This window comes from Ruegeria sp. AG7 (assembly GCF_056541545.1).
This window is the reverse complement of the sequence record NZ_JBQFYP010000014.1, coordinates 1-57,671: the sequence shown is the minus strand read 5'-3', so window position 1 is coordinate 57,671 and position 57,671 is coordinate 1. Positions and strand designations below refer to the sequence as shown.

The window sequence follows — 57,671 nt, the reverse complement described above, 5'->3', positions numbered from 1 at the left end:
ACTGATTCAGCGGCCTCGCTGGGCATACCGGTGCGGCGGGTGCAGGCAACCCTGATCTTCGCCACCGCGCTGACAACAGCGGTCATGGTTTCGATCGTCGGGTCCATCGGCTTTGTCGGGCTGGTCATCCCTCATGCTGCCCGGTTCCTTGTAGGACCGGGGCATCGCAGGCTTATCCCAACGGCCGCCTTGATCGGAGCGGTCTTCCTGATCGGCGCCGATATCGTGTCGCGCATCATCATCCCGGGTCAGGTTCTGCCGATTGGGGTGGTTACCGCCCTGATCGGTGCGCCTGCCTTTGCCGTAATTCTGGTGCGCGGCCAGAGGAACGCCCAATGAAGATCGAGGCGCAAAACCTGACATTTTCGGTTCGCGGCAAGACTTTGCTGTCAGACGTATCGTTTGTTGTGGAGCCCGGAGAAACACTGGCTTTGGTCGGACCCAACGGTTCGGGCAAATCAACTCTGATGCGCCTGTTGGCGGGTTTGGCACGTCCGGTTTCGGGAAAAGTCGTCATAGCGGGCCATCCCGTTTCGCATTTGTCGCGCAGACAGATTGCCCAACGGATTGCCATTGTTGAACAACAGGCTGATACAGCCGAACGCGTAACTGCACGGTCCGTGGTCGAGCTGGGCCGCACGCCCTGGCTGTCGGCGTTACGGCCCTGGCGCGCCGAAGATACCAGGCAAGTCGACAAAGCCCTGCAAACTGTGGAAATGGCCGATATGGCACACAGAGAATGGGCAACATTGTCTGGAGGAGAGCGCCAGCGGCTGCACATCGCGCGGGCTTTGGCGCAGCAACCGGGCCTTTTGCTTTTGGACGAACCGACCAACCATCTGGACATACATCACCAACTGTCGATCCTGGACTGTGTTCGAATTCTAAAAGTGACAACGGTGATGGCACTGCACGATCTGAATCAGGCAATGGCCTGTGATCGCGTGGCTGTTTTATCAAAAGGACAGCTGGTTTCTCTTGGCCCGCCCAAACAAGCCTTGTCTTTGCAAACCGTTTCAGAAGTTTTCGGTGTCAAAGCACAGTGGGGGTATAGTGCCGGCAGGACAGAACGGTTTCTGTCCTATCATCTGGACTGACGGATCCCGATCGCTTCTGGTCGCACAGGATATCAGCGTCGTCAGCGCGCCATGCCAGATACGTACAATCTGCGGCCTCGAAGGCGTATTCCAACGGCGAGCAAGCTTGATCTGGGTTTCCTCACAAACTGCAAAATTGCTCGTCGAATGCTGTCTAGATTCTAACAGAAATAGGATTTGTTCGTTTTCTTGCCTTCCAAGATGATCGGCAGGCGCGTCGTCCGAGCGTTGGTCGACCAAACCCTTGTGGTATGTTCACTACTTGATTTGAACCGTGAAACAGATTCCTTTCGGAAACCACTGGGACCTGACCCAAATCTCGAAACGCCATCAGCTTGAACAGATTGCGGCGACCGCACGTCGATATTGCAGATTACCCACAATCAAAGCCTCAACTTGAGCCTTAAATTAACGGTAGATTAACGAAACAGGGCACAACAAATCTCTGGATGACAAGTTCTTGATATACTTATGCCTATATCGAGATTTATTGGTGGGTAATCCTGCCGGTCTGTTGACTAGTCCAGTTTTTAACGAGGGGGTATCCCGGCAGGATCAGGGGGTGCCAGATCGGGCCAGTTCGAGGCCAACAGATCGCGGCACCCCCGCCGGTAAGCGCGAACCAGCAACTCATCTTTCATCAGTTGATCTTGTTGCGCTGCGCGTGGGGTGTGATGCCAAAACTGGATCGGTATACCCGAGAGAAATGCCCCGGATTTTCGAAGCCACAGGCCACGGCGACTTCGGTAACCGACGCCTCGGTTTGCAAAAGCAGTTTCCGGGCCCGTTCCAGCCGCATCTCCATAAAGTACCTTTTGGGGGAAGTATTAAGGTATTTGCCGAACAACCGTTCCAGTTGACGGGTGGAAATACCCAAAACATCGGCAATGAAGGATGGTGAGACAGGGGTTTCGAGACTGTCCTGCATAATGTCTATCGCCTTCGCCAGATGGGCATTGCGCATTCCATTGCGCGATTGCAGCGAAACGCGCTGCTTGGCGGTCGCATTACGCACAGTGTTATAGACCATCTGATCCGCAACATCAGTGGCCAGTTCTTCGCCATGGTCGCGTTCGATCAGATGCAGCATCAGGTCTGCGGTCGCGGTTCCACCTGATGCGGTAATGTGTTTTTCGTCGGCGACAAAGACGCTGCGCACCAGATTGACATCCGGAAACGCCTCCATGAATGCGTCGTGGTACTCCCAATGGATCGCCGCCTGCATACCATTGAGGAACCCGGCCTCGGCCAGCAACCACGCCCCGGAACACAATGCCCCGATCCGCGTTCCGCGCGCGCGTTCGCGCCGCAGTGCAGCCAGAAGGGAACGAGTCACGTGGTCACGCATGTGAATGCCCGACAAAACAAAGAGTTGATCGCACTTGGGCAGTTCCTCAAGTCCGGAATGCACAAGAGTGACGGATCCATTGGAAGACACGGCCTGCTCGCCCTGTTCGGATACAAAAGACCAGCGATACAGCTCATCGCCACTCACTAGGTTGGCGATCCTCAGCGGTTCGACCGCACAGGAAAAGGCGAGGTGCGAAAACTCCTCGACAAGGATGAAGGCGAAGTGCTGCGTCTGAAGCATGAGCAGGACCATTTCCAAACTGGGCCGACGCCCAAGCGTGAGTCTATTTTGCAGACACCCATGCTGCACGAGATTTTTTTGTATACAAGTTGTATTTTTTAGAAATACAAAAATACGACCACCGCGATTCGGACACGGCAGCCAGAGGACATAGTGAGGCCAAAGGATGAAAGACGAAGCCAAGTCGCGCAAAAATGCGCTCAGAGAACACCTGAAGATGTCCATCCTGACGCTGCGCCTTCGTCCAGGTGACGATCTGGATGAGGCGCATTTGTCCGATGAATTCGGCCTGTCGCGCACGCCTCTGCGTGAGGTGTTTCGTCAACTGGCAGGCGAAGGCTATCTGGATCTGCGAAAAAACCGCAGCGCCCGTGTTTCGGAAATGTCCTACACCACACTGCGCGATTTCTTCCTTGCCGCGCCGATGGTCTACGGGGCCATCCTGCGTCTGGCGGCAGTGAACGCGACTAACGCGCAAATCGAAGAATTGAAAGCGGCTCAGCACGCGTTCAAAGCTGCCCTTCGTTCAGGGTCGGTCGAGGATCGCGCACTTGCCAACAACCGTTTTCATGACGTGACCGGAGAGATGTCCGGCAATGTCTACCTGCTTCCGTCATTCAACCGGCTGCTGATCGATCATGCACGGATTGGCATGACGTTTTATCGGCCGCAGACAGTTGAAATGTCGGAAAACCTGTCGATGGCCAGCCAACAGCATGACGCGATCATCGCAGCCATCGAGGCACGCGATGAAGCCGCGGCGGCGAAACTGGCCGAGGATCACTGGAACCTGTCCCGGGATCAGATCGGGATGTTCGTGATGCCTGACGCACTGGATGTCGCAATGGGTATCCCGCCACTTTCGAAGCCCGCATGAGGACGAAATGAACCCGATTTTCAAGTTCGAAGGAATTTATACTCCTGTGGTCACCCCCTATCACGACGATGGCAGCGTGAACTGGGACACCCTGTCCGACGTGATCGAATACCTGATCGAAAATGGTGTGCACGGCCTGATTTCCGGCGGATCCACGGGTGAGAATTATGCCCAGACCGGGCCGGAGCGGCTGGAACTGGCCAAATTCACGCATAAGCACCTGAAAGGGCGGTTGCCCTTGGTCGTTGGCACGGGCGCGATGCTGACTTCGGACTCGATTGCGCTGGCCGCTGGCGCACGCGATATCGGCGCGGACGCCATCCTATTGGCCAGCCCGCCCTACTCGGTGCCGACGGATCGCGAAAACGCGCTGAATGCACTGGCCATCGACAAGGCCGCCGACCTGCCGGTGATGCTGTACAACTATCCGCACCGTACCGGCACAATGATGGGAGAAGAGTTCCTTGACCGCGTAGGTCGTAGCCGAAATTTCTGCGGCATCAAGGAAAGCTCGGGCGATATCAACCGGGTGCATCTGTTGGCCCGGGATTATCCGCATATCCAGCTGGGCTGTGGCATGGACGATCAGGCACTGGAGTTTTTCGCCTGGGGCGCACCATTCTGGGTCTGCGGCGGTTCGAACTTCCTGCCAGCGGAACATGTGGCGCTGTATCAGGCCTGCGTGATCGAAGGCAACTTTGCCAAGGGGCGTCGGATCATGTCAGCGATGATGCCGCTGATGCGGGTGCTGGAACAGGGCGGCAAGTTTATCCAGACCATCAAGCATGGCGTCACCATGAACGGGATCGACGCGGGTATCATGCGGCCTCCGCTGAAGGGCCTGAACAAAGATGACAAGCGCGCGCTAGAACAGGTGACGCGCGTGCTGAGAAAGACAATCGCCGACATCGTGGCTGAGGGGTGACAAACATGGATCTGCTGACACAGGACGAGTACAAATCCATCGCCGCAGGTCTGAGCCTGCCGACAGGCGCCTTTATCGACGGCGCGTTTCGTCCGGCGGTTTCGGGCCAGACCTTTGCGACAGAGAACCCTGCAACCGGTGAAAAGCTGGCCGATATCGCATCCTGTGGCGCGGAGGATGTGGACTTTGCCGTCAAGAAAGCTCGTGAGGCGTTCGACGATGGCCGCTGGTCCAAACTGCACCCCGCCGAGCGCAAGGATGTGCTGATCCGGCTGGCCAAACTGATGGCTCGCAGCGCCCGTGAACTGGCGGTAATGGAGAGTATCGACAGCGGCAAGACCATCTACGACTGCGAAACTGTTGATGTGCCCGAGACAATCCACTGCCTGAAGTGGCACGCCGAGGCGATTGACAAGATTTACGATCAGGTTTCGCCCGCCAGCGACGATCACATCGCCATGGTGGTGCGCGAGCCAATCGGCGTTGTGGGTCTGGTGCTGCCGTGGAATTTTCCGCTGCTGATGTTGGCATGGAAGATCGGGCCAGCGCTGGCGGCAGGCTGTTCTGTTGTTGTAAAACCGGCGATGGAAACCACTTTGACGGCCCTGCGCCTTGCCGAATTGGCGATGGAGGCCGGCTTGCCGCGCGGTGTCTTGAACATCGTTCCCGGTGGCGGGGCCGAGGTGGGCGAACCCATTGGGCGGCATATGGATATCGACATGGTATCCTTCACAGGCTCGACCGTGACCGGCAAACGTTTTCTGACCTATTCGGCGGAAAGCAACGCCAAAGAGGTGGTGTTGGAGATGGGGGGCAAGAACCCCGCCATCGTGATGGAGGATGTCGAAAACCTCGACCGGGTGGCGGCGCATATCGTCAATGGCGCATTCTGGAACATGGGTGAGAACTGCTCGGCCTCGTCACGCCTGATCGTGCATAAGAAAGTGAAGGCTGAGCTGCTGGAGCGCATCGCGCATCACGCCAAACAATGGAACATCGGCGACCCGCTCGACCCCGAAACCCGCATGGGCGCACTGGTGAGCGAAGACCACTACACCAAGGTTTGTGGCTATCTGGATCAGGCCGAGAACGTGGTGATCGGTGGCAAAGCGGACAACGGGTTTGTCGAGGCCACCGTGGTCGAAGTGCCCGGCAATGACGCTGCTTTGGCGCGCGAGGAAATCTTTGGCCCTGTCTTGTCGGTAATTGAAGTCTCGGGCTTTGATGAAGCGATCCAGATCGCGAACGACACCGACTATGGCTTGTGCGCCTCAATCTTTACGGCCAATGTCAAACGTGCCATTCGTGGTGCGCGGATGATCCGCGCAGGCACCGTGACAGTGAACAGCTTCGGCGAAGGTGACATCACGACACCTTTCGGTGGCTACAAGCAATCGGGATTTGGTGGCCGTGATAACTCGATCCATGCTCATGACCAGTACACACAGTTGAAAACCATCTGGATCGATCTGGCCGATGACGCGGATGAGGCCGTCGGTTGAGCCGACACGACGCCAAAAGGCTACCCCGGCAGACAGGCCCGTCGGGATGGAATACGATTCTGCCGCCCCAAACACCTCTGGCGGTGCTGGAACGGGACCTGACCGCGGATATCACAATAGTTGGTGGCGGGTTTGCCGGGCTCAGCGCGGCGCGGCGGCTGCATCAATTGGATCCTTCTCTGAAAATCGTTCTGCTGGAAGCCGGTCGTTTCGCGGAGAGCTCGGCAGGCCGGAATTCTGGGTTCATGATCGACCTGCCCCATGACTTGGCCTCGGACAACTACGCAGGCAAGGGGTCGGACGCGGATCGCGCCATCATTGCGCTGAACCGCAAGGCCATTGCCTTTGCGACCGAAGTGGCCTCCGATTGCGGGCTGCCACAGGAAATGTTCGACCCCTGCGGCAAATACAATGCAGCCGCCACCAAAGCGGGCGACGCGCATAACCGCGCCTTTGCCGCGCATCTGACCAAACTGGACGAGCCGCATAAGCTTTTAGATCAGCAGCAGATGCAAGAGGTCACGGGCAGCCCGCACTATACCTCGGGGCTTTATGCGCCGGGGACAGTGATGATCCAGCCTGCGGCTTATGTGCGTGCGCTGTCCGCCCGTCTGGCCGGGCAGATCGAAGTGTTCGAGCATTCACCCGTTACCGGTTTGGAACAACAAGGCGCAGGCTGGGTGGTCAGCACCAACAAGGCCAAGGTGAGCACCGGGCGGATAATTCTGGCCAATAACGGCCACCTGGAGAGCTTTGGGTTCTACCAGCGGCAATTGATGCACATTTGCCTTTACGCCTCGCTCACAGCCCCGCTGAACGAGGCGCAGATCAAGACACTGGGCGGGAAGTCGCGCTGGTCGGTGACGCCAGCGAACCCGATGGGGACGTCAGTACGGCGCATTTCCGGCAGCTATGGGGATCGCATCCTGATCCGCACCTGCTCCAGCTTTCATCCAACAATCGAGACCAGTCCAATGCGACTGCGCAATGCAGGCTGGGTGCATGACCGAAAGTTCAGGGAACGCTTCCCGAATCTGCCGGATGTGCAGATGGAACATCGCTGGGCCGGGATGCTTTGCCTCAGCCGCAATGGATCGGCCGCGTTCGGTGAGCTTGAGGACGGTGTCTACTCTGCCTGTTGCCAGAACGGTCTGGGCATCGCACGGGGAACACTGCAAGGCATGGGCATCGCTGAACTGGTGCTGGACCGGCGGTCTGACATCGCCGATCATTTTCTGGCGCAGCCGGACTTGCCGCGTTTGCCGCCCGAGCCATTCGCCTCGCTTGCCGCCAACAGCTATCTGATCTGGAAAGAGTGGCGATCCGGCAAAGAATGAACTTGACCGTCAGTAATTCTGGTTCAACTCATCCGCGGCCGGGATTTCTCTCTCGCGGCGGGCGATATAGTCCAGAAGGGCGTCGTTCTTGGCCTCATCCAGCTTAGGTTCCTGATACTCGGCCAAAAGCTTCCTCGCGTAGTTCAGGGCGCGCTCGGTGATTTCAACTTCGCCTTCCGCCACCCATTGTTCGATCGAGTTGTTGTCAAACAGTTCGGGCATGAAAAAAGCCGTCTGAAAATTCTCCTGGGTGTGCGGATGCCCCAAATAGTGCCCGCCGGGACCTACATCCGGAATTGCGGCCAAGCCTTCGTCAAAATCATGCCATTTAGGCCCCTCCGCCATCCGATAGGCCATCGCGCACTGTTCCGCGTCCACAACAAACTTGGCGACCGAACAATGCATCCCCGCCTCGTTCCAGCCTGCCGAATGCCAGATGTAGTGGGCCCCTGCATGCAGAACAGCGCCCAGAGTTGTCGCGGATTCGTACCCGGCCTGCGCGTCAAACGTCTTGGCCCCGCCCAGCGTGTTCGAGGTGCGCCATGGCACATCGTAAAAGCGCGCCATCTGGCCAATCATGAAATTCATCAGACTGATTTCAGGCGTCCCTGCCATCGGCGCACCGGATTTCATCGAAACGGTTGACAGATAGTGCCCCCAAATCGCCGGACAGCCCTTGCGGATCACCTGCGTATAAGCCAGCGCCGAAAGCGCCTCAGCGGTCAGCTGTGCCACGGTTGCGGGTACCGATGCGGGCGTATTGGCACCGCCCAGAACGAAGGGCGAGCACAAAACCGGCTGATTCCGGCGGCAGAAGGCGCGCATTGCACCCAGCATGGTTTCATCCCAGACCAGCGGGCTGTTACCATTGCAGTTGCCCGTTGTAACCGGGTGGTCATCAATGAACCCTTCGCCGAAAAGGATGTCGCACATGTCCATCACGTCTTCGGCATTCTTGGGCGAGGTGGTCATACCCATGAAGGTTTTGTCCGAGTATTTCATCGACGAATAAGTGATGCGCAGGTGCCGCTGGCTGATCGGGTGATCGTAAGGTTCGACGATATGATGGGCCGAACTGTGCAGTGCGGGCATCATGTGCGACAGTTTATGAAACATCGCCAGATCGTCCAGCGTCGGGTTCCGGCGCACGTCGTCAAGATCACGCAGAAACGGCGCGCCGGTCATCGGCACGAAGATCGAGTGCTTGCCGCCGAGAGCGAGGTTCTTTTGCGGATCGCGTGCGTGATAGGTGAATTGCGCCGGAATGGTCGCGATCAGCTCGCGCACCATGTTGCGGTCCAGAAAGACCAGCTCTCCGTCAACCTTCGCGCCCGCTTTCTTCCAGTCTTCCACTGCGGTCGGGTCGCGAAACTGGACACCAACGTTCTCCAGAATATTCATGGCGGCCTTGTCGATAAGCTCAACCTGGCTTCCGTTCATAACTTCGCAATGCGGGATGCCGCGGGTCAAACCCGGCAGCATGTCAAAATTCGGCGCGGTGCGAAGAGCGCGGCGCGCGGAACGCCCACCGGCACGTGCAAGAGTACGGGTCGACAAGGGGGCAATCCTCCTGTTTTGAATCAGACTGACGGAAATACGCCGCGTTCACCTCTCCGATTGCGATATGTGTTTGCAGGAAGCGACACCGCCCTGATGACGGTTTTTCGCCGCGCCTGTTCACGTAAGGGCGTTCGGTCATTTTATCTTGTGTGACCTACTTCACTGCCAATCACGTGCAGACATCTGCAACAGATATCCATAAAGTTGTTTCAGGAGGGGCGCTTCAATGCACCACACGACAGAGATGCTGATCATCGGTGCCGGGTTCTCAGGGCTGACGATGGCGCTTGAGGCACGCAAACACGGCATCAAAGATATCGCCATTCTGGAAAAGGCTGAAGATATCGGTGGCACGTGGCGCGAGAACACCTATCCTGGCGTCGCCTGCGATGTGCCTTCACATCTGTATTCCATGGCGACCCACCCTAATCCGTACTGGAGTCGCGCCTATGCCGGTGGCGCAGAGATACAGGAATATCTGCAAAATGTCGCGCATCAGGAAGGATTGTATGATCTTTGCCATTTTGGGCAGGAGTTGAAATCGGCGAGATGGGATGGCACGCATTGGCAGGTTGAAACCACGGATGGCCAGATCTGGTCAGCCAAGTTTCTGGTCTCGGCCATCGGCGCGCTGCATCATCCCAGCATTCCGGACATTCCCGGCACCGACAGCTTTCCCGGCCCCTGTTTTCATTCGGCCAAATGGGATCACACCGTCGATCTGACAGGAAAGCATGTGGCCGTTGTCGGCACCGGGGCGTCAGCCGTTCAGTTCGTGCCAGAGATTGCCAAGATTGCGCGCCACGTCACCGTTTTTCAGCGCAGCGCGCCTTACGTTATGCCGCGCCCTGACGGCCCGATCGCGCCATGGGTGCGCAAACTTCATGCCTACCTTCCCCTGCTTCCCCGCATCCGGCGCAAACTGATTTTCATGTTCTTCGAGTTCCGTCACCGCGTGTTCAGGGGCGAGGAACGCGCGATGAACTTTGCCCTAAAAATGTGGCGCAAGTCACTGGAAGGCGCGATTGCGGACCCCAAAGATTGGCGCATTCTGACCCCGGACTATCGAATTGGGTGCAAACGCATTCTCAGTTCAAATGACTGGTATCCGGCCCTGGCCCGCGACAATGTCAGCGTCATTCCGCACGGCGTGGCCAGTATCGATGGAAACAGCATCCTGGCGACAGATGGCACCAGGGCAGAGGCAGACGCGCTGATCTGGGGTACCGGGTTTCAGGTCACAAATGTCGTAGAAAGGTTGGATATCACCGGCACAGATGGGCTAACGCTGCGGTCGGCCTGGGCGAATGGGATGTGTGCACATCTGGGTACAGCGATAGCCGGTTTTCCCAACTTTTTCATCCTTCTGGGGCCTCATACCGGGCTGGGGCATAATTCGGTCGTGTTGATGATTGAAGCTCAGGTCGGGCATATCGGCCGGGTTCTAAGCGAGATGCAACGCAAGGAACTGTCGGTGATCACTCCCGATGCGGTGAAACAGGCGGCCTTTACGCAGGAAATGCTTGACCGCCACGCGGACAGTGTCTGGCAGATCGGAGGCTGTACATCCTGGTACATTGATGCGGAAGGGCAAAACACGACGCTTTGGCCCGGAACAGTTGCAGAGTTTCAGAAACGCATGGCACAATCAGGATTGGAGCAATACAACTCCGTTAGGACCGGAGACAGCTAGATGACATTTATTCTTAGCGTGGTTACGGCCTTTGCCGTCTTTCTTCTGGCCATGGCCCTGTGGACCCGGCGTATAACCCGTCAGGGGCTAAAAACCGTGCCGCAGATGGGCCAGATCGTGCCCGTGCAGGGCGGCAGCATCCACTATGTGGAAATGGGCAATCCGGACGCGCAGACGGTTGTTCTGATTCATGGCCTGGCTGGGCAGTTACAGCATTTTACCTACGCGTTGGCGGATCAACTGGCCGAGGATTACCACGTCATCGCGTTGGATCGCCCCGGTTGTGGATATTCAACCCGGGATACGGCAGAACTCGCACAATTGCCGCAGCAGGCCGCGATGATTGCTGAATTTCTTGAAACCAAGGGCGTGGATCAGGTCGTGGTGGTGGGGCATTCACTGGGCGGTGCGGTGTCGCTGGCGCTGGCTTTGGACCACCCCGAGCGGGTATCCGGCCTCGCTCTGCTGGCGCCACTGACGCACAGGCTGCCTGAAACACCGGTGATCTTCAAACCGCTCGAGATCCGGACCAAATGGCTGCGCAGCCTGATTGCCAACACGATTGCGGTTCCCATGGCCTCAAAAACAGCACCGCACAGTCTGGGTGTGGCATTTGACCCTGAAACCCCTCCAAATGACTTTCTGGACCGTGCGGGTGGTGCGCTAGGGCTGCGCCCGTCGGCCTTTGTCACGGCCTCGCAGGACGTTATCGGGTTGGATGCCAGCTGCGATGTGCTGGTGGCCAGATACCCCGAGCTGTCGGTCCCCGGCGGGATATTGTATGGAAGTCAGGACGCGCTTCTGTCCCCTGCCCGTCACGGACCGCCGATGGCCAAATATGGTCTGAGCTATGAAGAGCTTGACGGTCTGGGCCATATGATCCTGATCACAGAACCGGAGATATGCGCCGCGTTTATCCGCAGGATGGTGGACGCCACGATATTCCGTCAGACGCCCTTGCAGGACCCGGTGACAGAGCCCGTGAAAGAATTCCCCGGTTAGGGCGATTTCCCTCTTGACCCTCCCCGGCCCCTCGCTTACATCGCCTCTCACTCACGGCGGAGTAGCTCAGTTGGTTAGAGCAGCGGAATCATAATCCGCGTGTCGGGGGTTCAAGTCCCTCCTCCGCTACCAAAATCCCCCGACCTTCGAACTAAAACATCACTTCTGGTTTCTCCTTGAATTTCAGCGTTCATCGATCCAGCCGAAGATCGAGATATGGTGCCGCGCGTGTAATTTCGACAGCGTCCTGAACCCCGCTCGTATTCAAGTGGATGTTCAGCTGGTCAGTCCCACTGAACCGCGCGAAATAGGCGAACTCGATCATGTTCAGCCCACCCATATCTTGACACTGAATGACATAGTCTGCCTGAAACTCCGAGTGACTCTCTGCCGTTGTGGAGCCTGTGACTGCGTTCGCCTCACCTTTCTGCTGTGTGATGCCGTATGTCAGAACCACATGGGCGGCCACCGTAGAGCACCCAGCTTCGGGCGGGGTTACGAACAGGTCTAGCGGGTCGGAAAGTTCTGACATTGCTATGGCCACACGCGTTCGGTTGTCATCGTTTTCAACCGGGGATTCAAACCCGACGATGTCCATGCTTGGCACCCTCAGCGCCAAGGCGAACCCTGTGTCCGAAAACACGATATCGATCTGGCCCGAACCATGGTGATGAGGCGTGGAAATCTGCGTTGCTTGCGCTGCAAGTGCCGCAGGAAACAGGAACAAGGCCAGAACCACGCGCTTCATGAACCACAAACCACCTACAAAGAATCACTTGGCTGATTTTAGCCCGAAACATGTACCGCACAATGTCATCCGCCGGATCAAGATCTCGTCAGATATGGGGATGGTGACCACCAGGCCAGCAACTCCATTTCCCGATAAAAAAACTCAGATTGACAATGTTGACTTTTTAACTCAGTTATTTCAGCGAAAGCCGCCGCGGGAACAAACCCGCCTGATCTGACAGTTCTGACAAGAAAGTAACGACCTCAATGACCAAGTTGTTTGCAACAGCCAGCGCTTTGACATTTACGACAGCCTCTTTTGCTTTTGCCGGGGATGTGCCTGCAAAAGCGGATATTCTGGAAACCTATGCCGATATTGCCGAAGCTAAGTATGACGACAGCCTGATTGCGGCAAATGCTTTGCGGGATGCAGTCGGTGCGCTGATTGCCGAACCCTCGGACGCGACCCTGACTGCGGCACGAGCAGCATGGGTTGCAGCGCGTGTGCCCTATCAACAGACCGAAGTTTATCGCTTTGGCAATGCAATCGTTGATGACTGGGAAGGCAAAGTAAACGGTTGGCCGCTGGATGAAGGTCTGATTGATTATGTCGACGCGGCCTATGGTGGCGCGACGGATGAGAACGAATTTGCGGTTCTGAATGTCATCGCCAACCCCAGCTTCGTACTATCGGGCGAAACCATTGACGCCAACACGATTACTCCGGAACTGCTGAGCGAAACCCTGCACGAAGCTGATGGTATCGAAGCCAATGTCGCAACTGGCTACCACGCTATCGAGTTCCTGCTGTGGGGTCAGGACATGAATGGCCACGGGGCAGGTGCAGGCAACCGTCCAGCCACTGATTATGCAAACGGCGATGCCTGCACCGGTGGCAATTGCGACCGTCGTGCCCAGTATCTGAGCGCCGCAACCGACCTGTTGGTCAGCGATCTGACCTGGATGACCGATCAGTGGAAACAAGGCGGCGCGGCGCGCACGGCGCTGATGGAAAATGAAACGGCGGGTGTCAGTGCGATCCTGACCGGTATGGGTTCACTGTCCTACGGTGAACAGGCGGGTGAGCGGATGCGTCTGGGCCTGATGCTGAACGACCCGGAAGAAGAGCATGATTGCTTTTCGGACAACACCCACAACAGCCATTACTACGATGGGCTGGGCGTTCAGAACGTCTATCTGGGCAGCTATACCCGCATCGATGGAACACCTGTATCGGGCGCATCACTGGCCGAATTGGTAAACGCAACAGACCCGGAACTGGACGCCGAGATGAAAGCGAAACTGGCCGTCACGATGCAAGCCCTTGGCAGGATCAAATCGACCGCGGAAGCAGGGTTTGCCTATGACCAAATGCTGGAACGCGGCAACGAAGGCGGTGAAACCCTGATCATGACCGGCGTCAACGGCCTGATCGACCAGACCAAGACAATCGAGCGCATCGTGACCGCACTGGAACTGGACCAGATTGAATTTGAAGGATCAGACAGTCTGGATAACCCCGACGCGGTATTCCACTAAACAAGAACGCGCGCCGGGGGCTTGCCTGCCCCCGATACACTCAACACGCTGACCCGCCAGCCCACTGAGCCACACAAACTCAAGCCAACATCCATGATTGTCTGCCACTGCACCAACATCTCGGACCACGACATCCGCGCCGCCATCGACTGGATGCGGACAGCCGACCCCCGAACCATCATCACCCCGGGCAAGGTTTACCGTGCTCTTGGAAAATCGGCGGATTGCGGCGGATGCATGCCTCTGTTTCTGGACACGATGCGGTCAAGCGATAATCTCGAAGTACCCATGCAACTCCGCGCCCTGCGCGCGGCAGTATCACAGGAGAGTGCAGATGAAGGGCGATCCAAAAGTCATCGAATATCTCAACAAATCTCTGCGGCATGAACTGACTGCTGTCAGCCAATACTGGCTGCACTACCGGTTGCAGGAAGACTGGGGACTTGGCCACATGGCTAAGAAAAGCCGCGAGGAAAGCATCGAAGAGATGGGCCACGCGGACATGCTAATCGAACGGATCATCTTTCTGGAAGGCCACCCCAACCTTCAGAAGCTAGACCCGCTTCGGATAGGTCAAACACCAAAGGAAACGCTGGAATGTGACCTTGCGGCCGAGATCGATGCACGGGCCTTGTACAAGGAAGCGCGCGAATACTGTCGGGATGCCGGCGACTATGTCTCGATGTCGCTGTTCGAGAAGTTGATGTCCGATGAAGAGGGTCATATCGACTTTCTCGAAACGCAGCTCGACCTCTATGAAAGGATCGGCGAAGCCAATTATGCGCAACTCAACGCATCGAAAATGGACGAAGGCGAATAGATTTGTCGCCCTGTCGGTGGTCGCCTTTGCGGCCACCCCTTCCCTGTCAGCCGAACTGGTGGATCTGCATCTGAACGTCACCCCCCGCACTGACGATGAACGCGCCCGGATTGCCGTTGTCACGGCGCCGCCCCAGGATTTCAGCGCACCGCAGCAATTTGAAGAACTGCCCGCCGGGGCCGCGACAGTTCGAGTTCGTACGGACGCGGATGCGTTCTCGCAACCCTCAGACAACTTGAGCTTTGAACAGGAGCTGAATTTCAAGGTCGGAAACGGGCTGTTCAAGAAGGTTTGGGTTTCGTCGCCCTCATCGACGCTCGCCTCTGACGGGTTGGGGCCGCTCTATAACGCGCGGTCATGCCAGCGCTGCCATATCAAGGATGGGCGCGGGCACACGCCAAACGGGCCCGATGACAACGCGGTTTCGATGTTCCTGCGGGTCTCGATCCCCGGCACGTCGGAAGATGGCTATGCAGCGATCGAAGAATACATCGCCACTGTGCCCGAGCCTACCTATGGTGGGCAGATGCAGGATTTCGCACTGGCAGGTCATCCAGCGGAATACCGGCTGGACATCTCGTACGAAGAAATCCCGGTAGCGCTTTCTGACGGTGAAACCGCCTCACTGCGCCGCCCGACTTATCAGGCAGCCGGTCTGGGTTATGGTCCGCTGCACCCGGACGCGATGCTAAGCCCACGGATCGCGCCGCAGATGATCGGGCTTGGCCTGTTGGAAGCGATCCCGGTCGAAGACCTGCTCGCCAGGGCCGACCCCGACGATTTGGATGGGGACGGCATATCGGGTCGCCCGAATATCGTCTGGTCGGTCGAGTTTGACACCCCAATGATGGGCCGGTTCGGTCACAAGGCGGGGATGCCGACAGTTATGGAACAATCGGCTGCTGCTTTTGCCGGGGATATCGGCATATCGAACCCGCTCTACCCTGCTCCGCACGGGGACTGCACCAATGTGCAGGTGAACTGCATCAAAGCCCCGCACGGCGACGATGATGAGCGCGGCTTTGAGATCGATCATCAGGGTATGGACCTGGTCGCTTTCTACAGCCGCAATCTGGGCGTGCCGGGTCGCCGCGACGTGGACAACCCCAAGGTTTTGCGCGGCAAAGAGGTATTCCATGCGACCGGCTGCGCGTCATGCCACACACCGTCACATGTCACCCATCGGATGGAAGACCGGCCCGAGCACAGTTTTCAGTTGATCTGGCCCTACACCGACCTGTTGCTGCATGACCTGGGCGAAGGTCTGGCCGACAATCGCCCCGAGGCCCGAGCGACAGGCCGGGAATGGCGCACGCCGCCTTTGTGGGGCGTTGGCCTGACCGAACGCGTCTCGGGCCACACGGAGTTTCTGCATGACGGGCGGGCGCGCACCTTGCTAGAGGCGATCCTGTGGCATGGCGGTGAAGCGCAGGCTGCCCGTGATGCCGTAGTCTCGATGCCCAAGGCAGACCGTGACGCCCTGATCAAATTTCTGGAAAGCCTGTGACCCATGCGTTTTCTTACCCTTGTTGCAGTGTTGTTGATGCCACTTGCCGCGCAGGCACAGGATCGCGCACCGATCCTGATGGACGTTGCCGAGACACATATCCTGCCCCGGTTCGAGACCCTTCCGGAAACGACCGGCGCGCTTGTCAGCGCATCATTGGTTGAGTGCGATCCGACCTCACCGGCGCTGCGCGCGGCCTACGATGCGGCTTTCGACAGCTGGATTTCAGCCAGCCACCTGCGGTTTGGTCCGACCGAGGTCGATGACCGCGTTTTCGCCTTGGCTTTCTGGCCCGACACGAAAGGGTTCACATCCAAAACTCTGTCCCAGCATATCGAGGCTCAGGATGATGCCGTGCAAAGCCCGGACGCCTATGCCGAAACGTCAATCGCAGGGCGCGGGTTCTTTGCCCTCGAACGGATGTTGTTCGATCCCACCTTCGCGGAACAGGGCAATGCCGAATATCGCTGCGCGCTGATCAGGGCGATCACGGCGGATATCGATGCCAATGCCCGCGCGATGGCGCAGGACTGGCACATCTATGCCCCTAGCCTTACCCAACCCGGAGAAAATAGCCGCTACCGGACGCAGGACGAAGCGATGCAAGAGTTGTTCAAGGCCCTGTCCACAGGTCTTGAGTTCACGGCTGACACTCGGCTGGGTCGCCCCATGGGGACATTTGACCGCCCCCGTCCGAACCGGGCAGAAGCGTGGCGGTCCGGGCGGTCTTTACGCCATGTAGAACTGTCGCTGATATCCTTGCGAGATTTAGCCGCACGGCTGTCTTTTGATCACCCCGAAATCGCGTTGGAACTGGACGCTGCGTTTGCACGTGCCATCCAGAACGCTCAATCCATTGACGATCCCTCGCTGGCCGGGGTTTCAGATCCCCAGGCCCGGTTCCGGATCGAGGCGCTTCAACAGTCGATCCACGATATCAGCACCATCGCCGTGACCGAGCTGGGTCCGACATTGGGGATCAGCGCAGGATTCAACTCGCTGGACGGAGACTAACCCATGACGTCACGCCGCCATTTTCTTGCCGGTCTTGCCGCGACCACGATTTCCCCGATCCGCGGGTGGGCCTCGGCCGGTTCGCCTGATTTTCTGGCCGCAGGGCTGTTTCCCGACGGGTCCTTTCGACTTGCCGGGTTGAGCACATTGGGCGCGATCGTGTTCTCCGTGCCTCTACCCGGACGCGGACATGCGGCCGCTGCCCACCCGCACAAAGCTCTGGCGGTCGCGTTTGCCAGGCGTCCGGGCACCTTTGCCATCGTCATCGATTGCGCAACCGGCGCGCAGATTGCGCAGCTAAAGGCCCCTGAAAGCCGACACTTCTATGGCCACGGCACATTCTCGGCAGATGGCGCGTATTTTTATGCCACCGAGAACGACTACGAAGCCGGGACAGGTATTATCAGTGTCTGGGACGCAGAAAGTTTTTCGCGTCTGGGTGAGTTTTCATCGGGCGGAATAGGCCCGCATGACATGCGCCTGATGCCCGACGGGGAAACGCTGGTGATTGCCAATGGCGGGATCGAAACGCACCCCGAAACCGGGCGCACAAAGCTGAACCTGCCGACGATGGCACCCAACCTGAGCTATCTCACCCTGTCGGGCAGGATCCAAGAGCAGGTGTCGTTACCTGACGAGCTTCACAAGAACTCGATCCGCCATCTGGCGGTGCGGAGCGACGGTCTGGTTGGCTTTGCCATGCAATGGCAGGGCAGCAAGTCCGAACACCCGCCCCTGTTGGGCCTGCATCGTCAGGGTGAAGCCCCGCGCCTGCTTGCCGCGCCGGATCACGAACAAAGCATGTTGCAGGGATACGCTGGCAGCATCGCATTTTCAGCCGACGCCGAGACGATCGCAATCACCTGTCCGCGCGGCAATGCGCTGCACCAGTTTGACACAACCAGTGGCACATTCATCGGCGCCTTCGCGCTTGAGGATGTCTGTGGGCTTGGGGCCGGTGCGAACGGGTTGGTCTTTACCACGGGAACAGGCGCCTTCGGGACATTGACGGGCGCGCGCCCAGCTGTTCGAACCCGCGCCGAATGCCAATGGGACAATCATCTGATCCCAATCCACCCGTCCGCGTAAAATTCGGAATCCCCAATCAGATAGTTTACACTTGGAAGAATCAAACTGCTGCCGTATTGGCGGGCGCGAAACTGGCACCCTACGTTAAGGACCGACTTGATTGAAACAGACGCCCGACGCACCGCATTCCATCTACGGAGTTGAGAAATGGGGCAAAGGCCTCATCGAGGTGACCGAACAGGGCGAGATCGGTCTGCGCAATCCCATGGCCCCCGAGACAGCGGCGATCAGCCTGCCCGGTATCCTCAGCGATCTGGACGACCGCGGCATCAAGGCACCGATGGTCCTACGAGTCGCGTCTTATCTGGAACACGAAATCGCCCATCTGAACGAAAGTTTCCAAGATGCGATTACGCGCGTGGGCTATAATGGCAGCTATCGCGGCGTATTCCCGATCAAGGTAAACCAACAGGCCCAGGTTGTTGACCGGATCGTCGAGTTTGGGAAGAAATATAACTATGGGCTCGAGGCAGGCTCCAAACCCGAACTGGTGATTGCGCTGGCCCATCGTCTGGCCCCTGACGCGCTGATCGTGTGCAACGGCGTCAAAGATGCCGAGTTCATCCAACTGGCGATTCTAAGCCGCAAGATTGGGTTCAACACGGTCATCGTTCTGGAAAGCCCGAAAGAGGCCGACACGGTAATAGAAGTTTACAACGAACTGGGCATCGAGCCCCTGATCGGTGTTCGGGTGAAGCTGACCAACCAGATCAGCGGCAAATGGGAAGAAAGTTCGGGCGACCGCTCGGCCTTTGGGATGAACACCGATCAGCTTATCGCCACGGTAGACAAGCTGAAAGACGCAGGCTTGCTGCATTGCCTCAAGCTGCAGCATTCACATCTGGGCAGCCAGGTTCAGGATGTCAACGATGTGCGCCGCGCTGTGGGCGAAGCCTGTCGCTATTACACCGAGCTCACTCGCGAAGGCGTTCCATTGACTCACCTGGATCTGGGTGGCGGCATGGGGGTCGATTACACCGGCGAAAAGAAAGCTGCCGAAAACTCGATCAACTACACGGTCGAAGAATACTGCGCCAATGTCGTCGAAACCGTGGCCTACGCCATGGACGAGGCAGAGGTGGGCCATCCGACACTGGTCACGGAAAGTGGGCGCGCGGTGGTGGCGACGTCCTCGATGCTGGTCTTCAACGTGCTCGAAAGCACGCTTTACGATGCGCCCAATGGCCCCGAGGTTGATCCGGATGACCACCACTTGGTCTCGGACCTCGCCGCGGTGCACGGATACCTCTCCCGCGACCGTCTGCAGGAATGCTGGAACGACGCCACCTTCTATCGTAACGAGCTGCGCGCCCTGTTTCGTCGCGGCTATGTCGACCTGCGTCAGATGGCGCGGGCCGAACGGATATACCTGTCGCTGATGGCCCGGCTCAAGGCATTGGCCGCGTCAGAGGATCTGGAAACGGACCTGAATGACCAGCTTGAAAAGGTTGCTGATATCTATCACTGCAACTTCTCGCTGTTCCAGTCGTTGCCAGATGTCTGGGCCATCGACCAGCTGCACCCGATCGTGCCGTTGCAATATCTGAACCAGATCCCCGACCGTCGCGCCGTGCTGTCCGATATCACCTGCGACAGCGACGGCAAGATCGACCGGTTCATTCTGGCCGACGGTGTTTCCCCCAGCCTGCCGGTGCATTCCCTGCCCGAAGAGGACGAATACTTCATGGGTGTCTTCTTCGTCGGCGCCTATCAAGAGACCTTGGGCGATCTGCACAATCTCTTTGGTGACACCAACGTCGTCACCATCGACCTGCGTCGGGACGGTGGCTTTGACCTGCTGCACGAACAAGAGGGCGACACGATCAGCCAGGTTCTGTCATATGTCGAATTCGACCCGCAGGATTGCGTCGCCGCCTTCCGCAAAATGGTGGATGAGGCGATTTCGACCGGCACCCTGAAAGCCAAGGACCGCAAAACCCTGATGAGCGCTTACCGCGACTCGATCAATGGTTACACCTATTACGAATAACCCCTGAGAGGAGATCACCCCCATGGGAACTTTGAGTGGCAAAACACTGGTTGTCGGCGCAGGTGGCGTATCCCACGCTGCCGTGCACAAGATGGCAATGAATTCAGATATCTTCACCGAAATCACGCTGGCCAGCCGCACGAAATCGAAATGCGACACTATCGCCAAGTCGGTGAAAGACCGTGTGGGCGTTGATATCGCGACCGCCGAGTTGGACGCCTACAAGGTCGAAGACACTGTAAAGCTGATCAAGGAAACTGGTGCTGAAATCCTCGTAAACCTCGCCCTGCCCTATCAGGATCTGGTGCTGATGGACGCATGCCTTGAGGCGGGCATTCATTACGTTGACACCGCGAACTATGAGCCCGAGGACGAGGCCAAGTTCGAATACCACTGGCAATGGGCCTATCAGGAACGGTTTAAGGCGGCCGGTTTGACAGCCATCCTTGGTTCGGGCTTCGATCCCGGGGTCACATCGGTCTTTGCCAAATGGTTGAAAAAGCACAAGCTGGACACCATCCGCCAGATCGACGTGCTTGATGCCAATGGCGGTTCGAACGATCAGGAATTTGCCACCAACTTCAACCCCGAAATCAACCTGCGCGAAGTACTGGCCGAAGTGCGCCACTGGGAAAACGGCGAATGGAAACATTCTCCCGCCATGACTCACAAGGTCGAGTTCGATTTCCCCGCCATCGGCCCCAAGAACATGTACCTGATGTATCACGAGGAACTGGAATCGCTCTCGACCCACTTCCCCGAGATCGAGCGTGCCCGTTTCTGGATGACATTCGGCGACGCCTATATCATGCATGCCAAGGTCTTGGAAAACGTAGGCATGACCCGCATCGACCCTGTGATGCATAACGGTAAGGAAATCATTCCGATCCAATTCCTGAAAACCCTTTTGCCTGATCCCGGTGATCTGGGCGCGGAAACCAAGGGCAAGGCCTGCATCGGCGATATCGCCACAGGTCAGGCCAAGGATGGCTCAGGCGAGAAGACCTATTACATCTACAATATCTGCGATCATCAGGAATGCTATGCGGAAGTCGGCAGCCAGGCCGTCAGCTACACCACCGGTGTCCCCGCCATGATCGGCGCGGCGCAGGTGCTGAAAGGCAACTGGACCGAGCCCGGCGTATGGAACATGGAACAGCTCGACCCGGACGACTTCATGGCCATGCTGAACGAACATGGCCTGCCATGGCAGGTCCATGAACTCGACGGCCCGGTCACCTTCTGATCCGCTTCAGCTTCATCTGGCCCTAAATATCCCGGGGGTCCGGGGGCAGCGCCCCCGGCCTCTCCACCAAACGGAGACGCCGGTTATGTCCGACATGATGACCACACAGGCCGGAGACGCCGGTGCCTTCCGCAATTTCAACCTCTCCCGTGTACCCAGCCCTTGCTTTGTGGTCGACGAAAAAGCGGTTGAACGGAACCTGAAAATCCTCGCTGATGTCGGAACCCGTTCCGGCGCGCATGTTCTCAGCGCGCTCAAGGCGTTTTCAATGTTCTCACTGGCCCCGTTGGTGCGCCGACACCTTGTGGGCACCTGCGCCTCGGGTATCTATGAGGCCCGGCTGGGCCGCGAGGAATATGGCGGAAAGGTCGCCACCTTCTGCGCCGGGTACAAAGACGCGGATTTCGACGAAATCCTGTCGTTGTCCGATCACGTCATATTCAACTCCCCTGCCCAAAAGGATCGGTTTCTCGCCAAAACCCAAGCCGCCAAAGTGCACGTTGGCCTGCGCATTAATCCGGAACATTCTGAAGGCGAGGTTCCGAAATACGATCCCTGCGCCCCGTGCTCGCGCCTTGGCACACCGGTCATCCAACTGACCGCCGACACCCTGCGCGGTGTTGACGGGCTGCACATGCATACGCTTTGTGAACAAGGGTTTGCGCCTTTGCAGCGCACCTGGGACGCTGTCGAACCGAAGCTCAAACCGTGCCTTGATCAGCTCAAGTGGCTGAACTTCGGCGGTGGCCACCACATCACCCGCGACGATTATGACCGCGACGGGCTGGTGGCCTTCCTCAAGGACATTCGCGAAACCTATGGCATTGATGTTTATCTCGAACCCGGCGAGGCTGTGGCGCTGGACGCAGGTGTTCTGATCGGTGAAATCCTCGACCTGCCGACCAACGGCATGAACCTCGCGATCACCGATATTTCGGCCACATGCCACATGCCCGACGTGATCGAGGCCCCCTATCGCCCTGCCCTGATGGATGAGGCCGAAACAGGCCATACCTATCGCCTTGGCGGCCCGTCCTGTCTGGCGGGTGACGTTATTGGCGACTACACCTGGGACAAGCCGCTGGAGATCGGACAGCGTTTTGCCTTCCTCGATCAGGCACATTACTCGATGGTCAAGACAAACACCTTCAATGGCGTCCCCTTGCCCACAATCGCCCTGTGGAACAGCGAAACGGACGAGCTGAAGATCATCCGGCAGTTCGGATATGACGACTTCAAGGACAGACTCTCATGAGCATTTTTCTCGACAGCGAATTGACCACATCCGAACGCACCGAAGATGCCCGCTTTCGCGTGATCCCGGTGCCTTTGGAGCGCACGGTCTCTTACGGTTCCGGCACGGCCAACGGCCCCGAAGCGATTATCGAGGCCAGCAATGAACTGGAACGCATCACCGGTCACGCGGAGCCCTGTGTCGAAGGGATTTTCACCGAAGAACCGCTGAATTGTGACGGCCCGTTGCCCGAGGTGATGGAACGCCTTGCGCACCGCACCGAGGCTGCAATTCGGGCCGGAAAGGTGCCGGTCACTTTGGGCGGCGAGCATTCCCTCAGCTATGGCGCAGTAATAGGTGTAGCCCGTGCGCTAAACCAACCCATCGGCATCGTCCAGATCGACGCCCATGCCGACCTGCGCAACGCTTATCAGGGCGAAAAACACTCCCACGCCTCAGTGATGCACCTGCTTGCCGAAGAAGGTGTGCGGCTGGCCCAGTTCGGTGTACGCGCTTTTTCAACTGAAGAGGCCCAAAGCCGACTGAAAAACCACGTTTTTCACGTAGATGCCGAGGAACTGGTGACAGGTAACATCCATTCGGTTGACCTGCCTGCAGACTTCCCCGAGCTGGTCTATGTCAGCTTCGACGTTGATGGGTTGGATCCATCGCTGATGCCCGCCACCGGAACACCGGTGCCCGGTGGGTTGGGCTATTATCAGGCACTGCGACTGGTCGAACACGCGCTCAAGGGACGCAGATGCGTGGGCTTCGACGTGGTTGAGCTGGCCCCGGACGGCAATGCCGCCTGGGACTTCACCACAGCTCAGATTGTCTATCGCCTGATGGCCGCCTGTTAATCTTCGGCAGTTTCGTTCAGCTCCATATGGCCTTCGCCCTTGCTCAGGATGCGGCGCAGCATGGGTTCAAAAAACTCCAGCGGTTTCGTCGGATAGTCTGGGTCAAACGCCTTCTGATCATATTCATGGCAGAAATAGCGACAGTCTTCCCAATGGGGGCTGTCGCGATACTTGTCGCGCGCGTTGCGGTCGCCGCCAAGGTGGTGGTTGTAGTAGTAACCCTGAAACACGCAATGGTGTTTGAGTATCCAATAGGTTTTCTCGCTGACATACGGCTTCATCATCGCCGCTGACAGCTCTCCATGGTTGTAGGGTGACAGAATATCGCCGGTATCGTGGATCAGAGCGGCGACCACCAACTCCTCATCCGCGCCATCCTCATAAGCCCGGGTCGCGGCCTGAAGGCTGTGCTGATACCGGTTGACCGGATAGGGTGTCCATTCCTCGTCCAACGACCGAATAGCGTCGAGGATGCGATCCGGCAGAGCCGCATTATACGCCTCTTCATAATCCATAACGGCGTCCCAGTCGGCCTTGGTGGCATTCTCAAAACTGGTCCAGGTCGGTTTGTGGCTTTTGTCCAGCATGGCTGATCCCTTGGCGTGTTCCCTGAAGTCGACAATATTACGAGTCGCAACTTCAAAAAAATGAATTGATTTTATCACAATGATCAAAAAATACTCTCGGTATGCGAACCAAAGCTTTGGAAACCTTTCTATGTGTGGCTGAAACGGGTGGTTTTCATGCCGCTGCCCGTAAGCTGAATGTGACTCAAACGGCCGTCAGCGCGCGCATTCATCTGATCGAAGAAGAAACCGGCAGACCACTGTTTACCCGCGGCGCCGGTGGTACAGCGCTGACCGAATTTGGCAGACAATTCAAACCGTATGCAGAACAAATATTGTCCCTTTGGGCCTTCGCGTCGCGCGACTTACCGTTGCAGACGCAAAACCGCCCGGCACTTCGGTTGGGTGGTCAGCTCAGCATCTGGGACCCTTTGCTTGTGGATCTGGCTGTTCGGTTCGAACAGCGCTTTGACAAACTGCTGCTGACACTGAATTACGATCACGATCTGAACATGGTTGAAGCTGTGGCGACCCATGTGCTGGACGTGGCGATCACGCATGAAACGCCATCAGACCGACGCGTCACCTATCACGAACTGGAACCGGAGCTTCTAACCCTCGTCAGAACCCCGCAAGCAGCAACGGCAGAAAACGATTTGGTCTTCGTCAATCTTGAACTTGGAGAGATCTACCAGGATCACGTTAGATCGGCTGTGCGACGCGCCTCAGGGCAGACCTTGTTTCTTGGCAATTGCATGATGGCGCTACGATATGTCCTGCAAAGAGGCGGATGCGGCTACTTCCCCGACTACGTCATTTCGCAACATCTGGCTTCGGGTGCGCTCGAACGGGTCGAAGACAGTGTAAGCCTGCCGTTGCCGATGTATTTGGTCGCCCGTGGCGATCGCGAAGAATTCGACGACATTCGTTGTTGTCTGGAAGAACTTCGAACCTGAAATCAAGCGGGTGTTGGGATGACCTCGGACCCGCGCGCACGTTTCCGCATAAGCGGACGACCTGCGACAAGCAGAAAACAGCACGAGATCAACATACCCATAACGGCAGGAAGGTAAAGCAGTGCCCAAAGCTTCGGGTCATCGATCACAACCGGGGACACAAACCCGCGTACGCCTTCAAGCAGCACAAGAATGGTAAAGGCACCCAAAATCTGAGGCCACAATCCAAACCGTGAAAAGCTGCCCAGCATCAGGGTTGAATACCCCGCCAGCGACACGGCGATGCAAATGGCTATCCAGGAAAATCGCTGATGCAGTTCTTCGATCAACTTACCCTGGCTGAACCCCTCGGTTTCTGAAATCGTATCCCGGTTGAGGATCAGATCAGAGGTCGGAATGGCTTCGAGGCTGCGGTTCGTCAACGGGCTTGCGTTCGTCAGTTGCGAAATGTCGTATGATGCGTCCTGAAACAGGGTCGAGGAGAGAACCCTGCCCGCCTTGTTCAGGCGCAGCGCCACCCCGTCGACCATCACCAGATGAATTCCCGCGTCGTTATTGACCAGATAGGCCGTCACACTGGAATAGCTGACTGCGTTTTCCGGGTCGCGCCGATCGGATACGAACACCTCGTGCAACGTACCGTCCAAATCGATGCCACCGATGTAAACCGTAACATCTTCGGCGGGGTGCAGAAATTCGCCTTCATTCAACAACTGCGCTGTCACATCTCCTGCTACTTCGGCTTGCCGGTATTCCAATTGTTGGACCGATGCAGGGCGCAGGAACACACTGATGGCAGCCATCATCAGACCGGTGATCACACCGAACAAAACAACGGCCCGCGCTAGTCGCCACGGGCTTGACCCGGTTGCCAGCATCACTGTCATCTCGCTTTCGCGACTCAATCTGTTGGTCGCATAGACGGCAGCCGCAAATACCGCCATCGGCATAACCGTACGAACAAGCGTTGGCAGGGTAAGCGCGGTGAATTCAAGAAACACCATAGCGGACTGGCCACCGCTGATGACTTTGTTAAACAGGCTGACAGAACGGGTGATCCAGAAGACACCCACCAGGACGAGGGTGAAGAAGCCGAATAAAACCAGCAATTGCCGCAGAAAATATCCATCAAAACGCGACATATATCCTCATCCGGCTGATTGCGTCGTGGCCGGACAATAAGTCAATCGCCCACCCAAGGAAACCTCGATTACCGCCTCAGAACCGGCATCGACGGCAACCTAGTTATTCGGACATAGGAAGGGCGCGCTCAACCACAAGCGCGCCCCGGCCACAGGAGGGAAAAACAAAACAGCGTCATGTACCGAACGTGAGCGCCAACTCGTAACAGTTGCAAGTAAAGCGGGATTCTAGTGATTGGTCTGTGATTTAGTTCACCTTTGAACCGGTCACATGAACACTCTTATGGACAAGAACCCCAGCAAAAAGTTAACGACACGTTAACGCCTTGTTTCCAGCCCATTCACTGTACTACCCACATAGTGATACCTGTCGGTTTTGGGAATGTCCGTGACAGGACGATTGCAAATAACAGTATCAGTTGGCACAAGGGGTCCGATGGCAATGCATAAACCTTCGACATCAGAAGCCGCTGCACTGAATGCGCAATTACTGAAAAAGACCGACTCGGATTACGATGTCGCTATGTGGGCCGCGTGTGCATTGATGGCGCTCCACTCAGACAAACCAGCGGTGTTTCAAGAATATCAGAATATGTGGGCTGAAAAACTGGATGCGGTACGCCCGCACGAAAAAACAGGTGCCAACAAAAGATAACAACAGGTCACGATGGCCTCGCGCCATTGTAGCAGTGTTGTCGAAGCCAATGCTGCGACTAGTATTGATCCAAGCGCGAAATAGCTGAAGACAGGTATAGCGAACTCAAAGGCTGAAACCCGTTCATCCTTGGAAATCACAACTTAGTATTCGGACAATTTCAATGGCAGGGGCAGCAGGGTTCGAACCCGCGACCTACGGTTTTGGAGACCGTCGCTCTACCAACTGAGCTATACCCCTGTAGTGAGCCCCAGATATGCCAGCCGCGCGGCGGACTCAAGAGGCTTTTTCAGATTCCGATCCACGAAATGTCCGGACAAACAAGTTGCGCAAAATGCGTGGTGCGCTAAGACAAGGACCGGTTAGCAGAAGGAACCCGGCGTGAACCTCCGTAAGAAGATTGCAGACAGCGAAGCTGTGCTAAACTGGGTGGCGCGTCGGATTGCAAATTATATTCGGCTGGTACACCGCAACACACGTTGGCAGCGCATCGGCTATGAAGAACTGGACCAGTTGGCTGAACAGGGTGAGCCGGTCATCGTTGTTCTCTGGCATCAACGGCTGGCGCAGTCGCCTTATTTTTTCCCGCTGGACAAGGGGCGCATCTGTTCGATTACATCTTCTGCGCGGGCTGGCAGCATGGTGGGTCGCGTGCAAAAGTTGTTTGGAATGGACACCATTGCCATGGCCAGCAAGGCACGCCATGTCGCCCTGTCGCGACAGGTATTAGGCAAAATGAAACAGGGGATATCCATTGGCATAGCGGCGGACGGCCCCCGTGGGCCAGAGCGGGTTTTGTCGACGGTTCCGCTGGTTTGGGCGCGAACATCGGGTAAACGTGTTTTTGGTATTACCTTTTCGGCGAAACATGGGCGAGAAGCAGGAACATGGGATCATCTTTTGATGCCCCGCCCATGGGGTAACGAGGGGGTTTTTCTGTGCCGAGAATGGACAGAAACAGTTCCGCGGAAAGCCAGCGAAGACGAAATAGAAACGCTGCGTTTGAGTCTCGAACAACACATGAACGATATCACGGCCGAAGCAGACCGAATGGTCGGGCGCGAGCCTTGGTCGCCTGACGCTTAACCGCCCCTCAGCCTTTGCATCAAATAGACTTCACTGCCTTCGGGAATCGGTTCGGTCAGCCCGGTCGCGATCACGCGCCCGTCGACAGCGATAGATACGCCAGCGTCGATGGGTGCTTGAAGCTGCGGATACGCACGCACGAGCGCACGCAGCAACTCTCCGGTGGTTTTGGCCTCGACCTCAACCACCTGCTGGCCCCCGGTCAGTGACCGGAGGCCGGACCAGAGGTGAACCTCAACCATTGCCCTTGAGAGCGGCCAGAATGCGTGGCGGCGACATCGGCAGCCGCTTCATTCGCACGCCAGCCGCGTTGGACACAGCGTTGGCGATGGCGGCCAGTGGCGGCACGATACCCGTTTCGCCCACACCGCGAACTCCAAACGGGTGGCCCGGATTCGGAACCTCGACGATCACGGTGTCGATCATCGGCAGGTCGCTGGCCACCGGGATGCGGTAGTCGAGAAAGATCGAGTTCTGCAATCGACCGTCTTCGCCGTAGATATATTCCTCGTTCAGAGCCCAGCCGATACCTTGCGCGGCACCGCCCTGATACTGGCCTTCGACATAGGTCGGGTGGATCGCTTTGCCCGCGTCCTGAATGACCGTGTAGCGGGTCACACTGGTCTTACCGGTTTCCGGGTCAACCTCGGCATCGACGATGTGGGTGCCAAAGGACACGCCAGCACCTTCGGGGGTTGCCTCGAAATGGCCCGAGATCGGACCACCGGTTCGGCCCATATCAGCGGTGATATCGGCCAGCGGCATCGGATCGAAATCGCCTGCATTCGGGCCCGAGGGCACCGCACAGCCGTTTTCCCATTTCACCGCATCAACCGGGATGCCCCATTTGGCCGCAGCCCGTTCGCACAGTTTCTCGACCGCGTGCCTCGCAGCCTTGATAGTTGCCAGCCCTGACGCATAGGTCACGCGAGAGCCATGGCTTACGTCATTGTAGCCCAGTGTGGCCGTATCGGCGATGGTCACCCGGATATTCTCATACGGGATGCCCAGAACCTCGGCCGCCATCAGGGCCATCGATGCGCGCGAACCACCGATATCAGGCGTTCCGACCATCACCTGAGCCGAGCCATCCTCGGACAAGGCAAGCGACACGCTGGTCTCGCCACCATGGTTGAACCAGAAGCCACAGGAAATACCGCGCCCCTGCCCCGGCTTCAGCGGAGCCGAATAATGAGGATGCGCCTTGGCTGCTTCTAGCGTTTCGACAAGACCGATGCGCTCGTAGGTCGGTCCATAGCTGGCCTTCGTGCCCTCATGCGCGGCGTTTTTCAGGCGTACCTCAACGGGGTCGAGACCCAGCTTGTTGCACAACTCGTCAATCACCGACTCGACCGCAAAGGCACCCATCGGTGCACCCGGCGCGCGGTACGCTGCCTGCTTTGGGCGGTTGGCCATAACGTCATAGCCGATCTGCTTGACGTTGGTCAGGTTGTACGGCGCAAAGGCACACATGGCAGTCATGTCGCCCGGCGCGCCGGGAAAGGCTCCGCCCTGAAGGCGGAAGATGCCCTGAGCCGCCGAGATCGTGCCGTCTTTCTTCATGCCGATTTTGACGTCCATCGAGGCAGACGAAGTCGGACCAGTAGCCCGGAACACCTCGGACCGGGTCATCACAAGCTTGACCGGGCGATTGGCCTTACGGCTGAGCGCTAATGCGACGGGTTCGATGAAAACGGTTGTCTTACCGCCAAACCCTCCGCCGATCTCAGACGCAGTGACACGCAACTGCGAGGTTTCGATCCCCAGAAGCGCGGCACAGGTTTTCTGCGCAATCCAATGCCCCTGCGTCGTGCACCACAACTCACCCATACCGTCATTACCCAATATGGCCAAACAAGCGTGCGGTTCGATATAACCCTGATGCGTCGCTTCGGTGACGAAACTGTCTTCGATGACCAGATCAGCTTCGGCAAATCCGGCCTCGACATCGCCGTGACCGCTTTCATGGTAGCGGACAACGTTCGGGTGCATTCCTTCCGGCACGGAATAATCCGCAGCTCCTTCGCGGATGACAGGCGCATCCGGTGCCATCGCCTTATCCACATCGGTGACGTGGGGCAGCACTTCGTACTCGACCTCGATCAGCTTGAGCGCGTCACGAGCCGCCAATGCCGAAGTCGCAGCAACCGCTGCAACCGCGTGCCCGTCATATAGCGCTTTCTCACCGGCCATAACGTTTTCCAGAACGTTATAGAATTCGCCTTCCAGACCGGGTTTGAACGGCACGTCAGCAAAGTCGGCACGCGTTACAACAGCTTTGACATCCTTATGTGCCTCGGCTTTCGACGCGTCGATCTTCACAATCCGCGCATGCGCATGAGGTGAGCGCAGAATCGCGCCATGCAGCATTCCCGGGGCGTAGGCATCCGCACCAAATTTGGCGCGACCTGTCACCTTGTCCAGACCGTCCGGGCGGTTGGGGCGGGTGCCGACAAAAGTGAAATCTGATTTACGATCGTCCAGAGCCATTACGACGCCTCCCGCATCTCAGCCGCCGTATCCATCACGGCGCGAATGATCTTGTCATATCCAGTACAACGGCAGAGGTTGCCTGCCAGCCAATACCGCGTTTCTTCCTCGGTCGGGTTCGGGTTTTTCTCCAGCAGAGACTTGGCCGCCACCAGAATGCCCGGCGTGCAGATGCCGCATTGCAGGGCGGCGTATTCGATCATCTTCTTTTGCAGCGGATGTAGAATATCACCGTCGGCAATGCCTTCGACGGTTTCGATCTGCTTACCCTCGGCCTCCACACCCAGCATCAGGCATGAACAGACCAGGCGGCCATCAACGGTGACCGAGCATGCGCCGCAATCGCCGGTGCCACACCCCTCTTTCGCGCCTGTCAGGTTCAGCTTGTCACGCAGACAATCCAGCAGGGTTTCACGCGGATCACACAGGTATTCGACCGCATCGCCATTCACGGTGGTGGTTACGTGGAACTTTTTCATGCGTCTTCTCCCTTCGCGCGGGCATAGGCAATTTTTGCAGCGCGCTTTGCCAGAACGCCTGCGACCTCGGTACGGAACGCGATCGTGCCGCGCTTGTCGTCAATCGGGTTACAAGCGGCAGAGGCGGCGGCGGCCAGCGCTTCCAGGGCCGCATCATCCAGCGCGCTCCCGATAATGGCCTTGGCACAGTCTTCGACCAGCAGAACGGTCGGGGCCACGGCGCCCAGTGATACACGGGCCTCAGTGATGGTGTCGCCGTCAAGACGCAGGTTCACACCAACGCCAACCACAGCGATGTCCATTTCGGTGCGGGGGATGAACCGCAGATAGGCATCGCCGCCGTTTTCGCCACGTGCCGGGATATTGACCGCCGAGATCAGCTCGCCTTTGGCCAGCGAGGTTTTACCGGGGCCGGTCGGAATATCCTCGACCGCGACTTCGCGAGTGCCGTCCGGGCCGGTCACGGTAACAGTCACACCAGCTGCGACCATGGCGGGCACGGAATCAGCCGCAGGTGAGCCGTTACACAGGTTACCGGTCGGTGTTGCGCGCCCCTGCACCTGGGTTGATCCGATCAGGTCCATCGCCTCGACCACACCGGGCCAGTCACGACCCAACTCGGGATGCTCGCTCATTTCGGCACCGGTTGCGGCAATTCCCAACGTCCAGCTTCCATCAGCATTGCGGGTAATGTCGTGTACACCGTTGATTTTCTTGATGTCGATCAGCGTATCAGGCGTCACCAACTCCGAGCGCAGCTGCACCAAAACGTCGGTGCCGCCCGCCAGAAAGCGCGTGATGCCCGTCGCATTTGCGGCCAGAGCCGAAGCCTCGGCAAAGCTGGCGGGGCTGTGATAATCCATAATGCTACCTCGCACCTGTTGGTCAGGGATATCTGGGTTCGGGGCGACGTTAATTCACCACCCACCTGACGTCCATGGGCCGAGCGACCAAATTTAACCGTCCAAAGGTCGCTTTCTGACCATGCTTACAGATCGAGCTCGATCACACCATCCGGCTCCGCAGCGCGGCTTTGGCACAGAATCATCGCCCCTTGGCGCTGCTTTTTGGACAGCACGAAATCCCGATGCTCGACCTCGCCCGAAAGGACACCGCATTTGCACACACCACAGATACCATCGGCGCATTTCACATCCACGCGAAAACCCGCCTCGTTCAGAACCTGAGCGGCATCCTTGTCTGCGGGCACAGGCAACGTTTTACCTGAACGCGCGAGTTTCAGGATAAATGGGTGGTTTTCGTAGTCCGGGGTTTCCGGGACCGAGAAATACTCAAGATGTCGGGCCTCTTCGGGGAAACCCTGATGTTCCGCGGCCTGCATGACCCCTTCCATGTACCGATCAGGCCCGCATGTATAGACGTGCCATCCCTGCTGATACCCCGACAGGATCGCATCCAGATCAGCGCGCGAGCCTTCATCCGAGAAATGGTAGTGGACGCGGTTCGCCCAGGGCATCCCCGCCAGATCATCCAGATACCCCGCCCCACCCCGCGTGCTGGCCGAGTAGTGCAACTCGAAATCCATGCCCAATGAATGCAGGCGATGAGCAAATGCGATCATCGGGGTTATACCGATACCACCCCCCATCAAAAAGGTTTTGGACGCCCCTTCGTTCAGTTCGAAATGGTTGATCGGTTTCGAGATGAAAACCTTGCGCCCTTCGTTGAAAATTCGGTGCAGCAAGGCCGAGCCACCCCGCCCTTCATCCTCGCGCAGAACACCGATCTGATAAGACCCCCGTTCCGACGGGTCGCCAGACATGGAGTATTGGCGCAGGAACTCTGGCGCGACAAGCACATCCAGATGCGCACCTGCGGACCATTCAGGAAGCGGCGCACCGTCAAGGGAGGAAAACTCATACTTGGTGACATCCGAGGTCATCTTGTCGACCTTGGTCACAGCGACCCGCATCACCGGCGCGTCACCTGCGACCTGATAACGATGAATGATCGACATATCCCCCGCAGCTTTACGCGCCTTGTACTCTTCGGCTGTCACCAAGGCCTCATAGGCGGCAATTCCTGCCTCGCGATCCATTGCAAACGGATAGGGCCAGGGGTGCGGGGCCAGATAGGCCGGGTAGACCGCCAATGTCTGATCTTCGTATCTAAGGTACAGATCCTTTTGCAGATCGCGCCGGTTCAAAGGGTGTGTTGTTGGCCGATACGCCCCGTCGGGCTGCAACTCGATATCCCACCACCATTTCTTGGTGTCGTTCAAACCGCCATTGCCAACCGCATCATCCAGCTTGGCCAATGCAGGCGCCGCCGAGGGGATGTTCATCGCGGCCCAACGGAACGGGCGCTCCTTGAAGATACCCTCTAGGTTCCAGGGGCAGGTCTTCATGCACCGCCCGCACATTGCGCCTCCCGGAGTGGTCACGCGGTAGGTCGCGCATTTCTGGCTGTCGGATTTCCAGATTTCATAGCCGTTGAACATCAGCTTTGGCCCAGCCGTGATCGCGCCCGATGGGCATTCGCGCGCGCATTTGTTGCAAGACTCACAAAAGCTTTGCAGACCGAAATCAATGGGCCTGTCATGCGCGATCGGCATATCGGTGGTCACCACGCCTGATTTCAGGCGGGGCCCCAGATAGGGGTTCAGGATCACTTCGCCGATCCGGCTGACTTCGCCCAGACCGGACAGTAACAAAAGCGGAGGTTGCAGAACTTCGCCATCCATCACCGTGTGCGCCTTGGCTTTGTAGCCCAGATTGCGGATCTGCTGAGCAATCACGCCACCCAGCAAGGAGAATCTCAGATAGGCGCGCATCGATTGAGCGACGCTGATCCAGTCGTCGCCGCTGGCACCCTCCATAGTCTCATATCCCTGATCGATGATCATGCTGACGGCCTGATCATGGGGCGGTACGATTTCTTCGCCGGTCGCGTCATGGGAATACCAGGCCCATTCCGGGCAGCGGCTGAGACCCACCGCATCGACCCCCAGAAAATAAGTCGCAGCCTTGATGTTTGCTGCGTTGCGTTGCGCGTCAGATTGCTTGGACGCGTCAGCGCTTTCACCGTCCTGCAACAGCACAAACGCACCCAAAGCGCGGCGTTGGGCAAAACTCGGTGCTGCCTTGCGTACGTAGTACCCACCTTTGGCCGCGTCCTGTAGCGACTTGCCCATATCTCCAAACTGCGCCCGGGCAAACATATCCGCACGCTTGGGCACGCGAGCGACATTCTCTTCGTCAATAAAGGTCGTAGGTGTCTCGACCCGTTTGAGTTTCTCAAACGGATGTGCCCCGTCCACATAGCGCCGCTTGGCATAGGGGTCACGGTTGAGGGCGTTCTTGGCAAAGCCCGTTCCCAACCACCATGCCGGCCCCTGCGTCCGGAACCAGGGCTGATCGGCCATAGGCTTGAGCGGTTTGTCATGGGCGATCGGCATCTCAGTCGTCACAGCGGCCAAACCAAAGCGCTTGCCCAGCCAGGGCACGACGACCTCGCCATTCTCGACCGAAGCCAGCCCAGCGGCAACCGCCAGCTTGCCCAAATCAACGTCGGTCGACATCATGCTGTGCGCCCGCGCGTCAAAGCCCAAAAGGCGGATGTAATTGGCGATGACCACCGCGTTCTCGGTCGCCAGCAGACAGGCACGATGATCCTGGGCGTCGACAATCCAATCAGCTCCGGGTTCGGACAGGTCGGGGTCGCGGTTGTGTTCGTAAAGAAAGACAATGCTGTGCCGATGGCTGTCGATTGGCTTGGGCGCGGCCTCCATACTGTCTTTCAGATCAGCCATGATGACGTCGATCCCGGATGCCAGCGTTTTGGTCTGACGGGTGCGCAAAGCGTGGGCAAGCCGGTCAATATCGGGATTGCGGCGGGCCTCGGGCAACAGCGCATCAGATGGCAGCGGTCCGCACCCCATCATCGACGCATCGTTGAAATAGCCGAATGCTTTAATGTGGTTGGCCCGTTCCTGCGGGTTCGATGGAATCTCCGAGGCAACCGGGTTCACCATTCCGTCGCGGATGGCGTCCATCATCGCCTGAAACTCACCCATCGCATTGACGATGCTGTCACGGTGTTCCGGTCGGCGGAAACTCAGCTCGGCCAAAGGGGGCACAAGCGACAGATCCGGCATGTCATTTTGCCGGGCCAAACGCTCCAGCGGGTAACCGCCCATATGAACGGGCCGGTTTTTGTCCGAGAATAGACGGATCCCCATCGAATATCTCCTGTTGATGCCCGTCCCGTACCCCGCCATGGACAGCAATACCATTCATGATTAATCATAAATAGTATGAGCAAAATTGATTTCACTGACCTTGATGGCAAGGTTCTACGCATTTTTTTGACGATACTCGAGGAAAGCTCGGTCTCGAAAGCCGCAGATCGGCTGGGGGTTACGCAATCTGCGATCAGTCATACACTGGCCAAACTACGGCAGGTTCTGGGCGACCCGCTCTTTGTTCGTTCAGGTCAGGGTCTGACGCCTACCGAACGCGCCCTGTCCCTGAAAGAGCCTGCGCAAAAGGTGCTGGACGGGATGCGCGCGCTGACCGACGGCCGACCGTTCGATCCGTTGTCGGAACAGATCAACATCCGCATTGCCACTAATGACATGCCACGAGAGCTGATCTTTCCACAGCTGCTGCGTCACACCCGCGCCGAAGGCGCGCGCCTGCGGTTGGAATTCATCCCATCGGGTGTGCCCGATCCCGAGTTGTTGCGCAGCGACCGGTGCCAGTTGATGCTGACCCCGCTGCCGCCCGACGGACCAGATATTTTCCAGAAAAGACTGATCGAAAGCCCGCTGATGGTGTTCTACGACTCGACGCAACGCCGACCACCGGGCAGCTGGCAGGACTATTGCCACAGCGACCATGTCGAGGTGCGATTTGCCGATGGCCGAAACGCCCGTGCCGTGATGCGCGGCGTTGATCAAAGCCAGATCAATCCTGCGGTTGTAACCCTGCCGCATTTCAACGCGATCCCGGCCTTTGTGCAGGGCAGCGACCTGATCTCGACAGATACGGCACTGATGAAACAGGGCCCACTTGCCGCGCTGGATTGCGCACCGTTACCTTTCGCCTGCCCGCCTGTGTCCATCTATATGGTCTGGCATCAAAGATCGACCAATGACCCCGCCCATCGCTGGTTACGCGGCCGGATAGAAGCCATCGCAGCGTCCCTTCAGACCTGAGACAGCCGTCAGCTGCGCATGACCCGGGCCAGGTTCGGCTGCGGACACGGTCACGAGTACTCAACAAAACTGATTGGTCAAACCGCAAATCATTCGCCATCCTGAAACCAAATCAAAACGGAGATCTCAGATGGAGAAAGTAGCACTCATCACAGCAGGCGGCAGCGGCATGGGCGCGGATTCCGCGAGGCGGCTGGCCGCAGACGGTTTCAAGGTCGGGATTCTGTCATCCTCGGGCAAGGGCGAAGCGCTGGCGCATGAGTTGGGAGGCGTCGGTGTAACCGGCTCGAACCAGTCCACGGTGGATCTGCAAAAGCTTGTTGATGCGGCCATGGCCCATTGGGGGCGCATTGACGTCTTGGTCAATTCCGCCGGCCACGGCCCCCGTGCTCCGATCCTTGAGTTGACAGACGAGGATTGGCACACCGGTATGGACGTCTACTTTATGAATGCGGTCCGCACCACGCGGCTTGTGACACCGATCATGCAGGCGCAGGGCGGTGGATCTATCATCAATATCTCGACCTTCGCTGCATTCGAACCTGACCCGGTTTTCCCGACCTCAGGTGTGTTTCGCGCCGGGCTGGCCGCGTTCACCAAACTGTTCTCGGACAAATACGCTGCCGAAAACATCCGCATGAACAACATCCTGCCCGGTTTCATTGACAGCCTGCCCGAAAAAGAAGAATTCCGCGCTCGCATTCCCATGGGGCGCTATGGGCGCAGTTATGACGAGGTCGCCTCGGTCGTGGCCCTGCTGGCATCCGAAGGCGGTGGCTACATCACCGGGCAGAATATCCGGGTTGATGGTGGCATTACCCGCTCGGTCTGAATTCAGATCCGCGCCTTTATCAGATGCGTCAGCGCCGCGCCGGATTCAAAAAAGGCGCGGCGCACGCGCGTCCAGCTTTCGCGATGCTCATGCACCGCAGGAACGGGCAAAAGCGAAAAAAGCTCACCTGCAAGAAGACTTTCGGCCATCATTCGCCCGAACACCGTGCCAGGGCCGATACCACGGCCGGAATATCCGTGCGCGGCCAGAGCGTTGGGGCCAATCTGCGTGATTTTCGGGATATGGTCCGAGGTCATGGCAATCCGCCCGTGCCAACCCTGTTCAAACGGCTGATCGGCAAGCTGAGGATAAAGCTCAGCCAGTTTGCGTCGGACCCATCCGGTATGCGCGCTGCGTCCTGCATTCCCCAGATCACCCATGCCGCCAATGATCATCCGCCCCGCCTGATCCAGCCGGAAGGACGTCATGATCAGCCCGGTATCCCAGCATCCTTCTGCCTGCGGCAGAATGCTGGCGCGCAGATTATGCGACAGCGGGGCCGTAGCGTATTGAAAGTAATAAACGGGAACATAGGCAGGCGCAGTATCTGGCAAGCCAAGGTGATAGGCGTTGGTTGCCTGAATGACGGACTTGGCCCTTACAGTCCCGCTCGGTGTGGTCAACACCCATTGCCCACCTTCGTGCCGAAGGGTCTGCACCGCGCTTTGTTCATGGATCTGCACCCCGGCCTGAGACGCGGCACGCGCCAATCCCATGACATAAGCCAAGGGTTGTATTGTTCCTGCGCGAGGGTCGAACAACGCCCCATGAAAAGCATCGCTGCCGGTCCGGTCACGGGCCTGATCCGCCGACAGCAGCGCTACCGGCGCGCCAGACCCGCTTAGCTGCGCATGTCGCGTTTGCAGGTCCTTCAGGCCCGAGGCGGAATGCGCGCAATGCAGGGTTCCGTTGCGAATGGGCTCACATGTGATGCCGTGTTCTTCGATCAGGGAAAAAACGTCTGACGGTGCTTTGCCCAGCAGATCGATCAGGCGATCACCAGCCTCTGCACCGATATGCGCGCGGATCTCATCCGGTGGCAGCCACAGCCCGGCATTGACCAGACCGACATTGCGCCCTGACCCGCCAAACCCGATCTTCTGCGCTTCAAGCAAACAGACCGAAGCGCCGGTACGGGCTGCCGTCAAGGCAGCTGAACACCCGGTATATCCGCCACCTATAATGGCCAGATCGACAGTTTTGTCACTGCTCAGCGGCAGAGCAGTGACTGCTTCGGTACATGTAGTCCGCCACAAGGCTTGTTCGGGATCGTTCACGTCAGACCTCTGAGTCTTTTCGGCGGATCATCATACCGCTGCACGTCCTTTGCAAGTGGGCAACTGTGGTCGGGTCAACAACGAAAAAACCCCGCAAGCACGGGCCTGCGAGGTCCAACAGAAGCGAGCATTCCGTCAGGAATGATGACATCAGGCAAGAGGCCGCCCGGATACCTTCAAACGTCAAGCGACCGTGCGATCACCTCTTTCATGACCTCGTTGGTGCCGCCGTAAATCATCTGCACGCGGGCGTCTGCGTAGAGACGGGCAATTGGGTACTCCATCATAAAACCGTATCCGCCGAACAGTTGCAGGCACTCGTGCATGATTTCGTTCTGCACCTCCGAGCCCCAGTATTTGGCCATCGAGGCGGTGGCCGCATCCAGTTCGCCTGCCTCCAGCTTGCCGATACAGTCATTGACGAAACTGCGCAGAACCTCGGCCTTGGTCTTGCATTCTGCAAGTTTGAAACGCGTGTTCTGGAAATCCATCACCCGCTGACCGAACGCTTTGCGCTCCTGCACGTACTTTACCGTTTCGGCAATGGCAAAATCGATCGAACCCAGCGCCATGATCGCGATATTCAGCCGTTCCCATGGCAGTTGCTTCATCAGCTGATAAAACCCCTGACCTTCCTCAGCCCCCAGCAGGTTCGTCATCGGTACTTTGACATCTTCGAAAAACAGCTCGGCCGTGTCGTTGCCCTTCATCCCCAGTTTTTTGAGGTTGCGCCCCCTGCGAAACCCCTCGGCCCCTTCGGTTTCGACCACGATCAATGACACACCCCGCGCGCCCTCGGACTTGTCAGTCTTGGCGGCCACGATGATCAGATCCGCCGCCTGGCCATTCGTGATGAAGATTTTCGAGCCATTCAGCCGGTAGGAGTTTCCGTCTTTCTCGGCCGTTGTACGCACAGCCTGAACATCCGAGCCGGTGCTGGGTTCTGTCATGGCAAGTGCGCCGACCATCTCGCCCGAAGCCATTTTGGGCAGCCATTTCTGTTTCTGATCTTCGCTGCCATAGGCGGTAAGATAATGGGTCACGATCGACTGAATACCATAGCCCCAGCCGGCGTCGCCCCGTGCGCCCTGTTCGTACGCGGTGATGGCGTCAAAGCCCATACCACCGCCGACGCCGCCATATTCTTCGGGGATTGCACCAGCCATCAGGCCGGTTTCACCCGCTTTGCGCCAGAAGTCGCGATCAACGGCCCCGTTTTCAACCCAGGTTTCGATATTCGGCGACAGTTCGTCATCCATGAACCGGCCAGCCATATCCGCGAACATGCGGTGTTCGTCGGTGACCCATGCCGCGGTCGAAGTGAAAAGTGACATCAAAGGCTCTCCAAACAGTCTTTCGCAAAAGCCTAACGGTCGGCCCGATTCCCGCCAATCCACGTGACGTGGCGTTCCGACTTCGAACAACGCAACGTTTCTTTGCTAAGTAACTAAAAGAACCTGCTTGTTTTTAAGGAAATTAACTCAGCGCCAATGCCAGCAATTGCTGTGCTGCATCCCTGGCGTCTTCCGCAGGATCACAATTCTTGAGCAAAACCGCGGACACGATTGCCCCTTCCTGCAACAACACGATCTGGCTGGCGAGTTTCTGAGGATCACGCGCACTAGCCTGTTCAGCGACGGACGTGAAATGCTCCAGCAACAGCTGCTTATGTTCGGCAGCCTGCACATGGATCGGATGATCTGTATCCTGATATTCAGCCCCGGCCTTGATGAACATGCAGCCCCGGAACCCATCCTCCTCGAACCATTCCTTCAAGGCATCAAAACTAGCGATGAGTTGCTCGGCCGGTGTTTCTGCCATCTCTTCGATGCGCCGATAGAACCACTCGCGAAAATTCTCATCCCGCAGGCGCAGAGCGGCTACGATCAGGTCTTCCTTGGTGCGGAAATGTTTGTACATTGACGTTTTCGACACGCCCGTTTCCGCCACCAGCTTATCCATGCCGGTCGCGTGAAACCCGTCGCGGTAAAAAACCTTCAGGGCTTTGCTGACAAGTTCATCCCGTTTGTTTGGACGCATGATTCGGCTCCATGGTGTACCGTTCTGTACATATTACCCCGAAACATGAAGTACAACCGACCTAACACAAATCATTGTTTTCATTAGAATTCATGGCTCGCCTTGAAACGCGTGGAAAATTTTCTGCTTTTCCCCTTGCAAAAGTTAACAGATCGGTACACCTTATTAGAAAGTTAACCGATCAGTACACCAGAGGATTTGACCGATGAAACGTCGCGCCAGCATATTCCCCCCTCAGTACGTTCCATTTCTTTTGACACTGGCCATCCTTGCCGCCTCTCTGACCTGAAAGCCCCCTGCACCATGTCCCGCCCCCCACTTCCCCCCTTCACGTTCGAAACTGCCACACAAAAAGTACGCATGGCCGAAAACGCCTGGAACAGCCGCGATCCCGACCGCGTCACCCCCGCATACACAGATGACAGTCAGTGGCGTAACCGGGCGGAATTTCTGTCAGGACATGGCGAAATTCACGCCTTCCTAAGCCGTAAATGGCACAAGGAGCTGGACTATCGACTGATCAAGGAACTCTGGGCCTTTACCGGTAATCGCATCGCCGTTCGTTACGCTTACGAGTGGCACGACGATAGCGGTCAGTGGTTCCGGTCTTATGGCAACGAGAATTGGGAATTTGCCGAAGACGGGCGCATGTCGCATCGGCATGCCTCGCTGAACGATCACCCCATAGCCGAAAGCGACCGCTTGTTCCATTGGCCATTGGGTGAACGCCCCGATGACCATCTCGGGCTTTCTGATCTGGGTCTTTGAAAGGACATACCGTGCCGCGTGCGTTTTCCGAACTGACCTTCACCCCTACCGTCCGTGCCCATCAGGAGCGGATGGGATCGGCAAAAACCTATGCCAAATTCATTGAAAGTGGCCCGCAACAGGGCCATTTGATCGGCGAGCCGGAAAAACAGTTCATTCAGGCGCGCGACGGGTTTTATCAATCCTCGGTGTCTGAAACAGGCTGGCCTTATGTGCAGTATCGCGGCGGGCCGGTCGGGTTTCTGAAAGTACTGGGGCCGCAAACCATCGGATATGCCGATTTTTCGGGTAACAAACAGTATATCTCGCGCGGGAATCTGGACGGCAACGATCGGGTCGCGTTGATCCTGATGGATTACGCCAATCAACGTCGTTTAAAGATCCTGGGGCGTGTCGAATTCACGGAGGGTCAAGCCGCCGCTGCCAGCTTGTATCCAGAAGAGGCCGAAGCCCCTGCAGAGCGGGCGGTGATCATACGTGTTGAGGCGCTTGACTGGAACTGCCCGCGCCACATCACGCCGCGTTTCACCGAAGCCGAACTGCGACCGCATCTGAACAGTTTGGGCCAGCAACTCGCGCAGTTGCAGGCTGAAAATGAAAGGCTGAAACAAGAGCTGTCAAAGCTCTCGTGACGCGTAAGACACCACAGATTTTATTGAGTATAAACAGGGAATAAGCCAATGGTTCGTTCGGTCTTTCAGCTTTCTGCGGCGTGCCTTGCCGGAGCGGCCCTGATCCTTATGATAATGATGTTTGGTTTTTTTGCTTCGCCTAGCGCCGTCCGAACATCACCACCTTCTGTGTTCAGCACCATCCTGTTCAACCATTTGCAGCAATAGCAATGCCGCGCGTTCAACCGCGACTGGTCTGAACCATCGCTTCGATACCGGCTGCACAAAAATCGATCAGGCGTTCCACTTCTGACACCCTGCCGCCTTGCGACAGGGCCCCGACCCGCCAGCCACTGTTGAGATGCGCCAGCATTGCCGAAACGGAATAGACCTGGCCGCTGGCCAGCAGCGCAGGGTCAACATCTGGATAAAGAGCAGCGATTTCGTCGATAAAAAGCCGGGCGGTCGGATCGAAACACTCTGCCGCGACATCGCGCCAACGGGGATCGACCGAGACATGCGCCACAAGGCGCCCATAGGCCATCCATCCCGAACCGCCTGTTTCTGCCAGTTCCACATAAGGCCGGATAAAACTGTCCAAGATTCCGCGCAGTGTCAGTGGACCCGCCCCTTTGGCCCTGTTCAGCGCATCTGTTCTGATCTGTGCCAGCTTGCCAGCACGACGTGCTATGGCGCGAAAAAACAGCTCCTCCTTGCCGCCGCCATGGTGATGAACAAGGCCAACCTGAACGCCTGCAAGCGCAGCGATATCGCGGATCGACGCACCTTCGAATCCGCGTTCAGCAAAGACTGTTTCGGCGGCATCCATGATCCGCGCTTTGGTTTCCAAAGACCGCTTGGACGGTGCCCTTTGTCTTGGTTTTTCTACGTTTTTCAGCGTCATGAATTTCATCTTGCCTTATTTTGGTCGTTCGTTCAATTTAAACCTCACGAACTTTGGGAGGGTTCATGACAGAAACGCGCGACGAATTCGCCCTGATCGGGGCGGGACCAATGGGTTTGGCCGCGGCCAAGGTGCTGAAAGAACAGGGGATCGCATTCCAGGGGTTTGAGTTGCATTCGGATGTTGGCGGTCTGTGGGATATCGATGCCCCAAGATCAACCATGTACGAGTCGGCGCACCTGATCTCTTCCAAACGCATGACCGAATTTGCGGATTTCCCCATGGATGACGCGGTCGCCGAGTACCCCTCGCACCGGGCGATGCGCGACTATTTCCGCGCATTTGCGGATCGTTTCGGGTTGCGTGAGAATTACAAATTCCATGCAGAAGTCACTCAGGTCTCTCCGCTGGGCAATCCGGGTGACGGTTGGCGCGTGTGCTGGCGGGATCAGGATGGCGACCATCAGGCCGAATATGCCGGCGTACTCATTGCGAACGGCACCCTGTCGGAACCGAATGTACCCAGCTTTCCGGGTACATTTGACGGCGAGTTGATCCATGCCTCACAATATCGGTATCCCAGTCAGTTCGACGGCAAGCGTGTGTTGGTCGTGGGCGCAGGTAATTCCGGCTGTGACATCGCAGTGGACGCGATCCATCACGCGAAACGCTGCGATCTGTCGATGCGGCGCGGGTACTATTTCGTCCCGAAATACGTCTTTGGCAAACCCGCTGACACAATGGGCGGAAAGATCCGTCTGCCGATGTGGCTGAAGCGTAAGGTCGACAGCCTGATCCTTGGCTGGTTTGTCGGCGATCCGCAGAAGTACGGCTTTCCCAAACCGGATTACAAGCTCTACGAAAGCCACCCCGTGGTGAATTCGCTGGTTCTGTATCACGCAGGCCATGGCGATCTGAGAATCCGCCCGGACATTAAACGGCTGGAAGGTCACACCGTGCATTTCAAGGACGGCTCCTGCGACGACTATGACATGATCCTCGCCGCGACCGGATACAAACTGCACTACCCGTTTATCGACAAGGACCTGCTGAACTGGCAAGGCGATGCCCCGCATCTGTATCTGAACACGATCCATCCCGAACGGGACGATCTGTTCGTGCTGGGCATGGTCGAGGCCACAGGTCTGGGCTGGCAGGGCAGGCACGAGCAAGCCGAGATGGTGGCGCGCTACATCAAGGGGCTTCGACACGGCTGCCCCGTGGCGGCCGATCTGCAAGCAGAAAAGCAAAAAGACTATACGCGCGCCACCGGAGGCATGAACTATATCGACCTGCCCCGCATGGCCTATTACGTGGACAAGAATACGTACAGAAAGGCTGTCACCGGCTGGATCGACCGACTGCGGAAGGCCATCGCATGAGTGGCATTGACCAGATCACACTGAATTTCAGTCCGGCGTCTCTGACGCTGTTGAATGCCATTCTGGCAATCGTGATGTTCTCGATTGCCATCGACCTGACACCTCGGGATTTTGACCGTTTAAGGCGCGCGCCCAAACCAGTGGTTGTCGGATTGATTTCACAACTCGTCGTCCTGCCTGCGCTGACCTTTGTGATGGTGTGGATTACCGCACCGCAACCGTCAATTGCGCTTGGCCTGATCCTTGTCGCGGCCTGCCCAGGGGGCAATATCTCGAACTTCATCACCCACCGCGCGGGCGGGAATGCAGCGCTTTCGGTGTCGATGACAGCCTTCGCCACCATCGGTGCAATCTTTATGACACCTTTCAACATTGCGCTTTGGGGCGGGCTTTACCCACCGACCCGCGCAATCCTGCAACAGACCCAGATCGACCCAATGCAGATCGCAATCCTGGTCGGTCTGATGCTGATCCTGCCGCTGGTTCTGGGAATTACGCTGAATCAACGTCTTCCCGCCTTGACGGCACGGTTACGCGCACCGCTGCAACTTCTGTCGATGGGTATCTTTGCTGGGTTTATCGTACTTGCTCTGGCTGCCAACTGGGGGTTTTTCCTTGGGTTTGCCGGGGCTGTTGCCGGGCTAGTGATCCTTCACAATGCCCTGGCGCTGGGGGGCGGTTGGGTTGTGGCCACTCTGACCGGGCTGTCCCCCTTTGACCGCCGCGCCATCACCATTGAGACCGGAATTCAAAACTCTGGACTTGGGCTTGTCCTAATCTTTGCATTTTTCAACGGTCTTGGCGGCATGGCCGTGGTCGCCGCATTCTGGGGAGTGTGGCACGCTATCTCGGGCCTGGCTTTGGCGTCGGTCATGGCACGAACCGAGGCCGCACGATGACCCGCATCCTGATTACCGGCGCTGCCGGGATGGTCGGGCAAGCGCTGTTACCCGAATTTGTGGGGCACGAGGTCTTTGCAACCGATCTGAAACGCCCGGATAACCTGCCTGAAGACGTCTCATTTTTGTCCATGGATGTTACTACCGACGCTCCTGCACGTGTGATTGCCAAGGTGAAACCGGATGTGATTGTGCATTTGGCTTCTGTCGTGACGCCGCCACCGAAGATGGCGCGCGCCGTAGCGTATGCTGTCGATGTCGAAGGCACGCGCAATGTGGTGAATGCCGCTATCGCAAACGGAGTGCGCAGGTTGGTCGTTACGTCGTCCGGTGCCGCTTATGGCTATCATGCAGACAATCCTGTACCGTTGCGCGAAGACGACCCATTGCGCGGCAACCCCGAGTTTCCTTATTCAGATCACAAGCGTCAGGTCGAAGAGATTTTGGCCGAAGCCCGCAGCGCCGCCCCCGATCTTGAGCAGGTTGTTCTGCGCGTGGGCACGGTTCTGGGGGCTGGAACCGAAAACCAGATCACAGCCCTGTTTCACAAGCCACGATTGCTGGCGGTATCCGGCAGCGAATGCCCGTTTGTCTTTATCTGGACCCGGGATCTGGCACGCATCCTTCAGCGTGCAGCAACCGACGGGCCAGCCGGAATTTACAACGTCGCCGGTGACGGCACGATGGGCGTGACCGACTTGGCCCGCGCCTTGGGAAAACCGGTTCTGCGCCTGCCCGCATGGGTGTTGAAAGCGGCCCTAGCCGTAGCGCGCCCACTGGGTTTATCTCGCTATGGGCCGGAACAGGTACGGTTCCTTCAATATCGGCCAGTTCTGGACAACTCCGCCCTGAAATCTGAATTCGGCTATGTGCCCGAAAAAACCAGCGCCGAGGTTTTTGCGCTCTGGCAACAGCAGGCCGGGTTATGAAAACCGCGGTCATCTCCGGCGGTGCGGGCGGTTTGGGACAGGCTCTAAGCCGCGCATTGCAAGCCCGTGGGTGGCGGGTGGTGCTGTTGGATCTTGATGTATCCGGTCTGCAAACAGAACCGAACCAACTGCCAATTGCCTGTGATCTGACTGACCCCGAACAGCTCGCCAACGCAGCTCAAAGGGCGATCACGTCAAGCGACAGCATTGATCTGGTCATCTACAACGCCGGGGTTACTCAAATTCGGGGGTTTGATCAGGCTGACACGGCCAGTCACCGTGCACTGTTCGATATCAACTATTTTGCAGCCGTTGAGATGGCTCGTGCATTCTTGCAGCCTCTCCGCGTGTCAAAGGGAACGCATCTGGCTATCTCGTCGGTGGCTGGTTTCGCTCCGCTTTGCCATCGCACGGCTTATGCAGCCTCGAAACACGCGCTTGAGGGTTTTTTCAAATCGCTTCGATCCGAAGAAAAGCCACATGGTGTTCAGGTTCAGATTGCAGCGCCGTCTTTTGTGGCCACCAACCCCGACAACGCAATGGAGCAACCCGACGGAACCGCGCGCCCCGGATCGGCCAAGGACGGAATGGACGAAATGAGCCCCGAGAGCGCCGCCGTGGCGATCCTGCGCGGACTGGACAAATCGCAGCCCATGATCCCGGTCGGACGCGTTGCACACATGTCGTGGTGGCTCAACCGTCTGTCACCACGCCTGTATCAGCGCTTAATGGAGCGTAACATGCGCGGGCCGGGATCGTAGAATTTTGCCGCGACCCCCTTGACCTTCCTGTCACTGGAACCCCCATCTGGAGGGCAGAAACCACGTGGGATGAGTCGCATGGCGCAAAAAGCACTGACAGAACTGAAAGTCACCGGCATGGGATGCGCGTCCTGTGTGGGCCGTGTCGAGGCTGCGCTGCGTAATGTATCTGGTGTTGATGCGGCCTCGGTCAATTTCGCGACCAAGACGGCGCAGGTGGAATTTGACGGGCCGGTTTCGTCCCTGACTGCGGCGCTGGATGCAGCCGGCTATCCGGCTGAAACAAGTCATGCGGATCTGAGCATCGAGGGCATGAGCTGCGCATCCTGCGTTGGCAAGATCGAGCGCGCGTTGGCGTCCACCGCTGGCGTGATCGAAGCGCAGGTCAATCTGGCAACTCGGACGGCTTCGGTGACTTACGCCACAGCTGCAACTACGCCCGAGGCGCTGGCTCAGGTTGTTACCGGAATTGGATACCCTGCGCGTATCCAAAGCGTTGCCGAACCAGAAAGCCGGGAAGACAATGAAATTCAGCGGCTGGTTCGTTCCACAATACTGGCAGCGGCACTGGCCCTGCCCGTATTCATTCTTGAGATGGGCGGGCACGTGATCCCCGCCTTCCACCATTGGATACAGGCGACCATGGGAACGCAGACGAGCCATTTGATTCAATTTGCCCTGACCTCGGCTCTGCTGATCGGACCGGGCCGTGTGTTTTACCGCAAAGGTATCCCGTCGCTGATGCAGGGCACGCCGGACATGAACGCGTTGGTAGCACTTGGGACCGGCGCGGCTTATCTGTATTCGGTCACGGCCACTTTCGCGCCCGACCTGCTGCCGCAGGGTACGGCCAATGTCTATTTCGAAGCGGCCGCGGTGATCGTGGTTCTGATCCTTCTCGGCCGGTTGATGGAGGCACGCGCCAAAGGCAAAACAGGGGCTGCGATCCGAAAACTGGTGGGTTTGCAACCAAAAACCGCACGGGTCGAACTAGACGGACAGATACAGGACCGGCCAATCGCCGAAATCGTTGTCGGAGATATCCTGCACATTCGCCCCGGCGAGCGTGTACCGGTGGATGCCGAAGTGCTTGAAGGCACCTCTTACGTTGATGAGAGCATGATCACCGGCGAGCCTGTGCCTGTTGGCAAGTCGGTGGGAGCGCCTGTTGTCGGCGGCACCGTGAATGGCACCGGCGCTCTACGGGTAAGCGCCACCCGGGTCGGTGGCGACACGGCTCTGGCACAGATCATTCGTATGGTGCAGCAGGCGCAGGGCGCGAAACTGCCTATTCAGGGGTTGGTGGATCGGATTACCTATCGCTTTGTTCCTGCGGTCATCGCTGTTGCGGTGATCACCGTCGCGCTCTGGCTGATCTTCGGCCCCAGCCCGGCCCTTCCCCTTGCGCTTGTCGCAGGTGTTTCAGTTCTGATCATCGCCTGCCCCTGCGCAATGGGGTTGGCGACCCCAACCTCGATCATGGTGGGCACCGGGCGTGCGGCAGAAATGGGCGTTTTGTTCCGCAAGGGGGATGCGTTGCAACAGCTTCAGCAGGCGCGCGTCGTCGCGCTGGACAAGACCGGAACCCTGACGCTGGGGCGCCCCGAACTGGACAGCGTGACAACGGCTAAGGGGTTTGACCGGGAGGAGGTTCTACGGCTGACCGCAGCCCTTGAGGCAAGGTCGGAACACCCGATCGCTTCCGCCATCACCCGAGCGGGGCCCGCGACACTGCCAGAGGCATCGGATGTCCGTTCGCTTACCGGGCTTGGCCTGCAAGGGTTGGTCGAAGGCCGCGACGTGTTAATCGGGTCGCACCGGTTGATGCAGCAGAGTGGGATCACCCTTGGAGCTCTGACGGATGAGGCCGAAACCCGTGCCGCTCAAGGGGCAACTCCTCTGTTCGTGGCTCTGGATGGGCAGGCGGCGGCCACTTTGTCCGTTTCTGACCCGATCAAGCCCGGCACAGTGGAGGCGCTGGACCGGTTGCACCAAATGGGGCTAACCGTGGCCATGATCACCGGTGACAACGCGCGCACGGCGCAGGCTCTGGCCGACCGGCTGGGGATTGATCATGTCACTGCCGAGGTACTGCCTGATGGCAAGGTAGATGCAATAACGGCTTTGCGGGACCGGTTCGGAGTGCTGGCCTTTGTAGGTGACGGGATCAACGATGCCCCCGCTCTTGCGGCGGCTGATATCGGCATCGCCATCGGTACCGGCACGGATGTGGCCATCGAAACAGCCGACGTTGTCCTCATGTCCGGTGATTTGCGGGGCGTCGCGAATGCGACCGAGATCAGCCGCCGGACAATGAAGAATATTCGCCAGAATTTGGGCTGGGCCTTCGGATACAATGTCCTTCTGATACCGGTGGCTGCCGGTGCGCTGTACCCGTTTGGCGGCTATCTGCTATCCCCTGCACTGGCGGCTGGTGCAATGGCACTGTCGAGCGTTTTTGTGGTCTCGAATGCGCTGCGCCTGCGCCGCATTCGCGCCAGCCTGCCGGAAACATCAGGTACGGCCACCAAAGAGGTGCACGCATGAACATCGGAGATGTTTCCGCCCGCACTGGCCTGCCCGCCAAGACGATCCGGTATTATGAGGACATTAACCTGATCAAACCAATGCGCGACGACAATGGCTATCGCCGGTTTCGCGACCAGGACGTGCATAAGCTGAACTTTCTGGGTCGCGCCCGGGCGCTTGGGTTCACCATCGAGGATTGCCGGACCCTGCTGGCACTCTACGAAGATGAGACCCGTGCCAGTGCCGACGTGAAACAGGTTGCACGCGACCATCTTGTTCAGATCGAAACCAAGATCGCAGACCTGAACGCCATGCGCGATACGCTAAGTCACTTGATCGACGCCTGCGCCGGGGACGACCGGCCCGATTGCCCAATCCTACGAGATCTGGGTGGGAAAGGCTGACTTGGGGTTGCCCTTTGGGCGCAGCTTTGCTTTGTCTTCGCCAGAGATTTCGGTCAGGCCTGTTTCGCGGAAGCCGACCGAACAGCGGAGAGGATCACAAAATGGCAAAAGTCGCGTTCCTTGGCCTTGGTGTCATGGGCTATCCCATGGCCGGACATCTGCAAGCCGCAGGCCATGACGTCACCGTTTACAACCGTACGACCACCAAGGCCGAGGCCTGGGTCGCGCAGCATGGCGGCGCGATGGCGACCACTCCGGAAGACGCCGTCACGGGTGCTGAGTTTGTCATGGCCTGCGTGGGGAATGACGACGACCTTCGCGCGGTTTGCACCGGAGAGGGCGGCGCGTTTCAGGGCATGTCCGAAGGGGCCATTTTTGTCGACCACACGACAGTTTCGGCAAAGGTCACGCGCGAACTTTATGCGGCTGGCCAATCTGAGGGTATCGCTTTTGTGGATGCCCCCGTTTCGGGCGGTCAGGCGGGCGCTGAAAACGGCGTTCTCTCAATTATGTGTGGCGGCGATCAGGCAGCTTATGATGCGGCTGAACCGGTGATGAACGTCTATTCCAAAATCTGCCGTCGACTCGGAGCCAGCGGCGCGGGCCAGATGACCAAGATGTGCAACCAGATCGCGATTGCCGGACTGGTTCAGGGTCTCAGTGAAGCATTGCACTTTGCCGAAAAAGCGGGCTTGGACGGAAAGGCCGTTGTTGAGGTGATCAGCCAGGGTGCGGCGGGCAGCTGGCAGATGGCAAACCGGTATGAAACCATGCTGGATGATCAGTTCGAACATGGCTTTGCTGTTGACTGGATGCGCAAGGATCTGGGGATTTGTCTGGATACGGCCAATGAAACCGGTGCGTCTCTGCCGGTGACCGCTCTGGTCGATCAGTTCTACAAGGACGTGCAGAAACTGGGCGGCGGACGATGGGATACGTCATCGCTGTTCAAACGTTTGCGTGCCTTGGATTGAGGGGCCAGGGGGCTGTCTGCCCCCTCTTGTCCCTTTGGGCCAATTCACCCCCGAGGATATTTCCGGCCAGATGAAGAGGATCCCGGATGAGCGGGACGGAGAAAGAAATGAGCGATTTGGTGAACTTCTGGGCAGACGCGCTGCGCCAACACTGGGGGCTGGACGCACGGTTGACCCGGCTGGATGGCGAGTATGACCTAAACTTTCTGGCGCAGGCCAGAAATGGCCAGGACTATGTGCTGAAAGTCATGCGCGCGGGGTGTGACGCGGGCCTGGTAGATCTTCAAATCGAAGCGCTTGCGCATATCGCCTCGGAAGCACCGGGGTTGCCGTTTCCCAAGGTGTTCCCGGCGTTGAACGGCGCAATGTTGCCGGAAATTTCCGATTCCGAAGGGAAATCGCGGCTGGTGTGGTTGCAGGAACGCCTGCCCGGGCGCTGCTATGCACAAGCGAACCCGAAATCCGAAGAGCTGATCCTGAAATTGGGTCGTGTTTTGGGCGCAACAGATCGCGCGCTGGAGGGGTTTCAGCATGAAGCTTTGCACCGCCCAGATTTCAAATGGGACCTGACACAAGCGGGTTGGATCAGTGACAAACTGGGCGCCATCAGCGATCCCGCGCGTCAGGCGTTGCTTCGGGATATCTGCAACGAATTCACGGCGATCACGGATAGGCTTGAGGGCCTGCCGAAACAGGCCATTCACAACGACGCCAATGATTATAACGTTCTGGTTGAAGGCGAATTGGGCGAGCGGAGGCGGGTTTCCGGCCTGATTGATCTGGGTGACATGTGTGCAGCACCGCGCGTCTGTGACCTTGCGATCGCCGGGGCCTATGTGGTGCTAGATCATGCCAGACCCGAGCGGGCATTAACTGCTCTCATACGGGGGTACCATGCCGCAAACCGACTGCAAGCCGAGGAGATCGACCTGATCTGGCCTCTGCTGCGGATGCGACTGGCAGTATCTGTCCTCAACTCGACCCTGATGGCGGTCGAAAACCCGGACGATCCATATGTGACAATCTCGCAGGCACCTGCGTGGCGGTTTCTTGAGAATGCATCCGTCAACGGCGGACTGATGTCTGCGCGTCTTCGGGCAGCGTGCGGGCTGCCGGTCGTGGACGGCGCAGAACGCATCCATGCGTATCTGCAAGAACATCGCGGCCGGTTTTCCCAACTGTTCGGTCAGGACCTAAGCGATGTTCCTATGGGGTCGTTGTCGGTTGAAAATTGTGTGTGGCCCCAGAACCCTTTCCACATGCCATTGGCCGAGGCCGCACATGTTGGTGAAGAATACGGCGAAGGGCTGTGGCTGGGCTATTACAACGAACCCCGCCTGATCTATGCCGAGCCGGGATTTCGCAAAGGGCCTTGGAAAGCCTCGGATCGGCGAACAGTGCATCTGGCGGTAGATGTGTTTGCACCTGCCGGGACAGTGCTGCATGCGCCAATGAGCGGGCGGGTCGAAGTGGTCGAGAACCGAGATCAGCACCTCGATTACGGTGCGGTGATAATCCTGCACCATGGAACGCCGGATGGCGATCCGTTCTACACGCTCTATGGTCATCTGGACCCGGAATGCTGTGACCGGTTGAAACCCGGCGATCCGGTGGCACAGGGGGCGGCGTTCGCCCGGTTGGGCGACGCCAGCCAGAATGGCGGATGGGCACCGCATGTGCATTTCCAGCTGGCGCTGACAACCAATGGCATGGAGGCGGATTGGCCCGGTGTCGGCGATCCGGATGAGATGGAGTTGTGGCACGCAGTCTGCCCGAACCCGGCGGCCTTACTGAACCTGCCGGATGACAAGGTTTTCTACCAACCCACCGACAAACAGGCGATCCTGCAGGGTCGCCGCGATCACTTTGGCGGCAACCTGTCGCTGACTTATGATGACCCTGTCATGCTCGTACGCGGGTGGAAACATCACCTGTTTGACGAATGGGGCCGCCCCTATCTGGACGCCTATAACAACGTCCCTCATGTGGGTCATGCGCATCCCCGCATTCAAGCTGTAGCGGCGGATCAGTTGAAGCGGATGAACTCGAATACCCGCTACCTGCATCCGGCACAGACAACTTTTGCTGACAAGATCCTGTCCAAACTGCCCGATCACTTCGAGGTCTGCTTCTTCGTCAATTCCGGAACTGAAGCGAACGAACTGGCCCTGCGGCTTGCCCGTGCCCATACCGGCGCCAAGGGGATCGTGACGCCAGACCATGGCTATCACGGCAATACGAATGCGGCTGTGGCGATATCGGCCTACAAGTTCAACAAACCCGGTGGCATCGGGAAAGCCGACTGGGTCGAACTGGTCGAGGTTGCGGACGACTATCGCGGTTCGTTCAAGCGTGACGATGCGGATCGGGCGCAGAAGTTTGCCGATCTTGTGGACCCGGCCATTGCTGCCTTGCAGGACCGGGGTCAGGGTCTGGCCGGGTTCATCGCTGAAACTTTCCCGTCTGTCGGTGGACAGATCATTCCGCCCAAGGGTTACCTGCCTGCGGTTTATGAAAAAATCCGTGCCGCCGGGGGTGTCTGCATTGCAGATGAGGTGCAAACGGGTCTGGGTCGCCTGGGTGAATATTACTTTGGCTTTGAACATCAGGGCGCGCTTCCTGATATCGTGGTGATGGGTAAGCCAATTGGTAACGGGCACCCTCTGGGTGTGCTGGTCACGACGCGGGCGATTGCCGACAGCTTCAATAACGGGATTGAATTCTTCTCGACCTTTGGCGGATCGACGCTGTCTTGCCGGATCGGCAAGGAAGTATTGGATATCGTCGATGACGAGGGCCTGCAGGACAATGCACGTCAGATGGGTGACCGCCTGATGACCGGGCTGCGCCAGATCGAAAGCGACTTTGGTTGTGTTGGCGATGTACGGGGCATGGGGCTGTTTCTGGGTGTTGAGCTGATCAATCCCGACGGAACCGAAGGAACTGAGATTTGCAGCTATGTCAAAAACCGGATGCGCGATCATCGAATTCTGATCGGCAGTGAGGGACCAAGGGACAACATCCTGAAAATCCGCCCACCGCTGACGATTGAGGCCGAGGATGTGGACATGATCCTGTGGGCGCTAAGGGACGTGCTGTCCGAGGTCGGTGACTTCTCTCCTGCTCCGGTTTGCGATCACGACCATCACCATGCGGGATGCGGGTGCTGCTGAAGGATTGACCCCGGCGCTTTGCCGGGGTTTGACCGTCCTGCAAGCACAGTCAATGCAAAACGGCAGTGCGGGTATCGTGGCCTGTCGTCGGAATCGCATTTCCCGTTGTCATACGCCGGAGCGTCAGGCCCAGTTCCTCCGACAGGGATGCCAGAGCAGGCGCAAAATCCGGGCGCACGATCAGTGACGCCATCATCATCGCATCTTCGCGTGCCCCTTCAGATGCAGCCGCAACCATTTGGGCAAAACAATTCTCATCCGCGCCCAAACATGCACACCCCAGACCGTGCCTGATTAACGGACGTCGACAATGCGTAGCGCAAAGCGAACACAGACGATCCAGCGTCAGCATGGCGGCACGCCCATAATCTGATCCCAGCGCTATGCGAAAATCGCTCGCGACATCAGCGCGACCCCTTTCGCCCTGACTCCACATCCGCAGATACATCACCGCACCCGCTTCGACTGGATCAAGGTCCGCCAGACGGCCGACCGCGGCACCGCCGCGCAATGAATGCGCGCTCATTTCGTCAGGATCAGTTTACCCGCACGGGTGATGCGCAGGGTATACAATTGGTCGCCCAACTCGATATGGGCCAGGTGGCCACCCTTGGTCAAATCCTCGGCCTTGTGCGCAGGCAACATCGAGACAGCATAACCTTGGGTTGGGGTCGGGTTCTGTACATTCATCGGGGCATCTCCAGAGCGAGTCGGCATGGTGCCATACCTGTTGCGTTTCGTTTGATCTGGCTGACCCGAGAGGGTTGGCTTTCCGTTTCTGACATTAAATCTGATTGTTTTAGTAAGGTAAGTCAAGCGCTGTTTCAAATCAGGTGTCATTGAGCCGATTGCGCCCTTGAAAACGACGGGTTAAGACTTGGTACAAGTATTGAAAGGCAAGCAAAACGTGACCGCAGCAGTTGTTTTTGATCTGGATGGAACGTTGGTCGACAGCGTCGGGGACCTGGCAGCAGCGGCCAATAAAACGCTGAATGGCGTCGGTCACGATCCTGTACCCGTTGATGTGATCAGAGGGTTTGTTGGCAATGGCCTTCCCAAACTGGTCGAGCGCCTGATGCGACACTGTGATTTGCCCATGGATCGCCACGCGGAACTCACACAACAGACACTGAAGCATTATAATGCGGCCGTCAGTGCAACGACCGTGCCTTATCCAGGAGTTCCCGAAGCCCTGGAAACACTGAAACAGATGGGGTGCTTTCTTGGTATCTGCACCAACAAACCCGAAGCACCCGCACGTCACGTGCTGGAGGCGCTCAACCTATCCCGGTTCTTCGACGTTGTTTTCGGCGGTGATACATTGCCAATTCGCAAACCGGATCCGGGCCACCTGCTGGAAAGCTTCAAAGCACTTGGGACCTCGGGCACACGCTTGTATGTCGGCGACAGCGAAGTCGATGCAGAAACAGCTGTAAACGCCAGGATACCGTTTCTGTTGTTCACGGAAGGGTACCGCAAAACCCCGGTGGCCAGTATACCGCACACCGTTGCGTACAGTGCGTCCGAAACACTGCCGACACTCGTGACCAAATTGATCCAGAACTAAGTACGTTCACACGATGTCAGTCATCAAACGAATGGCTTGGGCTTTCGCGAACCCCTAAAAGTTAAGAGGGGCCGGTCGAGGGGGTGTGACCAGCCCCTCATCGGGGAAAGTATATACCGTGTTTGTGTGTGGTAAGTACGGTAAGTCATGTGTACCCCCGATCGGCAGCCAGCGAAATTGGGGGATTCCCGTAGTTCGGCGAAAATAACTGTAAAACTGGAAAAAACAGCAATTCAGGCCACCCAATTTACCTGTGAAAATTTGCCTATAAGATGGCTTGACGGTTCGAACATTCGGTTCGCTGGTTGAATGGGTATAGGGTAACCCATGGAAAAACAGGACAGAAATCAGAGAGCGGCGCGTCTGCAAATCCTGCAGGGCATTCTGCCTGTTGACCGCGCGCGCCTTCCGGCGGAAATGCTGGCTGGTCTGAGTTTTGCGTGCCTCGCGATCCCCGAAGTCATGGGTTACACCAAAATCGCCGGCACTCCGGTCATGTCCGGGCTGTATACGATCCTGATTCCCATGGCTCTGTTTGCGCTGTTCGGATCGTCCCGACACCTTGTTGTCGGCGCTGATTCGGCGACAGCAGCCATCACCGCCTCGGGGCTGGCGGGCTTGGCGGTGTCCGGAACGTCTGAGTATCTGGCACTGGCATCCTTGCTGGCGCTTATGGCTGCCATGCTTTTGATTGCCGCGCGTGTCATCGGGCTGGGGTTTCTGGCCGATTTTCTGTCCAGAACGGTATTGGTCGGCTTTCTGACCGGCGTGGGCATTCAGGTTGCAACGGGTCAAATCCCCGGATTGTTGGGCATCGAATCCGCTGGGCACGGAACACTTGCAAGGTTGAAGGACGTTTACTTCAACATATCCAACGTCAACTGGCCAACCGTGATTGTCTCATCAGCCGTGTTGGGCATTGTCCTAGGATGCACAAGACTGGCGCGCAAAATCCCGGGGCCATTGGTTGCCATTGTCGGGGTGATCCTGTGCAGTTGGGCCTTTTCATTCAACATTTCCGGAATCTCGGTGTTGGGAGAGGTTGCCGGCAGTTTGCCCTCCTTCTCGATCCCGGACGTGCAGTGGAGCTGGACCTTGTTCAAACAACTGCTTCCCACGGCCCTGTCCATCTTCGTTGTCATTCTGGCACAAAGCGCAGCCACATCGCGGGCATACGCCTCAAGATATGATGAGACATTCAACGAAAACACGGACCTGATCGGACTGGGTCTTGCAAATTTCGGGGCTGCATTCATGGGAACATTTGTGGTCAATGGCAGCCCCACAAAGACCGAGATGGTCACCAGCGCCGGAGGGCGCAGCCAGGTAGCGCAGCTGACAACAGTGGTAATAGTTCTGTTGGTTATCCTGTTTCTGACCAAGCCTTTAGCCTATCTCCCCACAGCAGCACTGTCGGCCATCGTTTTCCTGATCGGTCTCAAGCTGATCGACCTGCACGGAATGGCAACAATTTACAGGCAGGCCCGGTCCGAGTTCTGGGTTGCCACGGCAACTGCCACCGTGGTCGTTCTGGTTGGGGTCGAGCAAGGCGTCATTTTTGCCATGGTCCTGTCTCTGGTCGACCACACGCGCAGGGGATATCACCCAAAGAATTCGGTAGTATTGCGCACCGAGTCCGGTGGCTGGCGTTCAAAGGGATTGGAAGCGCCAAACCAGTTCGAACCCGGTCTGGTAATCTACCGGTTTTCACACGGTATGTACTACGCGAACATGCAGATTTTCACCGAGGAAGTGACAACAATCGTTCAGAACGCAGACGGCAAACTGACATGGTTCTGCATCGACGCCTCGGCAATTGACGTTGTCGATTTCACAGCCGGGTTCACTTTGTGCAGTATCGCCAATTTCCTGCGATCCAAGAGGATACGGCTGGTTTTCACGCTGGTCGAGCCAGATGTGAAAGCCGAGCTGGATCGCTACGGCATCACAGAACTGATTGGTGAAACTGCGTTTTATGAAAACGGCAAAGCCCTGCTGGATGCCTATCACACGCGCCCAAATCCCATGTGACCGTTAATCACCTGTAGCTTCGCGCCCTGGACATCTTCCCGTTCCCCGGATTGAAAGAGTTGGTCGGATCGCAGCATTTGTAATGCGCCGCCAAATCGGGTTTGGCTTTGTACATGTGCCCCACATAGTGTTCGGCAGGATATTCCGCACCGCACTCGTCAAACAGGGCCAGCATTGCCGCCTTCAGCGCGCTCGGTCGCGTGCCCCTATCGGGTAGTCCGGTTTGTTTGTTAGTGCATCGTGGGCCTCTGGTCTATCGGGACGATGCTTTCGGGCGCAGGCGGGCAGGAGCCCAACGCGCTGTGCGGCCTGACGGTGTTGTACAACTGAACGCCAGTACACCCACGTTACCGACCGGCGCGAGGTTCTTTATCCATGGCATCCTTGGTTTGGCCGGTCGGTTTATGTCCATGAGGTGATAGATA

At 57.7% G+C, this 57,671-nt stretch carries 50 protein-coding genes, 2 tRNA genes and 2 pseudogenes (1 of these 54 running past the window's edge); 36 read left to right on the top strand and 18 right to left on the bottom strand.

All coding sequences use genetic code 11. The features are described from left to right. Positions 1–339: the final stretch of a FecCD family ABC transporter permease gene (locus ACR0BF_RS16535; protein WP_480519006.1), read on the top strand. 711 nt of this gene lie to the left of the window's left edge; 339 of the gene's 1,050 nt are visible here — the last part of the coding sequence; the start codon falls outside the window, past its left edge; the stop codon is at positions 337–339. After that, positions 336–846 (top strand): annotated as a pseudogene (locus ACR0BF_RS16530) (ABC transporter ATP-binding protein); the annotation flags it as partial. The gene ACR0BF_RS16535 and the pseudogene ACR0BF_RS16530, both read left to right, overlap by 4 nt. An 891-nt stretch (positions 847–1,737) precedes the next feature. On the opposite strand, the gene ACR0BF_RS16525 reads toward ACR0BF_RS16530, so the two are convergent. After that, positions 1,738–2,688, bottom strand: coding sequence for a GlxA family transcriptional regulator (locus tag ACR0BF_RS16525; RefSeq protein ID WP_480605338.1), 951 nt, complete (start codon positions 2,686–2,688; stop codon positions 1,738–1,740). Between the two features lie 166 nt (positions 2,689–2,854). Between ACR0BF_RS16525 and ACR0BF_RS16520 the strand changes: the two genes are divergently transcribed. The 4 genes from ACR0BF_RS16520 to ACR0BF_RS16505 are packed head-to-tail and all read left to right on the top strand — an operon-like array spanning position 2,855 to position 7,329. Further along, positions 2,855–3,565, top strand: a complete 711-nt coding sequence (locus tag ACR0BF_RS16520) for a GntR family transcriptional regulator (protein ID WP_480625341.1) — start codon at positions 2,855–2,857, stop codon at positions 3,563–3,565. A 7-nt stretch (positions 3,566–3,572) separates the two neighbouring features. After that, a complete protein-coding gene (locus tag ACR0BF_RS16515) occupies positions 3,573–4,490 on the top strand; it encodes a dihydrodipicolinate synthase family protein (protein WP_480625340.1) in 918 nt (305 codons plus the stop codon). 5 nt (positions 4,491–4,495) lie between these two features. After that, complete coding sequence (locus ACR0BF_RS16510) at positions 4,496–5,992, top strand: aldehyde dehydrogenase (RefSeq protein ID WP_480625339.1); 1,497 nt, start codon at positions 4,496–4,498, stop codon at positions 5,990–5,992. After that, the gene (locus tag ACR0BF_RS16505; protein ID WP_480625338.1) at positions 5,989–7,329 is read left to right on the top strand and encodes an NAD(P)/FAD-dependent oxidoreductase; all 1,341 of its coding nucleotides are present in this window, start codon (positions 5,989–5,991) and stop codon (positions 7,327–7,329) included. Before ACR0BF_RS16510 ends, ACR0BF_RS16505 begins: the two co-directional genes overlap by 4 nt. 9 nt (positions 7,330–7,338) lie before the next feature. On the opposite strand, the gene ACR0BF_RS16500 is transcribed toward ACR0BF_RS16505, so the two are convergent. Next, complete coding sequence (locus tag ACR0BF_RS16500) at positions 7,339–8,886, bottom strand: trimethylamine methyltransferase family protein (RefSeq protein ID WP_480625337.1); 1,548 nt, start codon at positions 8,884–8,886, stop codon at positions 7,339–7,341. Between the two features lie 229 nt (positions 8,887–9,115). On the opposite strand from ACR0BF_RS16500, the gene ACR0BF_RS16495 reads away from it, so the two are divergent. The 3 genes from ACR0BF_RS16495 to ACR0BF_RS16485 all read left to right on the top strand — a co-directional run bounded on the left by ACR0BF_RS16495 (position 9,116) and on the right by ACR0BF_RS16485 (position 11,716). After that, a complete protein-coding gene (locus ACR0BF_RS16495; RefSeq protein WP_480625336.1) occupies positions 9,116–10,582 on the top strand; it encodes a flavin-containing monooxygenase in 1,467 nt (488 codons plus the stop codon). Next, entirely contained in the window at positions 10,583–11,584 is a 1,002-nt protein-coding gene (locus tag ACR0BF_RS16490) for an alpha/beta fold hydrolase (protein ID WP_480622174.1), read from the top strand. A 55-nt stretch (positions 11,585–11,639) separates the two neighbouring features. Next, a tRNA-Met gene (locus ACR0BF_RS16485) sits at positions 11,640–11,716 on the top strand. A 58-nt stretch (positions 11,717–11,774) separates the two neighbouring features. On the opposite strand, the gene ACR0BF_RS16480 is transcribed toward ACR0BF_RS16485, so the two are convergent. Continuing rightward, a complete protein-coding gene (locus ACR0BF_RS16480) occupies positions 11,775–12,332 on the bottom strand; it encodes a ZrgA family zinc uptake protein (RefSeq protein WP_480605329.1) in 558 nt (185 codons plus the stop codon). A 248-nt stretch (positions 12,333–12,580) separates the two neighbouring features. On the opposite strand from ACR0BF_RS16480, the gene ACR0BF_RS16475 reads away from it, so the two are divergent. The 10 genes from ACR0BF_RS16475 (at position 12,581) to speB (ending at position 23,612) form a co-directional block, all read left to right on the top strand. Next, on the top strand, positions 12,581–13,852 hold the full coding sequence (locus ACR0BF_RS16475; protein ID WP_480625335.1) for an imelysin family protein: 1,272 nt from the start codon (positions 12,581–12,583) through the stop codon (positions 13,850–13,852). A gap of 93 nt (positions 13,853–13,945) precedes the next feature. Then, on the top strand, positions 13,946–14,239 hold the full coding sequence (locus ACR0BF_RS16470; RefSeq protein WP_480476910.1) for a (2Fe-2S)-binding protein: 294 nt from the start codon (positions 13,946–13,948) through the stop codon (positions 14,237–14,239). After that, positions 14,187–14,672, top strand: a complete 486-nt coding sequence (bfr, locus tag ACR0BF_RS16465) for a bacterioferritin (protein WP_480475650.1) — start codon at positions 14,187–14,189, stop codon at positions 14,670–14,672. The genes ACR0BF_RS16470 and bfr overlap by 53 nt, the downstream gene beginning before the upstream one ends. Next, the gene (locus ACR0BF_RS16460) at positions 14,632–16,179 is read left to right on the top strand and encodes a di-heme oxidoreductase family protein (RefSeq protein ID WP_480625334.1); all 1,548 of its coding nucleotides are present in this window, start codon (positions 14,632–14,634) and stop codon (positions 16,177–16,179) included. Before bfr ends, ACR0BF_RS16460 begins: the two co-directional genes overlap by 41 nt. Before the next feature lie 3 nt (positions 16,180–16,182). Next, positions 16,183–17,193: an imelysin family protein gene (locus tag ACR0BF_RS16455; protein ID WP_480553987.1), complete on the top strand. Its 1,011-nt coding sequence runs from the start codon at positions 16,183–16,185 to the stop codon at positions 17,191–17,193. Positions 17,194–17,196: 3 nt separating this feature from the next. Further along, on the top strand, positions 17,197–18,282 hold the full coding sequence (locus ACR0BF_RS16450) for a DUF1513 domain-containing protein (protein ID WP_480519029.1): 1,086 nt from the start codon (positions 17,197–17,199) through the stop codon (positions 18,280–18,282). Between the two features lie 100 nt (positions 18,283–18,382). Continuing rightward, positions 18,383–20,272, top strand: coding sequence for a biosynthetic arginine decarboxylase (speA, locus tag ACR0BF_RS16445; RefSeq protein ID WP_480625333.1), 1,890 nt, complete (start codon positions 18,383–18,385; stop codon positions 20,270–20,272). Between the two features lie 22 nt (positions 20,273–20,294). Beyond that, positions 20,295–21,518, top strand: coding sequence for a saccharopine dehydrogenase family protein (locus tag ACR0BF_RS16440; RefSeq protein ID WP_480605321.1), 1,224 nt, complete (start codon positions 20,295–20,297; stop codon positions 21,516–21,518). An 85-nt stretch (positions 21,519–21,603) separates the two neighbouring features. Beyond that, on the top strand, positions 21,604–22,773 hold the full coding sequence (nspC, locus tag ACR0BF_RS16435) for a carboxynorspermidine decarboxylase (protein WP_480625332.1): 1,170 nt from the start codon (positions 21,604–21,606) through the stop codon (positions 22,771–22,773). After that, complete coding sequence (speB, locus tag ACR0BF_RS16430) at positions 22,770–23,612, top strand: agmatinase (RefSeq protein ID WP_480605318.1); 843 nt, start codon at positions 22,770–22,772, stop codon at positions 23,610–23,612. Before nspC ends, speB begins: the two co-directional genes overlap by 4 nt. On the opposite strand, the gene ACR0BF_RS16425 is transcribed toward speB, so the two are convergent. Beyond that, positions 23,609–24,199: an HD domain-containing protein gene (locus ACR0BF_RS16425; protein WP_480605317.1), complete on the bottom strand. Its 591-nt coding sequence runs from the start codon at positions 24,197–24,199 to the stop codon at positions 23,609–23,611. The genes speB and ACR0BF_RS16425 overlap by 4 nt on opposite strands. A gap of 101 nt (positions 24,200–24,300) precedes the next feature. Between ACR0BF_RS16425 and ACR0BF_RS16420 the strand changes: the two genes are divergently transcribed. Next, positions 24,301–25,134 carry a LysR family transcriptional regulator gene (locus tag ACR0BF_RS16420; RefSeq protein WP_480553980.1) on the top strand — a complete coding sequence of 278 codons (834 nt, stop codon included), beginning with the start codon at positions 24,301–24,303 and terminating at the stop codon, positions 25,132–25,134. A gap of 2 nt (positions 25,135–25,136) precedes the next feature. Here the strand turns inward: ACR0BF_RS16420 and lptF are convergent, their stop codons facing one another. Next, a complete protein-coding gene (gene lptF / locus ACR0BF_RS16415; RefSeq protein ID WP_480625331.1) occupies positions 25,137–26,276 on the bottom strand; it encodes an LPS export ABC transporter permease LptF in 1,140 nt (379 codons plus the stop codon). Positions 26,277–26,712: 436 nt separating this feature from the next. Here lptF and ACR0BF_RS16410 point away from each other — a divergent pair, with 436 nt between their 5' ends. Then, complete coding sequence (locus ACR0BF_RS16410; RefSeq protein ID WP_480487675.1) at positions 26,713–26,931, top strand: hypothetical protein; 219 nt, start codon at positions 26,713–26,715, stop codon at positions 26,929–26,931. A gap of 164 nt (positions 26,932–27,095) precedes the next feature. Here ACR0BF_RS16410 and ACR0BF_RS16405 read toward each other — a convergent pair. Next, a tRNA-Trp gene (locus ACR0BF_RS16405) sits at positions 27,096–27,171 on the bottom strand. A 141-nt stretch (positions 27,172–27,312) separates the two neighbouring features. On the opposite strand from ACR0BF_RS16405, the gene ACR0BF_RS16400 reads away from it, so the two are divergent. Next, positions 27,313–28,017 (top strand): lysophospholipid acyltransferase family protein, encoded by a 705-nt coding sequence (locus ACR0BF_RS16400; protein WP_480475628.1) that lies wholly within the window; start codon positions 27,313–27,315, stop codon positions 28,015–28,017. Here the strand turns inward: ACR0BF_RS16400 and ACR0BF_RS16395 are convergent. The 5 genes from ACR0BF_RS16395 to ACR0BF_RS16375 form a co-directional block, all read right to left on the bottom strand. Continuing rightward, positions 28,014–28,259, bottom strand: coding sequence for a MoaD/ThiS family protein (locus tag ACR0BF_RS16395; protein WP_480519045.1), 246 nt, complete (start codon positions 28,257–28,259; stop codon positions 28,014–28,016). The two genes, ACR0BF_RS16400 and ACR0BF_RS16395, sit on opposite strands and share 4 nt — an antisense overlap. Next, entirely contained in the window at positions 28,252–30,507 is a 2,256-nt protein-coding gene (locus ACR0BF_RS16390; protein WP_480625330.1) for a xanthine dehydrogenase family protein molybdopterin-binding subunit, read from the bottom strand. The genes ACR0BF_RS16395 and ACR0BF_RS16390 overlap by 8 nt, the downstream gene beginning before the upstream one ends. Beyond that, on the bottom strand, positions 30,507–30,986 hold the full coding sequence (locus ACR0BF_RS16385; RefSeq protein WP_209504694.1) for a (2Fe-2S)-binding protein: 480 nt from the start codon (positions 30,984–30,986) through the stop codon (positions 30,507–30,509). Before ACR0BF_RS16385 ends, ACR0BF_RS16390 begins: the two co-directional genes overlap by 1 nt. Beyond that, entirely contained in the window at positions 30,983–31,849 is an 867-nt protein-coding gene (locus ACR0BF_RS16380) for an FAD binding domain-containing protein (RefSeq protein ID WP_480625329.1), read from the bottom strand. Before ACR0BF_RS16380 ends, ACR0BF_RS16385 begins: the two co-directional genes overlap by 4 nt. A 125-nt stretch (positions 31,850–31,974) precedes the next feature. Then, positions 31,975–35,187, bottom strand: a complete 3,213-nt coding sequence (locus tag ACR0BF_RS16375) for a reductive dehalogenase (protein WP_480625328.1) — start codon at positions 35,185–35,187, stop codon at positions 31,975–31,977. A 75-nt stretch (positions 35,188–35,262) separates the two neighbouring features. On the opposite strand from ACR0BF_RS16375, the gene ACR0BF_RS16370 reads away from it, so the two are divergent. Beyond that, positions 35,263–36,165 carry a LysR family transcriptional regulator gene (locus ACR0BF_RS16370; RefSeq protein WP_480487667.1) on the top strand — a complete coding sequence of 301 codons (903 nt, stop codon included), beginning with the start codon at positions 35,263–35,265 and terminating at the stop codon, positions 36,163–36,165. Between the two features lie 130 nt (positions 36,166–36,295). Further along, complete coding sequence (locus ACR0BF_RS16365) at positions 36,296–36,997, top strand: SDR family oxidoreductase (protein ID WP_480475618.1); 702 nt, start codon at positions 36,296–36,298, stop codon at positions 36,995–36,997. Positions 36,998–36,999: 2 nt separating this feature from the next. Here ACR0BF_RS16365 and ACR0BF_RS16360 read toward each other — a convergent pair whose 3' ends face one another. From ACR0BF_RS16360 to ACR0BF_RS16350, 3 genes are all read right to left on the bottom strand, one after another. Next, complete coding sequence (locus tag ACR0BF_RS16360) at positions 37,000–38,274, bottom strand: NAD(P)/FAD-dependent oxidoreductase (RefSeq protein WP_480625327.1); 1,275 nt, start codon at positions 38,272–38,274, stop codon at positions 37,000–37,002. Positions 38,275–38,450: 176 nt separating this feature from the next. Continuing rightward, positions 38,451–39,608 carry an acyl-CoA dehydrogenase family protein gene (locus tag ACR0BF_RS16355; RefSeq protein ID WP_480625326.1) on the bottom strand — a complete coding sequence of 386 codons (1,158 nt, stop codon included), beginning with the start codon at positions 39,606–39,608 and terminating at the stop codon, positions 38,451–38,453. Between the two features lie 142 nt (positions 39,609–39,750). Next, positions 39,751–40,314: a TetR/AcrR family transcriptional regulator gene (locus tag ACR0BF_RS16350; protein ID WP_480493663.1), complete on the bottom strand. Its 564-nt coding sequence runs from the start codon at positions 40,312–40,314 to the stop codon at positions 39,751–39,753. Between the two features lie 303 nt (positions 40,315–40,617). On the opposite strand from ACR0BF_RS16350, the gene ACR0BF_RS16345 reads away from it, so the two are divergent. Both ACR0BF_RS16345 and ACR0BF_RS16340 read left to right on the top strand, forming a co-directional pair. Continuing rightward, positions 40,618–41,082 (top strand): nuclear transport factor 2 family protein, encoded by a 465-nt coding sequence (locus tag ACR0BF_RS16345; protein ID WP_480475610.1) that lies wholly within the window; start codon positions 40,618–40,620, stop codon positions 41,080–41,082. A gap of 11 nt (positions 41,083–41,093) precedes the next feature. Next, complete coding sequence (locus ACR0BF_RS16340) at positions 41,094–41,714, top strand: pyridoxamine 5'-phosphate oxidase family protein (protein WP_480475608.1); 621 nt, start codon at positions 41,094–41,096, stop codon at positions 41,712–41,714. Between the two features lie 220 nt (positions 41,715–41,934). Here the strand turns inward: ACR0BF_RS16340 and ACR0BF_RS16335 are convergent, their stop codons facing one another. Further along, positions 41,935–42,597, bottom strand: a complete 663-nt coding sequence (locus ACR0BF_RS16335) for a TetR/AcrR family transcriptional regulator (RefSeq protein WP_480519061.1) — start codon at positions 42,595–42,597, stop codon at positions 41,935–41,937. A gap of 65 nt (positions 42,598–42,662) precedes the next feature. Between ACR0BF_RS16335 and ACR0BF_RS16330 the strand changes: the two genes are divergently transcribed. The 8 genes from ACR0BF_RS16330 (at position 42,663) to ACR0BF_RS16295 (ending at position 53,648) form a co-directional block, all read left to right on the top strand. Then, entirely contained in the window at positions 42,663–43,979 is a 1,317-nt protein-coding gene (locus tag ACR0BF_RS16330) for a flavin-containing monooxygenase (RefSeq protein WP_480625325.1), read from the top strand. Then, the gene (locus ACR0BF_RS16325; RefSeq protein WP_480475601.1) at positions 43,976–44,878 is read left to right on the top strand and encodes a bile acid:sodium symporter family protein; all 903 of its coding nucleotides are present in this window, start codon (positions 43,976–43,978) and stop codon (positions 44,876–44,878) included. The genes ACR0BF_RS16330 and ACR0BF_RS16325 overlap by 4 nt, the downstream gene beginning before the upstream one ends. Continuing rightward, positions 44,875–45,807 carry an SDR family oxidoreductase gene (locus ACR0BF_RS16320; protein ID WP_480625324.1) on the top strand — a complete coding sequence of 311 codons (933 nt, stop codon included), beginning with the start codon at positions 44,875–44,877 and terminating at the stop codon, positions 45,805–45,807. The genes ACR0BF_RS16325 and ACR0BF_RS16320 overlap by 4 nt, the downstream gene beginning before the upstream one ends. Next, the gene (locus ACR0BF_RS16315; RefSeq protein WP_480519067.1) at positions 45,804–46,568 is read left to right on the top strand and encodes an SDR family NAD(P)-dependent oxidoreductase; all 765 of its coding nucleotides are present in this window, start codon (positions 45,804–45,806) and stop codon (positions 46,566–46,568) included. Before ACR0BF_RS16320 ends, ACR0BF_RS16315 begins: the two co-directional genes overlap by 4 nt. Before the next feature lie 78 nt (positions 46,569–46,646). Beyond that, positions 46,647–49,115 (top strand): heavy metal translocating P-type ATPase, encoded by a 2,469-nt coding sequence (locus ACR0BF_RS16310; RefSeq protein WP_480625323.1) that lies wholly within the window; start codon positions 46,647–46,649, stop codon positions 49,113–49,115. Then, positions 49,112–49,501 (top strand): Cu(I)-responsive transcriptional regulator, encoded by a 390-nt coding sequence (cueR, locus tag ACR0BF_RS16305; protein WP_209504709.1) that lies wholly within the window; start codon positions 49,112–49,114, stop codon positions 49,499–49,501. The genes ACR0BF_RS16310 and cueR overlap by 4 nt, the downstream gene beginning before the upstream one ends. After that, positions 49,465–50,475, top strand: coding sequence for an NAD(P)-dependent oxidoreductase (locus tag ACR0BF_RS16300; RefSeq protein ID WP_480625322.1), 1,011 nt, complete (start codon positions 49,465–49,467; stop codon positions 50,473–50,475). The genes cueR and ACR0BF_RS16300 overlap by 37 nt, the downstream gene beginning before the upstream one ends. 107 nt (positions 50,476–50,582) lie before the next feature. Beyond that, the gene (locus ACR0BF_RS16295) at positions 50,583–53,648 is read left to right on the top strand and encodes an aminotransferase class III-fold pyridoxal phosphate-dependent enzyme (RefSeq protein ID WP_480519071.1); all 3,066 of its coding nucleotides are present in this window, start codon (positions 50,583–50,585) and stop codon (positions 53,646–53,648) included. A 49-nt stretch (positions 53,649–53,697) separates the two neighbouring features. On the opposite strand, the gene ACR0BF_RS16290 is transcribed toward ACR0BF_RS16295, so the two are convergent. Next, positions 53,698–54,174: a hypothetical protein gene (locus ACR0BF_RS16290; RefSeq protein ID WP_480519073.1), complete on the bottom strand. Its 477-nt coding sequence runs from the start codon at positions 54,172–54,174 to the stop codon at positions 53,698–53,700. Further along, the gene (gene hemP / locus ACR0BF_RS16285; protein ID WP_209504713.1) at positions 54,171–54,338 is read right to left on the bottom strand and encodes a hemin uptake protein HemP; all 168 of its coding nucleotides are present in this window, start codon (positions 54,336–54,338) and stop codon (positions 54,171–54,173) included. Before hemP ends, ACR0BF_RS16290 begins: the two co-directional genes overlap by 4 nt. Positions 54,339–54,555: 217 nt before the next feature. Between hemP and gph the strand changes: the two genes are divergently transcribed. Beyond that, positions 54,556–55,215: a phosphoglycolate phosphatase gene (gene gph, locus ACR0BF_RS16280; protein ID WP_480625321.1), complete on the top strand. Its 660-nt coding sequence runs from the start codon at positions 54,556–54,558 to the stop codon at positions 55,213–55,215. Between the two features lie 327 nt (positions 55,216–55,542). Continuing rightward, entirely contained in the window at positions 55,543–57,246 is a 1,704-nt protein-coding gene (locus ACR0BF_RS16275) for a SulP family inorganic anion transporter (RefSeq protein WP_480625320.1), read from the top strand. Positions 57,247–57,253: 7 nt separating this feature from the next. On the opposite strand, the pseudogene ACR0BF_RS16270 reads toward ACR0BF_RS16275, so the two are convergent. After that, positions 57,254–57,442 (bottom strand): annotated as a pseudogene (locus ACR0BF_RS16270) (D-lactate dehydrogenase); the annotation flags it as partial. Positions 57,443–57,671: the final 229 nt, after the last annotated feature.

Excerpts from the sequence above, each read along its gene's own strand:
- ACR0BF_RS16490 (WP_480622174.1), top strand. The coding sequence starts at position 10,583 with ATGACATTTATTCTTAGCGTGGTTACGGCCTTTGCCGTCTTTCTTCTG.
- ACR0BF_RS16475 (WP_480625335.1), top strand. The coding sequence starts at position 12,581 with ATGACCAAGTTGTTTGCAACAGCCAGCGCTTTGACATTTACGACAGCC.
- ACR0BF_RS16410 (WP_480487675.1), top strand. The coding sequence starts at position 26,713 with ATGGCAATGCATAAACCTTCGACATCAGAAGCCGCTGCACTGAATGCG.
- ACR0BF_RS16335 (WP_480519061.1), bottom strand. The coding sequence starts at position 42,597 with ATGACGCTGAAAAACGTAGAAAAACCAAGACAAAGGGCACCGTCCAAG.
- ACR0BF_RS16295 (WP_480519071.1), top strand. The coding sequence starts at position 50,583 with ATGAGCGATTTGGTGAACTTCTGGGCAGACGCGCTGCGCCAACACTGG.
- ACR0BF_RS16310 (WP_480625323.1), top strand. The coding sequence starts at position 46,647 with ATGGCGCAAAAAGCACTGACAGAACTGAAAGTCACCGGCATGGGATGC.
- ACR0BF_RS16375 (WP_480625328.1), bottom strand. The coding sequence starts at position 35,187 with ATGGGGATCCGTCTATTCTCGGACAAAAACCGGCCCGTTCATATGGGC.
- nspC (WP_480625332.1), top strand. The coding sequence starts at position 21,604 with ATGTCCGACATGATGACCACACAGGCCGGAGACGCCGGTGCCTTCCGC.
- bfr (WP_480475650.1), top strand. The coding sequence starts at position 14,187 with ATGAAGGGCGATCCAAAAGTCATCGAATATCTCAACAAATCTCTGCGG.
- ACR0BF_RS16315 (WP_480519067.1), top strand. The coding sequence starts at position 45,804 with ATGAAAACCGCGGTCATCTCCGGCGGTGCGGGCGGTTTGGGACAGGCT.
- ACR0BF_RS16510 (WP_480625339.1), top strand. The coding sequence starts at position 4,496 with ATGGATCTGCTGACACAGGACGAGTACAAATCCATCGCCGCAGGTCTG.
- ACR0BF_RS16515 (WP_480625340.1), top strand. The coding sequence starts at position 3,573 with ATGAACCCGATTTTCAAGTTCGAAGGAATTTATACTCCTGTGGTCACC.
- ACR0BF_RS16370 (WP_480487667.1), top strand. The coding sequence starts at position 35,263 with ATGAGCAAAATTGATTTCACTGACCTTGATGGCAAGGTTCTACGCATT.
- ACR0BF_RS16320 (WP_480625324.1), top strand. The coding sequence starts at position 44,875 with ATGACCCGCATCCTGATTACCGGCGCTGCCGGGATGGTCGGGCAAGCG.
- ACR0BF_RS16420 (WP_480553980.1), top strand. The coding sequence starts at position 24,301 with ATGCGAACCAAAGCTTTGGAAACCTTTCTATGTGTGGCTGAAACGGGT.
- ACR0BF_RS16425 (WP_480605317.1), bottom strand. The coding sequence starts at position 24,199 with ATGCTGGACAAAAGCCACAAACCGACCTGGACCAGTTTTGAGAATGCC.
- ACR0BF_RS16480 (WP_480605329.1), bottom strand. The coding sequence starts at position 12,332 with ATGAAGCGCGTGGTTCTGGCCTTGTTCCTGTTTCCTGCGGCACTTGCA.
- ACR0BF_RS16390 (WP_480625330.1), bottom strand. The coding sequence starts at position 30,507 with ATGGCTCTGGACGATCGTAAATCAGATTTCACTTTTGTCGGCACCCGC.
- ACR0BF_RS16450 (WP_480519029.1), top strand. The coding sequence starts at position 17,197 with ATGACGTCACGCCGCCATTTTCTTGCCGGTCTTGCCGCGACCACGATT.
- hemP (WP_209504713.1), bottom strand. The coding sequence starts at position 54,338 with ATGAATGTACAGAACCCGACCCCAACCCAAGGTTATGCTGTCTCGATG.
- ACR0BF_RS16325 (WP_480475601.1), top strand. The coding sequence starts at position 43,976 with ATGAGTGGCATTGACCAGATCACACTGAATTTCAGTCCGGCGTCTCTG.
- ACR0BF_RS16455 (WP_480553987.1), top strand. The coding sequence starts at position 16,183 with ATGCGTTTTCTTACCCTTGTTGCAGTGTTGTTGATGCCACTTGCCGCG.
- ACR0BF_RS16275 (WP_480625320.1), top strand. The coding sequence starts at position 55,543 with ATGGAAAAACAGGACAGAAATCAGAGAGCGGCGCGTCTGCAAATCCTG.
- ACR0BF_RS16385 (WP_209504694.1), bottom strand. The coding sequence starts at position 30,986 with ATGAAAAAGTTCCACGTAACCACCACCGTGAATGGCGATGCGGTCGAA.
- ACR0BF_RS16365 (WP_480475618.1), top strand. The coding sequence starts at position 36,296 with ATGGAGAAAGTAGCACTCATCACAGCAGGCGGCAGCGGCATGGGCGCG.
- ACR0BF_RS16520 (WP_480625341.1), top strand. The coding sequence starts at position 2,855 with ATGAAAGACGAAGCCAAGTCGCGCAAAAATGCGCTCAGAGAACACCTG.
- ACR0BF_RS16395 (WP_480519045.1), bottom strand. The coding sequence starts at position 28,259 with ATGGTTGAGGTTCACCTCTGGTCCGGCCTCCGGTCACTGACCGGGGGC.
- speB (WP_480605318.1), top strand. The coding sequence starts at position 22,770 with ATGAGCATTTTTCTCGACAGCGAATTGACCACATCCGAACGCACCGAA.
- ACR0BF_RS16330 (WP_480625325.1), top strand. The coding sequence starts at position 42,663 with ATGACAGAAACGCGCGACGAATTCGCCCTGATCGGGGCGGGACCAATG.
- ACR0BF_RS16355 (WP_480625326.1), bottom strand. The coding sequence starts at position 39,608 with ATGTCACTTTTCACTTCGACCGCGGCATGGGTCACCGACGAACACCGC.
- cueR (WP_209504709.1), top strand. The coding sequence starts at position 49,112 with ATGAACATCGGAGATGTTTCCGCCCGCACTGGCCTGCCCGCCAAGACG.
- ACR0BF_RS16440 (WP_480605321.1), top strand. The coding sequence starts at position 20,295 with ATGGGAACTTTGAGTGGCAAAACACTGGTTGTCGGCGCAGGTGGCGTA.
- ACR0BF_RS16525 (WP_480605338.1), bottom strand. The coding sequence starts at position 2,688 with ATGCTTCAGACGCAGCACTTCGCCTTCATCCTTGTCGAGGAGTTTTCG.
- ACR0BF_RS16460 (WP_480625334.1), top strand. The coding sequence starts at position 14,632 with ATGCGCAACTCAACGCATCGAAAATGGACGAAGGCGAATAGATTTGTC.
- ACR0BF_RS16290 (WP_480519073.1), bottom strand. The coding sequence starts at position 54,174 with ATGAGCGCGCATTCATTGCGCGGCGGTGCCGCGGTCGGCCGTCTGGCG.
- ACR0BF_RS16470 (WP_480476910.1), top strand. The coding sequence starts at position 13,946 with ATGATTGTCTGCCACTGCACCAACATCTCGGACCACGACATCCGCGCC.
- lptF (WP_480625331.1), bottom strand. The coding sequence starts at position 26,276 with ATGTCGCGTTTTGATGGATATTTTCTGCGGCAATTGCTGGTTTTATTC.
- ACR0BF_RS16495 (WP_480625336.1), top strand. The coding sequence starts at position 9,116 with ATGCACCACACGACAGAGATGCTGATCATCGGTGCCGGGTTCTCAGGG.
- ACR0BF_RS16350 (WP_480493663.1), bottom strand. The coding sequence starts at position 40,314 with ATGCGTCCAAACAAACGGGATGAACTTGTCAGCAAAGCCCTGAAGGTT.
- ACR0BF_RS16345 (WP_480475610.1), top strand. The coding sequence starts at position 40,618 with ATGTCCCGCCCCCCACTTCCCCCCTTCACGTTCGAAACTGCCACACAA.
- ACR0BF_RS16380 (WP_480625329.1), bottom strand. The coding sequence starts at position 31,849 with ATGGATTATCACAGCCCCGCCAGCTTTGCCGAGGCTTCGGCTCTGGCC.